The sequence below is a fragment of the Streptomyces sp. NPDC054770 genome, from assembly GCF_053611985.1.
In genome coordinates, this window is record NZ_JBSHBL010000002.1 from 58,164 (window position 1) to 114,115 (window position 55,952).

A 55,952-nucleotide genomic window follows, 5' to 3' on the forward strand; every position below is an offset into this window, starting at 1 on the left:
CCGCTGGCCGCCGCAGCGCGGGGCCGGGGCGCGGGCCCCGTTCGAGTTCGGGTCCTCGCCCACGAGCCGGAGGAGTGCGGCGGCCGGGGCCCGGGCCGCGGCCCGCTTCCAGCCGAGCAGGGCCGGGACGGTGGCGGTGTTGTCCAGGATCGTGCGGTGCGGGAACAGGCCCACCTGCTGGATGACATAGCCGATCCGGCGCCGCAGCCGGACCGGGTCGACGGCCGCGACATCCTCGCCGCCGACGAGGATCCGGCCCGAGGTCGGTTCGATCAGCCGGTTGACCATCATCATCGTCGTGGTCTTGCCGCAGCCGGAGGGGCCGACGAGGGTGACGAGTTCACCCTCGGCCACCTCGAAGGAGAGGCCGTCCACCGCGGTCGTCCCGTCCGCGTACCGCTTGGTGACCTGCTCGAACCGGATCATTCCCACACGTTAACCGCGACCCTCACCGATCGCCTGCGTTGACCTGGGCGCCCGGCTGGTCGCCGCTGACGAGCACCACCTCAAGGCTCCGCGGACCGTGCACCCCCTCGACCCGGTCCAGCTCGATGTCGCTGGTCGCGGAGGGGCCGGAGATCCAGGTCAACGGGCGGGCCGGGTCGAGTCGTTCCAGGGCCTGGGGCACGGAGGACACCACCTGCTCCGGGACCCGTACGACACAGATGTGGTGATCGGGCACGAGGGTGATCCGGCGGCGGCCCTGGTCCGGGCCGCCGTCCAGGACGATCGTGCCGGTCTCGGCGACCGCGACCGCGCAGCCGGTGACCACACTGCCGACCCGGTCGAGTTCGTACGGGGTGGTCTCGGCACGGTCCGCGACCTGCTCGGCCTCGGTCGCTGCCAGCCACTCCGGGGGCAGCCCCGTGGGTACGGCCACCGACTTCGAACCGCGCTCGGCGAGCAACCGCCCGATCGTGGCGGCCAGTTCGTCCTTCGTGCACCGGTGCACGATCGCCCGGTAGTCCGCCAGGTTCTCGGCGAGCAGGTCCACCGTCTCCGCGACGCTCCGCGCGCCGTGCTCCCGCAGATACGCCCGCTCGACGGGCGTGTCCTCGTCCCGTACCTCGGCAAGGGCGCGTCGCACCCGGCCGAGGATCCGCTCCCTGCTGCTCACTTCGCGCCGCCCTTTCCGCCGCCGGTCCGCTGCCACCAGTCCCGGAACGGCTCCGCCGGTACGGCGGGCAGGTCCCGGGTCGCGCTCCACGCCCGGCCGGGGCCCGGCAGTGTACGGGGATGCAGCCGGCGGCTGCGGGAGGCGAGCCGCTGGCCGGTGCGCAGGGCGGCCGGGTGGGAGAACGCCCAGCGGGCCGCGCGCATCGCCGCCCGCTCGGCCGCGTGCCCCTTGGCCGGCTTGAGCAGCACCTTGTTGCCGTCGCGGACCGCCTCGCCGCCCTCCACCACCCGCTCCCGCAGGTGCACCAGCACCTCGGGGATGTCGATGGCGACCGGGCAGACCTCGTAGCAGGCCCCGCACAGCGACGAGGCGTACGGCAGCGAGGCGTCGATCTCGCTCTGCATGCCCCGGAGCTGGGGGCTGAGGATGGCGCCGATCGGGCCCGGGTAGACCGAGCCGTAGGCGTGGCCGCCCGCCCGCTCGTACACCGGGCAGACGTTCAGGCAGGCCGAGCAGCGGATGCAGCGCAGGGCCTGGCGGCCGACCTCGTCGGCGAGGGTGTCGCTGCGGCCGTTGTCCAGGAGCACCAGGTGGAAGGTCTGCGGTCCGTCGCCCTCGGTGGTACCGGTCCAGGCCGAGGTGTACGGGTTCATGCGCTCGGCGGTGGAGGAGCGGGGCAGGGTCTGCAGGAAGACCTCCAGGTCGCGCCAGGTCGGCACGATCTTCTCGATGCCGACGACCGAGATCAGCGTCTCCGGGAGGGTGAGGCACATCCGCCCGTTGCCCTCGGACTCGACGACGACCAGGGTGCCGGTCTCGGCGACCATGAAGTTGGCGCCGGAGATGCCGACCTTCGCGCGCAGGAACTTCTCCCGGAGGTGGAGCCGGGCCGCCTCGGCGAGTTCGGCCGGGGTGTCGGTGAGGCCCTCGGGCGCCGGGCGCCCCCACTCACCCATCTCCTTGCGGAAGATGTCCCGGATCTCACCCCGGTTGCGGTGGATGGCGGGGACGAGGATGTGCGAGGGCCGGTCATGGCCCAACTGCACGATCAGCTCGGCGAGATCGGTCTCGTAGGCCCGGATGCCCGCGGCCTCCAGCGCCTCGTTCAGGCCGATCTCCTGCGTGGCCATCGACTTGACCTTCACGACCTCCGACTCACCGGTCTCCTGGACCAGTTCGGTGACGATCCGGTTCGCCTCGTCGGCGTCCGCGGCCCAGTGGACGGTGCCGCCCGCCGCCGTCACCGCCTCCTCCAACTGGACCAGATAGCGGTCGAGATGCCGGAGCGTGTGGTCCTTGATCTGCTTGCCCGCCTCGCGCAGCGCGGCCCAGTCGGACACCTCGGCGACCGCCTTGGCCCGCTTGGCGCGGATGGTGTGCGTGGCGTGGCGCAGGTTCCCGCGCAGGGTGGGGTTGTTGACGGCCTCGCGCGCGGCTTCCGGGAAGGCCGGCATCCCCAGATAGGTCCCGCTCATACGGCCGGCTCCTCCTCCGTGCTCGCCAGGATCTCCGCGATGTGCACCGGCCGCATCCCGCTGCCGAGCCGGGTCATGGTGCCGCCGATGTGCATCAGGCAGGAGTTGTCGGCCGCGCACAGCACCTGAGCGCCGGTCGACTCGGCGTTGCGCACCTTGTCGGTGCCCATCGCCGCCGAGACGTCGGGGTTCTTCAGCGCGAACGTGCCGCCGAACCCGCAGCACTCCTCGGCGCCGGGCAGCTCCACCAGCTCCAGGCCCTTGACGGCCTGGAGGAGGCGGCGGGGGCGGTCGGCGAGGCCCAGACTCCGCAACCCGTGGCAGGTCGGGTGGTATGTGACATAGTGCGGATAATATGCCCCGACGTCCGTCACCCCCAGGACGTCCACCAGGAACTCCGTCAGCTCGTACGTCTTCGGCACCACCGGCGCCAGCGCCGCCGCCAGCCCGCTGCCGCGCCCCTCGGCCCGGGCCCGTTCGCCCATCCGCGGATACAGCTCCCGCACCATCGCCCCGCAGGACCCGGACGGGGTCACGATCGCCTCGTACTCCCCGAAGACATCGGAGAAATGCCGGGCCAGCGGCTCGGCCTCGTGACGGTAGCCGGTGTTGTAGTGGGCCTGCCCGCAGCAGGTCTGGCCCATCGGGAAATCGACCTCGACGCCCAGCCTGGTCAGGAGTTTCACCACGGCGCGGCCGGTCTCCGGATAGAGCGTGTCGTTGACGCAGGTCAGGAAGAGGGCGACACGCATCGCGGCTCCTAGAGGTCGATCATCGGATGAGTGCAGCGTAATGGGCCGGTGCGATCAGCGGGAGACCCGGTCCCGGTGTGGCGGGTCCTGAGTCGCCACCGGGTGACCGGTGGCGCCTTGTCACCGCGTGGTGAGACGCGCCTCGGCCGCCGCCCAGCGGGCGGTGCCGCCGCGCGGCGTGTACCGGGTCAGCGGCTGGGTGCTCACGAGCAGTCGCCGCATGTCGGCGAGATCGCCGACGACACCGTGCGTGCGGGCCTGGACCAGCACGTTCCCGAGGGCCGCCGCCTCCGTCGGCCCCGCCACCACCGGCAGCCCGCAGGCGTCGGCGGTGAGCTGGCAGAGCAGCGCGTTGCGGGTGCCGCCGCCCACCACGTACACCGTGTCCACCGGATGACCGGCGAGCCGCTGCGCCGTCAGGACCGCCCGCCGGTGGGCGAGCGCCAGCGAGTCGAGAATGCACCGGGTGATCTCACCGGGCGTCCCCGGCACCGGCTGCCCCGAGACCCGGCACGCCTCGGCGATCCGCTCCGGCATCCGGCCGGGGGCCAGGAACTCGGCATCCCCCGCGTCCACCACCGAGCGCAGCGCCGGCACGCCGGCCGCCTCTCGCAGCAGCCCGTCCAACTCCGGTTCGCCCCAGGCCCGTACACACTCCTGGAGCAGCCACAGCCCCATGATGTTGCGCAGATAGCGGACCGTGCCGTCGAGGCCCAGTTCGTTGGTGAAGTTGGCGGCCCGGCTCTCCTCGGTCAGTACCGGGGCGGTGAGTTCGAGCCCGGCCAGTGACCAGGTGCCGGTGCAGATGTAGGCGAACCGCTCGCCGGACGCCGGCACGGCGGCCACCGCGGACGCGGTGTCGTGCGAGCCGACGGCGGTCACCGGCACCGGCCCGGTCAGCCCCGCCTCCTCCAGCACCTCGGGCCGCAGCTCCCCGGCCGGATCCCCGGGCCGCCGCAGCGGCGCGAACATCCCGAGGCCGATCCCCAGCCGGTCCGCGACCTCGTACGCCCAGTCGCGCGTCCGGGGATCGATCAGCTGGGTGGTGGAGGCATTGGTCAGCTCGGTGCCCTGCTCCCCGGTCAGCCAGTACGACAGCAGGTCGGGAATGAGCAACAGGCGCTCGGCGTGCGCGAACTGAGCACTCGATCGCGCGGCCACCAGCTGGTAGAGGGTGTTGAAGGGGGCGTACTGCAGGCCCGTGCGGGCGTAGAGCTCCGCCGCCGGCAGCGTCGCCCACACCTTCTCGGCGACACCCTCCGTGCGGGCGTCCCGGTAGTGCACCGGGTTGCCCAGCAGAGCCCCGTCGGCGTCCAGCAGCCCGTAGTCCACGGCCCAGCTGTCGATGCCGACGGAGGCCACCTGCCCTGCGGCCCGCAGACCGTCCAACACCCCGGCGTACAGGGCGAGTACGTCCCACCGCAGCCCCTCCGGCACCCGCACCGGCCGGTTCGCGAACCGGTGCGCCTCGGCCAGCTCCAGCGAGTCCGGCCCGACCCGGCCGACCATGACCCGCCCGCTGGACGCGCCCAGGTCGACCGCCGCATACGACCTCGGCGAGCTCATCGCAGGAACGCGGCCGCCACACCCGCGTCGACGGGCACATGCAGCCCGGTGGTGTGGCTGAGCTCTCCGCCCGTCAGCGCGAACACCGCGTTCGCCACATGCTCGGGCAGCACCTCACGCTTGAGGATGGTCCGCTGCGCGTAGAACTCGCCCAGCTTCGACTCCTCCACCCCGTACACGGCGGCCCGCTGCGCCCCCCACCCACCGGCGAAGATCCCCGACCCGCGCACCACACCATCCGGGTTCACCCCGTTGACCCGGATCCCGTGCTCACCCAACTCGGCCGCCAACAGCCGCACTTGATGAGCCTGGTCGGCCTTCGTCGCCGAGTAGGCGATGTTGTTGGGCCCGGCGAACACGGCGTTCTTGGAGGCGATGTAGACGATGTCACCGCCGATCCCCTGCGCGATCATCACCCGGGCCGCCTCCCGCGACACCAGGAAGGAACCGCGGGCCATGATGTCGTGCTGGAGGTCCCAGTCCCGCGCCGAGGTCTCCAGCAGCGGCTTGGAGATGGAGATCCCGGCGTTGTTGACGACGAGGTCGACCCCGCCGAAGGCCAGCACGGCGGCCCGGAAGGCGGCGGCGATCTGCTCCTCGTCCGTCACGTCGACGGTGACCGCGACGGCCTTGTCGGCCCCGCCGAGCTCCTCGGCGACCCCGGCCGCGCTCTCCGCGTTCAGGTCGGCGACCACGACACAGGCACCCTCGGCCGCCAGCCGGTGCGCGATCGCCTTCCCGATCCCGCTGCCGGCCCCGGTCACCAGCGCGACCCGGGTCGCCAGCGCCTTCGGCCCCGGCATCCGCCGGAGCTTGGCCTCCTCCAGCGCCCAGTACTCGATCCGGAACTTCTCCGACTCCTCGATCGGCGCGTACGTCGACACGGCTTCGGCCCCGCGCATCACGTTGACGGCGTTCACATAGAACTCACCCGCGACGCGCGCGGTCTGCTTGTCCTTCCCGAAGCTGAACATGCCGACGCCGGGCACCAGCACGATCGCCGGGTCGGCGCCGCGCATGGCGGGGGAGTCGGGCAGGGCGTGCCGCCGGTAGTAGGCGGCGTACTCCTCCCGGTACCCGGTGTGCAGTTCGCGCAGCCGCGCGACCGCCTCGTCCAGCGGAGCGGTCGGCGGCAGGTCGAGCACCAGCGGCCGTACCTTCGTCCGCAGGAAGTGGTCCGGGCACGAGGTACCCAGCGCCGCGAGCCGCGGATGTCCGGCCCGCGCCAGGAAGTCGAGGACGACGTCGGAGTCGGTGAAGTGGCCGACCTGCGCCCGGTCCTGGGAGGCGATCGCCCGGACGTACGGCGCGAGGGCGGCGGCCCGCTCCCGGCGCTCGGCCTCGGGCAGTGCGTCGTACCCCGCGAGGACGGGCCCGAACGGCTCCGCCTTCCCGCGCTCCGCCAGGAACTTCTCGGCGGTGCGGATGATGTGCAGCGAGTTCCGCTCGCACTCCGCGGAGCTGTCGCCCCAGGCGGTGATCCCGTGCCCGCCGAGGACACACCCGATCGCCCGCGGGTTGGCGGCCTTGACGGCGGCGATGTCCAGGCCGAGCTGGAACCCGGGCCGGCGCCACGGCACCCACGCCACGGTGTCCCCGAAACACTCGGCGGTGAGCTTCTCCCCGTCCGCGGCACAGGCGAGCGCGATGCCGGAGTCCGGGTGCAGATGGTCCACGTGCGGGGCGTCGACGAGCCCGTGCATCGCGGTGTCGATGGAGGGCGCGGCCCCGCCCTTGCCGTGCAGGCAGTAGTCGAAGGCGGCGACCATCTCGTCCTCGCGGTCGACGCCCGGATAGACACCGGCGAGCGCACGGAGGCGGTCGATCCGCAGCACCGCGAGCCCGCCCTCGGTGAGCGTCCCGAGGTCCCCGCCGGATCCCTTCACCCACATCAGCTCGACGTCACCACCGGTGACGGGGTCGGTGGCGGTGCCTTTGGCGGAGGCGTTGCCGCCGGCGTAGTTCGTATTGCGGGGATCAGCACCCAGCCGATGGGACCGGGCGAGGAGGGCGGCGGCTTCGGAGTGGATGGTCATGGGCTTCCTAGCGGTTTCGATGAACGGTATGACAACACGCCGCGAAAGGGACGCGGAGCAGCATCGACCTGTGGCTCGGCCCGTCGCGTCCATGATGCCGACGCTCTTCGGCCAGGTCCGGCATGACCACCTCTGAACACTGCTTGAATCGTTTCAGGGAAGCTATCCACAGTGCTCCGGCGGCGTCAAGACGTCTGCGTGCCCGCCTTCCGGTCGGTTCGTGAAAGGCGAATCCCCCGCGTCCGAAACCGCGAGGCGGGGGGTGTCGACCTTGCAATGTTGTGAAACGTTTCATCCCCGTTTTCGAAACTCCGGGGCGGCCGGACGCCCGACCGTGTGCACCGCCGAGGTCCGGCCGGACGGCGTCCCGCTCACCGCCTGACGCCGCTCTCCTCCCCGCTCGTGGCCGCGCCCCGGCTCATGGCGAGCACGGCGTCACGGCGGCTCAGCGCGCCGAACGGCGAACCGCCGGCCGGGTCCGGGCTGCCGTGGATCCAGGTGGGGCCGTCGGCGAGGTGGGCGAGCGCCTCCTCCGCGACGTCGTAGGGGTCGGCGAGCTCACCGCCGTAGGACTCGCCGCCCGCTTCGCGCATCCGGCGGTGGGTCGGGGTGTCGGTCCTGCCGAGCACGAGCCCCAGAACGTCCACACCGCTGCCCCGCCACTCCGCCCACAGGCTCTCCGCGAGGACCAGGTCGAAGGCCTTGGAGGCACCGTAGGCGGCGAGCGTGGCGCCGCCCGCCCAGGCCGCACCCGAGGTCACCAGCACCACGCCCCCGCGGCCCCGCGCCGTCATCGGGGCGCCGAAGCGGTAGGCCGCCTCCAGTACGGCGGTGCAGTTGCGGTGGACCAGTTCCAGGTGGCTGTCGAGGTGCTTGTCGAGGAAGGCGGCGCTGCGGGTGTCGGCACCGGCGTTGTAGACGAGGAGCCCGACCTCCAGGTCCGCGGTGGTGCGTTCGAGTTCCGCCAGGGCGCCCGCGGCACTGAGGTCGAGCGCGACCGTGCGGACCTCGACACCGTGCCGGGCCCGGATGTCGTCCGCCGCCTCCTCCAGTACGGGGACCCGGCGGGCCACCAGTACGACGTTGATGCCCCGCGAGGCCATTCCGTGCGCGAAGGCGACACCGACCCCGTCGGAGCCGCCCGCGACGATGCCCCAGGGGCCGTATGCGCAGGCTGCGTCGGTCACATCGGTCAACGTCGTCTCCCTCAAGGTTTCTCCGGCCAAGGTTTCTCCGGCCCGTCGGCCGGTTCCAGTACCTGCTTCTCCACCGCGTCCGACGCCAGCACCGCCCCGATGATCCCGAGGTCCGCCCCCGCGCCCCGCGCGACCTCCCGCACCACGGCGACGTCCTTCGCCATCAGGTCCGCGAGCCGCTCCGCCACCGCCGCCACCGAACCACCCCGGGCGACGACGTCCAGGGCGCGGCTCGCCCCGCTGCCGTGCCGCACCGCGTCGAGGACCGTCCGCTCCTCGACCCCCAGCGAGCCGGCCAGACGCACCGCGTCGATCACGAGGCCCACCTGCGCGACGAACAGCGCGTTGTTCACCAGCTTGACCCGCTGGCCGTTGCCGGCCGGCCCGACCCACAGGACCGGCGAGGCGTACGCCGCCAGCAGCGGGCGTACGTCGTCCAGGACCCTTTCGTCCCCGCCGATCCACAGGGTGAGCCGGCCCGCGGCGATGTCGTGCGGGCCGCCCGAGAGCGCGGCGTCGAGGACCCGGATCCCGCGCTCCGCGCCCGCCTCGACGAGCAGTCGGGCGGTCGCCGGATCGGAGGTGGTGTGCTGGACGAGTGTGGCCCCCGGCCTCATGGCCGCGAGGGCACCCTCCGGTCCGAGACACACCGAGCGCACCTGCTCGTCCGTCAGTACCACGACGAACACCACGTCCGCGTCCCGGACGGTCTCCGCCACCGTCCCGGCCCAGGTCAGCCCGTCGGCCGTGGCGGCGTCCCGGGCCTGCGGACGGCGTGCCAGGACGGTGACGTCGTGCCCCGCGGCCAGCAGCCGGCCGGCCATCGGCCTGCCCATGCGGCCCGCGCCGACGAATCCGATCCTCACCGCGTACGGCCGGACTCGGGCGGCGGTGCCAGCATCTCGCGGGGTCCCGGGGAGCCGTCGAGGTTGGCGTTGATCCGCTCGGCGATGCGCCAGCCCCGCGCGGTGCGCACCCAGCGCCAGGTGTTCGCGGAGACCTGGAAGACCCAGAAGCGGCCGGCGTCGGCGTCCCAGCGCAGATGCAGCGCGTGGCTGCGGCCGGTGGCCTCGTCGCCGTCGACGACGATGTGCGGCACGGTCAGGACGTGACCGCAGCCGTTGCCGATCACGCTCTGGTGGCCGGCGCCGTGGACCATGCCGAGGATGTCGTCCCGGCCCTCCATCCGCAGGTGCGGAACGGCGTGGAAGACACCGTCGTCGGTCCAGAGCCCGGCCGCCGCCTCCCCCGAGCCGCTGTCGACGTCGGGCCCGTACTGGGCGACGAGCTGCATGATGTCGACCTGGTCCTGAAGGTCGCGGACCTGTGCCGCCAGCCGCGTGACGGTGGCGCGTAACGCGTCGATCTCAGTCATGTGGGCCCTCTCTGAAGCCGGGTCAGGGCACGACGACGATGCGGGCCGGGCCGTTCGCGTCGCGGGCGGCGTCGAGTGCGGCGGGCACCTCGTCGAGCCCGACGGTTCCGCCGAGCAGCGGACCGACGTCGAGGCCGCCCGAGCAGACCGCCTCGAACGCCTCGTCCCAGTCGGTCATCGACGGACCGCCGCCGAACTGGACGTTGAGGCCCTTGCGTTTGGCGGTCAGGGTGTGCAGGCGCTCGCCCTCCGGCGGCCCGCCCACGGAGAAGATCCGGGTGCCCCGCTCGCACCCCTTGATGATCGAGTCGAGGACGCCGGGGACACCGACGCACTCGAAGACGACGCAGCCCGGCAGCCCGGTCACCGCCGCCATCAGGTCCCGCGCCGACCCGGCCGTCCCCTCGGCCACGTCACGCCAGGCCCGGAACGGCGAGATCCCGGCGGGATCGACGACCACGTCGGCCCCCATGGCCCGGGCGGTCTCGCGGCGCCCGGCCACGAAGTCGACCGCCACGACCGGCCCCACCCCCAGGTGCCGGAGCCGTGCGATCACCGACAGGCCGATCGCACCGCAGCCGACGACCAGCGGTACCTCCCCGGCCGTGACCCGGGCGCGTGACGCGGTCGACCAGCCAACCGAGATCGCGTCGGCGACGCACACCACCTCGCTGGGCAGGCCGGAGACCACGACCCGGGTGATGGCCTCGGTCAGCAGCAGGTACTCGCCGAACCCGCCGGGGGAGTCCGGGTTCTGCCCGATGATCCTGCGCCCCGCCGCGGTGGACAGCACCGGCAGCGAACTCACCCGGGTGCCGACGGGGATACGGCGTTCGGTGCCGGGGCCGTAGCCGACCACCTCGGCGCAGTACTCGTGGCCCATCACGATGTCGACGTCCTGGTCGTACGTCGACATCCCGCTGTCGTCGTCGGCGCCCGCCTCCGGATGGTCCATGAAGTGCAGGTCCGACGCACAGATCCCGCAGGCGAGCGACCGGACCAGGAGCTGTCCCGGTCCGGGAACCGGGTCGTCGACGATCCGCGTCTCGACCGTCCCGCCTCGCAGCACAGCAGCCCGCATCGGCTTCTCCACTTCGCGAACCGAACCCGGGGCACGTCACCGTCCGGGGCCCGTCTGCCAGGGGACTCTAGCGAGGAGAGGGGAGTTATAGAAGACCGTCTCCTGAAATTACGGGAGGGGGCTGAGAGCGCACCAGGTCACTACGATGGCCCGCATGACCGAGTCTCGCCGTCGCCCGGGCCGTCCCCGGGACAGCAGCATCGACGAACGGGCTCTCGCGGCGACGCGCGAACTGCTCGTCGGGCGGGGCTTCGAGGCGACGACGATCCAGGCCGTCGCGGAGCACTCGGGTGTGCACGCGTCAGCCATCTACCGCCGCTGGCCGTCCCGGATCGAGCTGATCGAGGAAGCCACGTTCCCCGGGCTCAGTCCGCTGGGCGTCCAGCCGACGGGGGATCTCCGCGCTGACGTCCGCCGGTTCATCCGCGCCTATCTGGCCGCCTTCAACGCGCCGGCGGCACGTGCGGCCGCGGCCGGCCTCCTCGCCTACCACCAGGCGTCGCGGCGCCCCCGGCCGCCGGAGCTGGACCTGCGGGTGTCGGCCCGGCCGCAGTTCGAGGACATCCTGCGCGCCGCACCGCCCGGAAGCGTCGACCCCGCCGTGGACCCGGACGACGTCTTCGACATGCTTCTCGGCGCCGTTCTGGCCCGCACGCTCCTGCTCAACGTCACCACGCGACAGCGTCCCGTGGAGCGCACCGTCGAGATGGTGCTCCGGCTGCTCCGCCCCCTCGGCACCGGAGCGGCCACCGCGCCGGACGCGTGACCGGCGGCCCGACAGGGGCATCGACCCGGGCGGGGACGGCCCCCTCCGATCGGCACACCGCGGGCGCCGTCGCCGACAGGCCCTAGGCGAGTCGCGGCAGTTGCCTACGCCCCCCACCCGGCCTGCTGTCCGCCGACGCGTTCGGTGACGATCTTCTCGGCCCAGCCGGACCGGGCGTAGGCGGCGACGGGGTCGGGGTCCAGCCCCGTTTCCTCGCGCACTTCGCGCAGCAGGGGTCGCACGTCCGTGTTGTAGGCGTCCATGAGCACCGCGTTGGCCCCCAGCACATCCCCGGCAGCCTGCGCCTGCGCCAACGCCCCCCGGTCCACCAGCAACGCCTTCGCCGTCGCCTCCTGGACGTTCATCACCGACCGGATGATCGCCGGGATCTTCGCCTCGATGTTGTGGCACTGGTCGAGCATGAAGGCCACCTCGGCGGTGAGCCCGCCCCCGCGTACCACCTCGTACATGATGCGGAACAGCTGGAACGGATCCGCGGCCCCCACCATGAGGTCGTCGTCCGCGTAGAACCGCGAGTTGAAATCGAACCCGCCGAGCTTCCCCTCCCGCAGCAGCGTGGCGACGATGAACTCGATGTTGGTGCCCGGCGCGTGGTGGCCGGTGTCGACCACGACCTGTGCCTTCGGCCCCAGCTTCAGGCAGTGGGCGTAGGCCGTCCCCCAGTCCGGAACGTCGGTCGTGTAGAAGGACGGCTCGAAGAGCTTGTACTCCAGCAGCATCCGCTGCCCCTCGCCCAGCCGGGCGTACACCTCGGCCAGCGCCTCGGCCAGCCGGTCCTGCCGTGCCCGGATGTCGTCCTGGCCGGGATAGTTGGTGCCGTCGGCGAACCACAGCTTCAGGTCCGCGGACCCCGTCGCGTCCATGATGTCCACGCACTCCAGCAGATGGTCGACGGCCTTCCGGCGCACCGTCGCGTCCGGGTGGCAGATGCTGCCCAGCCGGTAGTCGTCGTCCTGGAAGGTGTTGGAGTTGATCGCCCCCAGCCGCAGCCCCCGCTCCTCGGCGTGCTTGGCCAGGTCCGCGTAGTCGTCCACCTTGTCCCAGGGAATGTGCAGCGCCACCGTCGGCGCGGCCCCGGTCACGGCGTGCACCTGCGCGGCGTCGTCCAGCTTCTCCTTCGGCGAGCGCGGCACGCCCTGCTGGGCGAACACCTTGAAACGGGTCCCCGAGTTTCCGTACGCCCACGACGGCGTTTCGACGGCCTGGGTCTTCAGCGCGGCCTTCACCGCGGCGAGGTCGGTCACTTCGGGGCTCCTGGGGGATCGCAACGAGGTTCGGAACGAGGTTCGGAACGACTGCATGGTGAAACGATTCAGAACCGCAAAGTATGAGCCCCTCGCAGGGGTGTCAAGCGTTCCGACCAACCCCGTTCTCCGTGACTCCGCCGTGACCTAAGGCTATCGAAATTTTTTCGACACGGACCCATTGACGTGACATGCCCCTGGTGCCTACGGTCCCGGCAATCCAGTTGAAACCTTTCACGACGCTGTGAGGGCGGTCAGTGCCGCCTCGCCGGTGTCGTCGAGGAGCCCCCATGACCCACCCGTCCGACACGGGACCGGCCCCGGTGCTGGCGCTGAAGGACGTCTCCAAGTCCTTCGGTGCCGTGCGCGCCCTGCGGGACGTCTCCCTGGAGCTGTTCCCCGGCGAGGTGCACGCCCTCGCCGGGGAGAACGGCGCGGGCAAGTCGACGCTGATCAAGACCCTCGCCGGAGTGCACCGACCGGATGCCGGTCAGGTGCTGCTCGACGGCGAGCCCGTCGTCTTCCACGGCCCCGGCGACGCCCGCGACGCCGGAATCGCCGTGATCTACCAGGAACCCACGCTCTTCCCCGACCTGTCGATCGCCGAGAACATCTTCATGGGCCGCCGGCCCCGGCGCACCCTCGGCCGGATCGACCACAAGGCCACCCGCGCGGCCACGGCCGCCCTGATGAAGCGGCTCGGCGTCGCCCTCGACCCGGACCGCCCCGCCCGCGGCCTGTCCATCGCCGACCAGCAGATCGTCGAGATCGCGAAGGCGCTCTCCTTCGACGCCCGGGTCCTGATCATGGACGAACCGACGGCGGCCCTCACCGGCAGCGAGGTCGCCCGCCTCTTCGGCGTCGTCCGAACCCTTCGCGACCAGGGCGCGGCGGTGCTCTTCATCTCGCACCGCCTGGAGGAGATCTTCCAGATCTGCCGGCGGGTCACCACCCTCCGGGACGGCGCCTGGATCGCCAGCGAACTCGTCGACGGCATGACCGAGGACGACCTCGTACGCCGGATGGTCGGCCGCGACCTGGACGAGCTGTACCCCAAGCAGGACGTCCGGGCCGGCGAAGTCGCCCTGGCCGTACGGCGGCTGACCCGCGAGGGGGTCTTCACGGACGTCTCCTTCGAGGTGCGGTCCGGCGAGATCGTCGGCCTCGCCGGACTGGTCGGCGCCGGCCGGACCGAGGTCGCCCGCGCCGTGTTCGGCGTCGACCGCTGGGACGCCGGTGAAGTCGAGGTCAGGGGACGGAGACTGACCAACGGCGCACCCTCCGTCGCGATGTCCGCGGGCCTGGCCCTGGTCCCCGAGGACCGGCGCGCCCAGGGCCTCGTGATGGGCATGTCCATCGAGCGGAACATCGGCCTGACCGGACTGCGTACGACCGTCCGGGCGGGCCTCGTCGACCGGGGCGCCGAACGCAGCCGGTCCCTCGACTGGGCGGTCCGGCTCCAGGTGAAGTACGCCCGGATCGCCGACGCCGTCTCCACCCTCTCCGGAGGGAACCAGCAGAAGGTCGTCCTCGCCAAATGGCTCGCGACCGGGCCGAAGGTGCTGATCGTCGACGAGCCGACCCGCGGCATCGACGTCGGTACGAAAGCCGAAGTCCACCGGCTCCTCGGCGAGTTGGCCGCCGACGGGGTCGCCGTTCTGATGATCTCCTCCGACCTGCCCGAGATCCTCGGCATGGCCGACCGCGTGCTGGTGATGCACGAGGGCCGGATCACCGCCGAGATCCCGCGCTCCGAAGCCAGCGAGGAAACCGTGATGGCCGCAGCCACGGGGAGGGCCGCCGCATGACGGTGACCACCTCCGAACCGACCCCCGTCGCCGAGGCGCCCGAGTCCGCCGGGACCCGGCTCGTCGACCGCGTCTTCAAGATGCGCGAACTCGCCATCCTGGTCGTCTTCCTGGCGATGATCGCCGTCACCCAGGCCGGCAACAGCGAGTTCCTCTCCGCGCAGGGCATCAAGGACCTGCTGCTCAACGCCACCATCCTGGTGCTGGTGGCCACCGGCCAGTCCCTGGTGGTGATCACCCGGAACGTCGACCTGTCCGTCGGCTCCACCCTCGGCATCACCGCCTTCGCCGCCGGCGACTACCTGCACGGGGGCGGCAGCACGGTCGTCGCGATCCTGCTCGCCGTGCTGCTCGGCATCGGCTGCGGACTGCTCAACGGGCTGCTGGTGAGCCTCGGTCAGGTGCCCGCGCTCGTCGTCACCCTCGGCACCCTGTACATCATCCGGGGCGTCGACTCCATCTGGGTCGGCTCCCGGCAGATCACGGCCGGCGATCTGCCCGGCTCCTTCGTCGACTTCGGCTCCGGCGGGCTGTCCGCGATCCCTTGGCTGGCGCTGATCGCCCTCGCCGTCCTGGTCGCCACCGCCTACTACCTCAAGCACTACGGCAGCGGACGGGAGTTGTACGCCCTCGGCTCCAACCCGGAGGCCGCCCGGCTGGCCGGCATCCCGGTCCGCAAGCGGATCCTCACCGCCTACACCTTCTGCGGCGCCCTCGCCGGACTCGCCGGGGCCATGTACCTGGCCCGGTTCGGGAACGTCGACTCCAGTACCGGCAACGGCTACGAACTCACCGTCGTGAGCGCCGTGGTGGTCGGCGGCGTGGTCTTCACCGGCGGCTCCGGGAGCGTGTACGGCGCCGCGCTGGGCGCGCTGCTGCTCACCTCCGTCAACAGCGTGCTGCCCGCCCTCGGGGTCAGCTCGGTGTGGGTCCTCGCCATCAACGGCTTCCTGCTGCTGCTCGCCATCGCCGTCGACCGGATCGTCGCACTGCGGGTGGCCTCCGCCCTGAAGAAGAGGAGCGTCCGCCATGCCTGACTCCCTGACCCGCGCGGTCCGCTGGGACACGGTCGTCGGTGCACTGCTGATCGTCCTCCTGCTGTTCTCGTTCGGCTTCGTCGACGGCTTCGGGAACTCCCTCAACCTGTCGTTCCTGATCGGCAACACGCTGCCCATCGCGCTGATCGCCCTGCCGATGACACTGCTGGTCGTCGCCGGCGAGATCGACCTCTCGGTCGCGTCGACCGCCGGGCTCTCGGGCGCGGTCATGGGCAAGCTCTGGAACGAGGGGATGGCGATCGAGACGATCATCCCGCTGTGCCTGCTGCTCGGTGTGGTGTGCGGGCTGGTCAACGGACTGCTGGTGACCCGGCTGGGGCTGCCGTCGCTGGCCGTCACGATCGGCACGCTCGCGGCCTACCGGGGCATCGCGCAGATCGTCCTCGGCTCCGACGCGGTCACCGACTTCCCCACGCAGTACCAGGACTTCGCGGCGGGGCGGCTCGGCGACACGTTCCTGCCGCGTGCCTTCCTGCCGTTCCTTGTGCTGCTCGTCATCGCCGTGGTGGTGCTGCACGCCACGCCGTTCGGGCGGTCGTTGTTCGCGGTGGGGGCGAGTGAGGAGGCGGCGCGGTTCGCGGGAATCCGCGTCAAGCGGAACAAGCTGGTGCTGTTCGTCGCCACCGGGTTCATGGCTTCCCTGACCGGGATCTTCTGGGCCCTGCACTACGCCAGTGCGCGGTACGACAACGCGACCGGGCTTGAACTCTCCGTCGTGGCGGCGGTGTTGCTCGGTGGCATCGACTTCGACGGGGGCCGCGGCACGTTGGGCGGTGCGATCGCCGGGGTGTTCCTGCTCGGGGCGTTGCAGAACGTCATGAGTCTGCTGAATGTGTCCGCGCAGTCCCAGATTGTTGTGACCGGTGTGTTGCTGGTCGTCTCGGTGCTTGGGCCTCGGGTGGCCCGGCAGATCTCGTTGGCTCGGCACCGGGCGGCCAAGGCCGTCTGAATGCTGCGGGCCGTGTGTGGCTGGTCGCGCCCACGCGGCGGAGCCGCAAATCCAATTCAGTCCCGCGCCCCTGAGGGGCGCGCTTCACGACCCTTTCTCTCAAAGGAACCGTCATGCGTAAGTCATCCCTCCGGCGTGTCTGTGTGACCGTCGCCGCTGTTTCCTCTCTCGCTCTCTCTGCCACCGCCTGCGGCGGCACCACCAAGAACAACTCCGGCAGCGACGAGTCGTCGGCGGCCACCTCCACCGCCAAGGCCGACCCGAACGCGGCCCTCAAGAAGGGGCTGACCGTCGGGTTCCTGCCCAAGCAGGTCAACAACCCCTACTTCACCTCCGCCGACAAGGGCGGCGAGAAGGCGCTCACCGAGCTGGGCAGCAAGTACAAGGAGGTCGGGCCCTCCAGCGCCACCGACACCTCAGGGCAGGTCAGTTACGTCAACACGCTCACCCAGCAGCAGGTCAACGCCATGGCCGTGTCCGCGCAGGACCCCGGTGCCCTGTGCACCGCCCTCAAGCAGGCCATGAGCAACGGCATCAAGGTCGTCACCTATGACTCCGACACCAACGCCGGCTGCCGCAACGCCTTCGTCTCGCAGGCCAGCGCCGAGGACCTCGGCCGTACCGAAGTGCAGCTGCTCGCCGAGCAGATCGGGTACAAGGGCCAGATAGCGATCCTCAGCGCCGCGCAGACCGCGACCAACCAGAACACCTGGATCGGGTACATGAAGGAGGAGCTGAAGGACCCGAAGTACAAGAACGTCAAGCTGGTCAAGATCGCCTACGGCAACGACGACGCCCAGCAGTCCTTCCAGCAGACCCAGGGCCTGCTCCAGCAGTACCCGAACCTCAAGGGGATCATCTCCCCGACCACCGTCGGCATCAAGGCGGCCGCCCAGTACCTGTCCGGCTCCAAGTACAAGGGCAAGGTCAAGCTGACCGGCCTCGGCACGCCCAACGACATGCGCCAGTACGTCAAGAACGGCACCGTCGAGGGCTTCGAGCTGTGGGACCCGGCCAAGCTCGGCGACCTCGCCGCCCGTACCGCCGTCGCGCTCGTCTCCGGGCAGATCACCGGCAAGGAGGGCGAGACCTTCAAGGCCGGCGACACCACGTACACCATAGGCAAGGACGGCGTGATCAACCTCGGCAAGCCGACCGTGTTCGACGCGAAGAACATCGGCCAGTTCAACTTCTAGAGCGGGAGCGGTACTTCATGCAGCGCGTCTGTTTCCTCCTCAAGGTCCGGCAGGACCGCCTCGCCGAGTACCGCGAACGCCACGCCGCCGTGTGGCCGGAGATGCGTGCGGCGCTCTCCGCCACCGGCTGGCACAACTACTCGCTCTTCCTGCGCGACGACGGCCTGCTGGTCGGCTACCTGGAGACCGAGGACTTCGAGGCCGCCCGCGCCGGCATGGAGGCCACCGAGGTCAACGCCCGCTGGCAGGCCGAGATGGGCCCCTTCTTCGAAGCCCTCGACGGCGCCCGTCCCGACGAGGCGATGAAGCCGCTCACCGAAGTCTTCCACCTCGCCTGACCCGTCCCCCCAAGGAGCCGTTCGTGAAAAGACGTACCATGCTCGGCGCCGCCCTACTCGGCACCGTGGCCACTCCCGCCTTCGCCGCCGGCACCGCCCGCGCCGCCGACCCCGGACCGTCCGTGAACAAGCAGCAGAGCACCCAGCTCGACCCGCAGGCCGTCTTCTTCGTCTCCTACGACGGTCTGGTCAACAACAACTCCTTCCAGAAGAACGGCCTGTTCAGCTACCAGGGCTACCAGTACGCCGGCTGGTACACCTCGACCGGTCACGCGGTGATCGGGCGCCGGGTGCTCGGCGGCACGTCGTGGTCGACGGTCACCCTCGCCCACCGGCTCAAGTCCAGCGACTCGCACAACGTCATCTCCATGGGCGTCTCGAAGACCGACGGCCGGCTCCACATCAACATGGACTCGCACAGCGACGGCTTCTTCTACGTGAAGTCGGTCGCCGGCCTGCTGGACAACCCCGGCTCCACGCCCTGGACGTCGGCCGTCTTCGGCGCCGTACAGACGTCTCTGGACGGGGTGTCGCTCACCTCCCAGTTCACCTACCCGCAGTTCGTCGCCACGCCCGAGGGGAAGCTCCAGCTCAGCTACCGGGTGGGGATCTCCGGGAACGGCCGCAACGCCCTCGCGGAGTACGACGGTTCGGGCTGGACCGCGCTGGGGGAGTGGAGCAGCTCCACCGGGACGTACACGAGCGAGCACGGCTCGTCCACCGCCCGCAACATGTACCTGCACGGCATCGACTACGACGTCGACGGACGGCTGCACGCCTTCTTCACCTGGCGTGAGCAGAGCGCCGCCGTGATGTGCAACAGCGGCGGCATCACCAACCACGACACCGGCTACGTCTACTCCACCGACCGCGGCCGCACCTGGCGCAACGACGCCGGCACCCTGGTCGCCACCACCGGCACCGCGGACACCGTCGCCGTCACCGACCCGGGACTGGTGGTCGACTCCCTCAACCCCGACCACTCCCTGATGAACCAGGAGAGTCAGTGGACCGATTCCGCCGGCCTCCCGCACGCGATCATCAGCTACGTCCCCGGCCGCTTCGGGCAGTGCACCACCGACTACGTCGCCGACCGCACCGCGAACGGCCGCGCCTTCCACCTCCGCAAGAACTCCGCCGGCGGCTGGCAGAAGACCGAGATCCCGGTCGCCCTGAACTCCAGCCAGCGCACCAGGCTGCTCCTGGACAAGTACGACAACGCGTATGCGGTGTTCCCCTACGGCCGGATAGCCGGCGCGTCCAAGGCTTCCGGATACTCCGACTGGGCACTGCTCTACGACGGCGGCGACCTCAACGCCTTCGGCGAGGTCGTCATCGACGAGATGCGGATCAGGACGGACAACGTGCTGTCGTTCCTGTACCAGGAGACGTCGAGTGGTACGACACCCTCCGCGCTCCATGTCATCGACTTCGCCCTGCCCGGCTGAGCCCGGCCGGGGTGCGAGTCATGTCGTAATGTGAAGCCCTTCCCGATGTGCCCTTCCGTGCTGTGGAGGCGCCGTCCATGTTTCCTGGAGGTCTCGCCCGATGGCCCAGTCGGTGGGTATCAAGGACGTCGCCCGCGCCGCCGGAGTCTCGGTGGGCACGGTCTCCAACGTCATCAACCGCCCGGACAGCGTCGCCACCGAGACCCGGGCCAGGGTGCAGTCGGCGATCGACCGGCTCGGCTACGTCCGCAGCGAGTCCGCACGCCAGCTGCGCGCGGGCCGCAGCCGGATCATGGGCCTGCTCGTCCTCGACATGGGCAACCCCTTCTTCGTGGACGTGGCCCGCGGCGCCGAGCGGGCGGCCCGGGAGGCCGGGCTCGGGGTGATGGTCTGCAACAGCGCCCAGAACGCCGGCGAGGAGGCCGACTACCTCTCGCTCTTCGCCGAGCAGCGGGTACGCGGCGTCCTGCTCACCCCGGCCGACGCCACCGGCCGCAACATCGAGACCTTCCGCCGGCACGGCATCCCCTTCGTGCTGGTCGACCGGGTCTCGGAGGGCACCACCGAGTGCTCGGTCAGCGTCGACGACGTGGCCGGCGGGGCGCTGGCCGTCCGCCATCTCGTCGACGCCGGGCATCGCTCGATCGCCTACGTCAGCGGCCCGCCCGGCCTCAACCAGGTCCGCGACCGGCGCACCGGCGCCCTGAACGCCCTCGCCGAGGCCGGGTTCGGCCCCGACGCGCTGCGCGAGCTGCCCACCGAGCGGCTCGACGTCGCCGCCGGCCGGGACGCGGGCGCCCGCCTCCTCGGCCTCGCCGACCGGCCCACCGCCGTCTTCTGCGCCAACGACCTGCTCGCCCTCGGCGTCCTCCAGGCCATGTACGCGGCCGGGGTGGTGGTCCCGGACGACCTCGCGATCGTCGGCTACGACGACATCGAGTTCGCCGCCGCGGCCGCCGTCCCCCTGACCTCCGTACGCCAGCCCGCCGTCACCATGGGCGCCATGGCCGCCGACCTCCTCCTGGAGGAGACCGAGGAGCGGGAAGGACGGTCGCCGCACGAGCACCGCCGGGTGGTGCTCCAACCGGAACTGGTGGTACGTCGCTCCAGCCTCGCCGCCCGCTGATCGGGGATTCAGTAACGATTTCATGATCCCGGGGGTGGACCGGCCCCGGACGTGTGCTGAACTGGGGCGCGACCATCCGTCCGTCCCGGGAGAAACGTTGAGCCTCAGCTACCGCCAGCCCGGCGTCGTCCTCACCGACCGCCACTTCACCGTCCCCCTCGACCACGCGGACCCGGACGGCGAGACCATCGAGCTGTACGCCCGGGAGGCGGTCGCGAGCGACAAGGCTGGGCAGGAGCTGCCCTGGCTGCTCTATCTGCAGGGCGGTCCCGGTTTCGGGGCGAATCGTTTCGTCGGGCGGCAGGCCTGGCTCGACCGGGCCCTGGACGAGTACCGCGTGCTGCTCCTCGACCAGCGCGGCACCGGCCGCTCCACCCCGGTCAACCGGCAGACCCTCCCGCTGCGCGGCGGCCCGGCCGCCCAGGCCGACCACCTGGCCCGCTTCCGTGCCGACTCGATCGTCCGGGACTGCGAGGCGATCCGCCCGCAGGTCACCGGCGGCGCCCCGTGGACGACCCTCGGCCAGAGCTTCGGCGGCTTCTGCACGGTGACCTATCTGTCGTTCTTCCCCGAGGGCCTGAAGACCTCCGTGATCACCGGCGGCCTGCCCTCCCTCGACGCACACGCCGACGACGTCTACCGGGCCGCCTACCCGCGCATCGAGCGCAAGGTCGCCGCGCACTACGACCGCTACCCGCAGGACGTCGAGCGGGTCCGGCGGATCGCCGAGCACCTCCTGGAGGGCGAGACCCTGCTGCCGAACGGCTACCGGCTCACCGTCGAGGCCTTCCAGTCCCTCGGCCTGATGCTGGGCACCGGCGACGGCAGCCACCGCCTGCACTTCCTCCTGGAGGACGCCTTCGTCCGCACCCCGGCCGGCCCGGAACTCTCCGACGCCTTCCAGGAGCAGGTCCAGGGCCTCCTCTCGTACGCGAGCAACCCGCTCTACGCCCTGGTCCACGAGCCGGTCTACGGCCAGGACGCCCGCCCCACCGCCTGGGCGGCCGAGCGGGTCCGCGCGGAGTTCCCGCAGTTCGACGCGGCCAAGGCGCTCGCGGGCGACGCCCCGGTGCTGTTCACCGGGGAGACCGTGCACCCCTGGATGTTCGAGACCGACCCGGCCCTGCGGCCGCTGAAGGAGACGGCCGACCTGCTCGCCGCCCGCACCGACTGGCAGCCGCTGTACGACCCGGCCCGCCTCGCCGCCAACGAGGTCCCGGTCGCCGCCGCCGTCTACCACGACGACATGTACGTCGACGCCGGGCACTCGCTGCGGACCGCACGGGCCGTCCGGGGCCTGCGCACCTGGGTCACCGACGAGTTCGAGCACGACGGACTGCGCACCGGAGCCCCCCGCGTCCTGGACCGGCTGCTGAAGCTCGCCCGCGACGAGGCGTGACGTCCCGTAAATCGGGTTGCGGGCGTGGCGGGTCCGCATAGTCTGCGGCCATGGAGGAACGGGGGAGATGACCATGGACGCGGAACAGCTGGCCGACCGCTTCCAGGAGCACCGCGGCCGGTTGCGCGCGGTGGCCTACCGGATGCTCGGCTCGCTCGCCGAGGCCGAGGACGCCGTCCAGGAGGCCTGGCTCAGGCTCGGGCGTGTCGAAGCGGACGAGATCAGGAACCTGGGCGGCTGGCTGACCACGGTGGTCGGCCGGGTCTGCCTCGACATGCTGCGCTCCCGGACGGCGCGCCGCGAGCAGCCCATCGACGAGACGTTCGTCCCCGACCCGGTGATCCGGCCGCTGCCGGGCGTCGACCCCGAACAGGAGGTGCTGGAGGCGGACTCCGTCGGGGTCGCCCTTCTCATCGTCCTGGAGACGCTGGAGCCCGCCGAGCGGCTGGCGTTCGTCCTGCACGACATGTTCGCGGTCCCCTTCGACGACATCGCGCCCATCGTGGAACGCAGTTCGGCCGCCACCCGGCAGCTGGCCAGCCGGGCCCGGCGCCGGGTCCAGGGGGCCACGCCCACCGGCGACCCGGATCTCGGGCGGCAACGCCAGGTGCTGGAGGCGTTCCTGGCCGCCTCCCGGGGCGGTGACTTCGAGGCGCTGGTCGCCGTGCTCCACCCGGATGTGGTGCTGCGCGTCGACTCGGGGGCGCTGGTGCGCGGGGCGGCCGCGTCCAAGGTGCTGCGCGGCGCTCGGGCGGTCGCCGAAGGGGCGTACAGCTTCCGGCAGTTCGCGGGCTGGGCGCGGCTCGCGCTGGTCAACGGCGCCGTCGGCATGGTCACCGCGCCCGAGGGACGCCCGCTGTCGGTCATGGCGGTCACCGTCGCCGACGGCCGGATCACCGAGATGTACATCCTGGCCGACCCCGAGCGGCTCGCCCGCCTGGAACTCGTCGCGGGGGAGGACTGACAGCGGCTCAGACGGCGCCGGCCGGGGGCCGCTGGGGGCTCACGGCCCGTCCGTCGGGCAGGAGTTCACCCGTGTCGTCGAAGACGATCGTGCCGTCGCACAGCAGGCTCCAGCCCTGTTCGGGATGGGCCGAGACGATCACGGCCGGGTGGCGGTCGGGGTGGTCGGCGCCGGGGCACGGGGGCTGATGCCTGCACATGGTCGCTCTCCTGTCCTGCGGGTTCCTGCCTCTGTGGTAGCCGAGTTTGTTTTCCGCCGGATGAAGAGGACCCGCACAGGGCCGGAAACCCGGTGGTGAGTTTCCGGTGGAGATCAGGCGCGTCGACGGCGTGCCCTTCTCGTCGTGTGGTCCGTGTCTCACCCTGGAGCGGGGTGTCACATTCGGCGCCCTCGGGCCCCTCCCATGAGAGAAGCAGCTTGGACGACGCCACCGTGTGCACGCCCGAGCCCAGCAGGAGAGGGGAAGTACGTGAAACTCGTGATTTTCGGGGCGAACGGGCCGACCGGGCGGGAGACCACCGCGCAGGCGATCGCCGAAGGGCACACGGTCACCGCCGTCACCCGCCGCCCCGAGGCGTTCCCGCTGACCGACTCGCGACTGCGGGTGGCCGGCGCGGATGTGCTCGACCCGGCCGCCGTGGCACGCGTCGTGGCCGGGCAGGACGCGGTGATCTCGACGCTCGGGGTGCCGTACAGCCGAAACCCCGTCACCGTGTACTCCGAGGGCATCACCCACATCACCCGGGCGATGACGGAACACGGTGTGCGGCGCCTGGTCTGTGTGTCCTCGACCGTGCTCTTCGGTGTGCCGGCACCCGGCGAGACCTTCTTCTTCCGGAAGGTGCTCGAACCCGTCATCGCGCGCACGATGGGGCGCACCGTGTACGAGGACATGCGGCGCATGGAGGAGATCGTGCGCGGCGGCGACCACCAGTGGACCGTGGTCCGTCCCGCCGGGCTGTTCGACACGGCTGCCGTCAGCGACTACCAGGTCGCCACCGCACGCCTGCCCGGCCGGTTCACCTCGCGAGCCGATCTGGGAAACGTGCTGCTGCGCGAGGCGGTCGGCGACCGTCATGTACGCGCCTTCGTCGACGTCCGCACCACGGAAGGCGTTCCGAGCCTCCTCGACGTCATCCGCAAAGAGGCGTTCGGAGGCAAGAAGCCCATGCCGGCCGAGAAGGACCGCACCCATGTCTGAGGACCGTTTCACCCTGCTGGAACCGGGTGCCGCCAGGCCGGGGCGGATCCCGTTGCCGCCCGCGTTCGCCGTCAAGGCGACGACCGGCGACACCGAGGGGCGCTTCTCGCTGCTGGAGGTGATCCTGGCCCAGGACATCCCACGGCATGTCCACCATCGCGCGGACGAGGGCATCTACGTGCTGGACGGCATCCTGGAGATCGAGTTCGACGACCGGAGGCACCGGGCGCCCAAGGGGACGTTCGCGCTGCTCCCGCGCGGCGTCCCGCACGCCCTTCGCCGGGCCTCCGACCCGCCGCCCCGAGTCCTTCAGATCTCCTCGCCCGGCGGCTGGGAGCGGTACGTGGAGGACCTGATCGCGGCGGGACCCGCCGTCCTCACCGAGGGGCGCCTGGATCCCGCCAGGATCAATCCCATCGCGGCCGAACACCACATCAGCTACCAGGAAGAGGGATGAGTACGTCACCCGGCACCGGAGACCGGCAGGACAGCCCCGCGCACACCGCGACGCGGCTCTTCACCGACCACCGCGAGCTGCTGTTCTCCGTCGTCTACAACATGCTAGGCAGCGTCGCCGACACCGAGGACGTGCTCCAGGAGACCTGGCTGTCCTGGTCCGGGAAGAACAACCGGGCGCCGCTGGCGGAGATCGGCAACCCGCGTGCCTACCTCGTGCGCATCGCGGTGAACCACGCGCTCGCCCGGCAGACGGCCATCGCCTCCCGCCGGGAGACGTACGTCGGGCCCTGGCTGCCCGAACCCCTGGTCGCCGACGCCACCGCCGGCCTCGCCCCGGACACCGCCGACCGCACGGTCCGCAACGACTCGGTCTCGCTGGCGATGCTGGTGGTCCTGGAGACCCTCACCCCGCTGGAACGGGCGGTGTTCGTCCTCCACGAGGTGTTCGGCTATCCCCACACCGAGATCGCCGGCATGCTCGACCGCAGCCCCGCCGCCGTCCGTCAGGTCGCGCACCGGGCCCGCGCCCATGTGCACGCCCGCCGCCCCCGCTACCGCGCCCGGCCCCGGGTCCGCAGGGAGGCGACCGAGCGGTTCGTCGAGGCCGCCCTCGGCGGCGACCTCCAGGCGCTCCTGGAGATCCTCGCCCCGGACGTGACGGTCTGGATCGACGGCGGCGGCGCCCGGCAGGGGGCCGGGCTGCGACCGGTCCACGGCCGGGAGAAGGCCGCCCGCATGCTGGCCGGCTACGCCTCGCGGCGCGCCGGGGACCTGGACGTCCGCTACCGCAGCGTCAACGGCGACGACGCCGCGGTGCTGTTCTCGGAGGACTCCCCGTACGCCGTGATGGTCATGGACCTCACTCCGGACGGTGACCAGGTCTCCGGCGTCTACGTCGTGACCAACCCGGCCAAGCTCACCCACGTACGACCGGACGACGAGGACCCCGGCGAGGCCCCTGATCAGTAGCGAGTACCGACGGCAGCCCGGCCGGTCGCCGGCGGCGGACGCGGCCCGGCCGGGAAATGCGGACAAGGAGGTCCTCACCGGTCAGTAGGCTGAACGGGTGCCAGAACAGATATCCGAACAGGCTCGGCTGAGCGGCGACTGCGCCCGCTGTTTCGGGCTGTGCTGCGTCGCCCTGCCGTTCACCGCCTCGGTGGACTTCGCGGTCGACAAGCCCGCCGGAAAGCCCTGCCGCAACCTCGGCGGCGACCACCGCTGCGGCATCCACGCCGAGCTGCGGCAGAAGGGGTTCAACGGCTGCACGGTCTACGACTGCCTCGGCGCCGGGCAGAAGGTCTCGCAGGTCACCTTCGGCGGCCGGGACTGGCGCGACGGGTCCGAGGAGGACGCCCGCCGGATGTTCGAGGCGTTCCCTGTCGTACGGCAGCTGCACGAACTGCTCTGGTATCTGACGGAGGCCCTGGGCCTGGCCGCCGCCCGCCCCGTGCACGCCGGGCTGCGCGCCGCGCTGCGGAAGACCGAGCAGCTGAGTCTCGGTACGCCCGAAGAGCTGGCCGCCCTGGACGTGGCCGCCCATCGGCAGGAGGTCAATGTGCTGCTGCTGCGGACCAGTGAGCTGGCCCGGGCGGGGGTGCGCGGCAGGAAGAAGGACCGGCGGGGCGCCGACCTGATGGGCGCCCGGCTCCGGGGCGCCGACCTGCGCGGCGCGAGTCTGCGCGGCGCCTACCTCATCGCGGCCGACCTCACCGGGGCCGATCTGCGGGACGCGGACCTGATCGGCGCCGACCTGCGGAACGCCGACCTCCGCGACGCGGACCTGACGGGCGCCTTCTTCCTGACCCAGCCCCAGCTCGACGCGGCCCGCGGCAACGCGGGGACGCGCCTGCCGGCGTCAGTCACCCGCCCCGTGCACTGGACAGCCGCCGCCGCTCTCTGACGCGGGCGCCTCCGGCACGGTCACCGGCGCCGGGGCGGGCGTGCGCCGCTCCAGCCGCAGCCGCAGGCCGTCCGGCATCAGCGTCAGCCGCTCGGTCACCCGCAGCCGGTAGTCCGGGTCGGCCCCGAGGCCGTAGCGGCGCAGCAGCAGGCCGAGGACCAGGGTGGCCTCGTGCAGGGCGAACTGGCGGCCGATACAGGCGCGCGCCCCCGTGCCGAACGGCTTGAAGGTGTGCGGGGCCCGGCCGCGGGCCGCCTTCGCCTCGAACCGGTCCGGGTCGAAGCTCGCGGCGTCCGGGCCCCACACCTCGGGGTCCCGGTGCAGCATCGGGGTCAGGACCAGCGCCCAGGCGCCCCGGCGCATCGGATGCCGCCCGGCCAGCACGGTGTCCTCGCGGGCCTCGCGGGCGAAGGCGGGGGCCGTCGGCCACAGCCGCAGCGACTCGTCGAGGACCCGGCGCACGTAACGGAGCTTGGCGACCTGGTCGTAGCCCGGCGCGGGCGTGTCGCCCCAGACCCGGTCCACCTCGGCGGCCGCCCTGGCGGCGATCTCCGGGTGCAGGGCGAGGTAGTGCAGGGCGAAGGAGAGCGCGCCCGAGGTGGTCTCGTGGCCGGCCACCAGGAAGGTGATCACCTGCCGTCGTACGTTCTCGGCGGACAGCCGTTCCCCGGTCTCCGGATGGGACGTCTCCAGCATCCGGTCGAGCAGGTCGCCCTCCCCGCGGCCGGTCCGGCGCCGCTCGGCGACCAGGTCGTCGACCGTGCGGTTGAGGTGGTCGATGTCGGCCGCGTTGCGCCGGGAGGCCTGCCGCAGCATCAGCGGGGCCAGCGGCCCGGGCACGCTGTTCAGCCGCTGCGCGTAGGTGAGCGTGCCGATCATCGAGGTGACGAAGGGGTGCGGCCGGTCCCGCTCGAACGAGCCGAAGTCGTGCCCGAAGCCGGTACGGGCGATCGTCTCCAGAGTCAGCTTGGTCATGTCGCCGGGCACGTCCACCCAGCGGCCGGCCGCCAGCTCGCGGTCCCAGTGGTCGGTCAGCCGCCCGGCCACCGCCAGCATCATCGCGTGGTAGCCCTCCATGGCCTCGCGGCTGAAGCCCGGGGCCAGGACGTCGTGCGCCAGCTGCCAGTTCGGTTCGTGGTTGTACGCCGTGAACAGGCCGTCCCCGGCGACCGGCCGGAGGTTGGCCACCCCGAGCCCCACGTGCTTGGCGAACCGCGACTCGTCGGCCATGTCGGCGGCCAGTTCGGCGCCCCACACGAACACGAACTCGTTGCCGAACGCCTTGCGCCGGAAGATCGGGCCCAGCTGCCCGGCGATGCGCATCGAGTCCTGGAGCGGCGTACGCCGGTCGACGCCCAGGACGTCGCCGAGCAGCGGCAGCCGGCGCGGCGGGTGCGGGATGCGGTGCAGCTCGGGCCAGCCCTGCTCGGCGCCCCGGAACCCCTTGGGCAGCGGGCCGTCCGTCCCCGTCCCCGGCTGCGTGGCCGTCTCCGCCATGACGCGATCTCCCTCGATGCTGCGGCACGTCGATCCAGTTGCACGTGGCTTAGTTGTACGTGGGTTCAATAAGCGCTTTCAGTCTCGTCCCGTTGTTGAACCCACGTCAAGTAAAGTGCGGGCATGGCCCCGAACCAGGGTGAGCGCAGCCGCCGCAGACTCAGCACCGCGGAGCGCCGCGAGCAGCTCCTCTCGGTCGGGGCCGGGCTCTTCTCGGAGAGCCCGTACGACGACGTGTGGATCGAGCAGGTCGCCGAGATCGCGGGTGTCTCCCGGGGCCTGCTGTACCACTATTTTCCGACGAAACGTGATTTCTTCGCGGCGGTGGTGGCCCGGGAGAGCGAGCGGATGCTGCGGATGACGGCGGCCGAGCCCGGCGTGCCCGCCCGCGAGCAGCTCACCGCGGGCCTCGACGTCTACCTCGACTACGTCCACACCCACGCGCACGGCTTCCGCGCCTTCCATCGCGCGGAGGCCTCCGGCGACCAGGCCGTGCGCCGCGTCTACCGGCAGGCCCAGGCCGCCCAGGAGCGTCAGATCCTCGCCGCCCTCGCGGCCGACCCCGAGTTCGGCCCCGCCCTGGAGGAGCGCCCCGACACCCGCCTCGCGGTGCGCGGCTGGCTGGCCTTCACCACGCACGTCTGCCTGGAGTGGCTGCGCACCGAGGAACTGACGCGCGAACAGGTGCGGGACCTGTGCGCGCGGGCGCTGCTGGGCGTCATCTCCTGACGGCCTCTGTGTCATCCCCTGTTCTTCACATGCGTGACGTACGCCGTGCTTGGCGTACCCCTCGATCTTCGATAGGTTAGGTGAGGCTTACCTAAGGAGGTTCGGGATGGGTGACGAACAGGCGGCCTGGGCGGCCGGACCCGGTGCGGCGGAGCAGGCCCGGTCCCTGCTGGCCGTCGCGTGGTCGTGCATGGTGACCGCGGACGGCGGCCGTGAGGAGTACGTCGGCGCGCACGCCGTCGCCGACGACGGCCGGGTGCTGCTGCACGTGCCCGAGGGCAGCGCACTGCTCACGGCCGCGATCTGCGCCCCGCGCGGCGAGCCGTCCGCGGTGCTGGAGTTCGCCGACGTCGCTCCCGTCCCGGTGCGCAGCCGGATCCGGGCCCGGCTCTGGATGGCCGGCTGGTTCGCCCCCGTCGACGAGCACCTCGTCTTCCACCCCACCCGCGTGGTGCTGCGCCGTCCCTGTGGCGCGGTGGTCGTCGACCTCGACGAGTTCGCCGCCGCCCGCCCCGACCCGCTGGCCGGCGCCGAGGCCAAACTGCTGACCCACCTCGCCGACGCCCACCCGGACGCCGTCGAGCGGCTCACCCGGCTCGTCGAGCCCGAGAGCCTGCACGCCGCGACCCGCGTCCAGCCCCTGGCCGTGGACCGGCACGGACTGACCCTGCGCATCGAACGCACCCGCGCCCACGGCGACGTACGGCTCGCCTTCCACGCGCCCGCCGACGACGTCGCCCAGCTCACCGAGCGCATGCACGTCCTGCTCGCCCGGGCGAGCGCGGCCGCCTCCTGCCCGCGGACGCTACAGCGGCAGCGCGCAGACGGCGACCGGTGACGCGAACGGCTCGCCCGCGAGCCGGAGTTCACCGCTGTCCGGGTCGACGGTGAAGACGCTCACGGTGCCGGACCGCTGGTTGGCCGCGAACAGCAGCCGGCCGTCGGGGGAGAAGGCGATCTGGCGGGGGAAGTCCCCGTGCACCGGCACCGTGTCCAGCAGCCGCAGCCGGGCCCCGTCGGCCTCGACCGCGTACCGCGCGAGCGTGTTGGCGCCCCGGTTGGCCAGATAGGCGTAGGCGCCGTCCGCGGTGACCAGGAACTGGGCCGGGTAGTTGGTGGTGCCGGCGGTGCTGCCGGAGGACTGCGGTTCGCCGATCGTCAGCCGGCCGGTGGCCGGGTCGTAGGCGCAGACCGAGACCGTGTCGCCCACCTCGTCGGCCAGGTACGCGTACCGGCCGCCGGGGTGGAAGGTCAGATGGCGCGGGCCCGCTCCCGGCTTCGTGTGCGCCTGGCCGACCTCGGCGAGGGTGCCCTGCGCGGGATCGAGGCGGTAGCTGTAGACGGTGTCGGTGCCGAGGTCCACGGCGAGGACATGGCCGCCGTCCGGGCTGGTGATGAACTGGTGGGCGTGCGGCCCTTGTTGGCCGGGTCCGGGGGCCGGGCTGGAGTGCGTGACCAGGGCCGTGCGCTCGCCGAGGGCGCCCGTGGCGTCGATCGGGTGCACGGCCACACTGCCCGAGGTGTAGTTGGCGCTCAGCAGCCAGCGGCCGGTGGGATGGACCGAGAGGTGACACGGGCCCGCCCCACCCGTGCTCCGGCTGCCCAGGATCCTCCGGTCCGCCAGGCGTACGGCGGTCACGCTCCCGTCCGCGCGCTCGTTCACCGCGTACAGCGTGCCGCCGTCCGGATGGACGGCCAGGTACGACGGGTCGGCGACCCCCGTGAGCGTGCCGGTGCCGGTGATCCCGCCGGTCGCCGGGTCGTAGGTGGCGAGGCCGATGCCGGTGCCGCCGCCGTCCACGGACGTGTACGTGCCGAGGTAGAGCGGGCGGGGAGCCGAGGCCGTCCGCGCCGGGGTGGCGGCCGCCGGGCGAGCCGTCCGGCGGGGCCGTTGCGCGGGCGGTGCCGCCGGGGCCGGGACCGCGACCACCGCGGCCGCACCCGCCACCACGCCGACGAACCGGCGCCGGCTCCAGCCGCCGCCCGCCTCTTCCGTACCACTGCCCATGCCACGCACCTCAGGTCGTGAGTCACCCCGGACCTGACACACCTTGACGTGGACCGAGGGGGCAGCGCAAGAAAGGCAACACCTGTTGCATCCGGTGCAACGGATGGCTACCAGTCGCCGTCCTCCACGGGCTTGCCCGGCGCGTCCTTCAGGGGGGTCACCTGCCCCGGGGACGGCTGCTGCCAGGGCTCCAGGTCGTCGCCGAGCCAGTCGCCGACCGGCTTGACCTCCTCCAGCGTGTCCGTGGGGGCGAGATCCTGGGCGTCCTGGTCGTAGTAGTCGTACCAGGGCAGGCCCGCGCGGGTGTACGCCGCCCGGTCCACCGGCGACGGCGGGGGCGCCTCGCCGGTGACGCGGTGCCACTGCGGGGGCGTGACCAGGTGCACGAAGACGCGTCCGGCCGGGGTCTCGGCCCAGTCCCGCAGCGGCCGGTCGTCCTCGTACACCTCCTGGCGCATCGAGCCGCCGACGCCCAGCCCCATCGCCGCCGGGGCCGCTCCCGGCGCGGCTGCCGCCATGGGCAGTGCCGCACCGGAGGCACCGGCCGACCGACTGCTGCGCATCCGCCCCCGGCCCAGCCGCTCCCGCCGCAGCCGCTCCTGACGGTGGTACTCGGCGAGCGCCTCCTCGGACAGCGGGAAGGACTGGAGCTGCACCCCGCCCCACACCTCCTCGCCGGTGACCTGCCCCTCCACCGTCGCGCCCAGACCGAGCGGCACCGCCACGAACTGGCGCACCGTGCCCTTCCCGGAGTTGATCCCGTCCAGCCACGGCTGCCGGGGGAGTACCAGATAGTTCTGCGGCTGCTGCGAGAGCCGGCCGCTCCACGGCTTGCCGGACACCGCGCACACCTTGCCCACGCCGACCTGGAGAGCCGCCGGCCGCGCCGTGCCCGCGAAGCTCAGCCACATCGCCTCGCGCAGGTACACCGGCAGCATCACCCCGCCCCGCGCCCGCCACTCGGCCGGAACCGTGTCCGGGTAGTCGCTCACCCGCCGCACCGGGAACTCGCCGAGCCCCGGCGGCAGCGGATGCGTGCCCGTCTCCGGCAGCCGCAGCGTGCGCACGAACCGCACCGCCACCCCGCCCGGCAGCCGCAGTGTGTTCCCGTCGATCCGTACCGTCGTGTCCGTCATCGGCGCGTTCCTTTCCCCGTCTGTGACGGAGAACGCTCCGCACCACCGGCCCGGTTCCGCCGCAGCCGCTCCGGTACGCCCACGCGCTCCCGCAGCCAGGTCAGCCACGGCAGCCTGGCGCGCTGCTCGGCGGAGACCCGGTCCAGCTCCTCCAGCAGGCGGCGGGTGCGGTGCTCGGTGTCCAGCTCGTCGAGGAGCCGGTTGACCTCGGTCAGGACCGCGCCGAGCAACTGCCAGTTCCGGTCGTCGCGGTGGATCTCCTCCCGGAGCAGGTCGGCGAGTTTGTCGCGGGTGCCGGTCGCGGTGTGCAGCTCGGCGGCGAGCCGGGCCTCGGCCGACTCGGCGTTCTCGCTGATGCTGGTGGTCACCAGGACCGCAAAGCTGACGACGGCGTCGGCGATCCGGGACAGCAGCTGCTCCATGGCCGCACCCGTGTCCGAGGCGAACAGCGGTTCGGGTTCGCGGGCCTTGGCCAGGTCGGTGAAGGACCGGGCCAGCACGCGCAGCACGACCGTGCAGATCTCCAGCGTGTCCAGACCGGTGCGCAGCACCACCCGGTGCAGCAGGCCCTCCCGGACGCGTGGATTGAGCCGCAGGCTGTCCTCCGCCTGCCGCAGCGCCGCGTCCACCTCGACGATGGCGTGGTCCAGGCGGCGGGCCTCGTGCAGCCGTGCGGCGGCCTGCTGCCAGGGCATGATCTCCGCCGCCTCCTCGCCCATCCGCAGCATCAGCTGGCGCAGCCGGCGGGCGAGGCCCTCGATCGACTCGCCGGCCTCGTCCACCCACACCGGGGGCGGCAGCAGGAGGTTGCAGCCCATGCCGACGACCGCGCCGATCAGGGTCTCCACGATCCGCGCCCACGCGGTACTGCTGATGGTGGTGACGCCGAGCACCAGCATGGCGCTGATCGCCACCTCGGGGATGTACTCGTCGACGCGCACCAGATGGCCCACCCCCAGTGAGGCCACGATCAGCAGGGCCAGGCTCCACCAGGTCAGCCCCACCAGCTGGCTGAAGGCGATGGCGACCAGCACCCCGGCCACCACCGCGTTGACCCGGCGGAAACCGTTGGTCAGGGTGGCGTAGAGGGTCACCTGGACGACCAGCAGCGCGGTCAGCGGTGCGGTGAGCGGGGCCGGTTCCGGGCTCAGGTGGAGCGCGACCACGTAGGCGATCGTGGCCGCGGTGGCCGACCGCAGCGTCTGGACGACCACGGGGTCCCGATGCCGCCGCAGCAGTCGCAGCAGTCCCTCGGCCCACTTCCGTACGTCTTGCATCCTTTGGCCTGTTCCCGCTCGTGGTGCACGTCGAACGTATTGTCCACAGATCACTCGCGCGCGCTAGTGGGTGGCTGACCTGAGCGGATTTCGGAGCGCCTCCCGAAGTGCCGTGGCGACCGTGCCCGGCACCGGAAACCGAACGCCTGGCCGATGCGTCCCCTGCAACCGGGGGTGACCGAGCGGTCGGGTGGGACAGAAGGGCTGGAACGTTGAACTTCGGTGCGGTGCTGTGCACGGTGGTCGGCCTCGGACTCCTCGGGGTCGCGATGCGGGAGGGGACGGTGGTGCGGCGGCTGCGGCGGCACGGGGTGCGCACCTGGGGAGTCGTGGTGGACAACGTGCGCACCAGCAACGGCGACGGGCCGAAGTGGACCCCCGTCATCGCGTTCACGGACCGCGTGGGCTACCGGGTGGAGTTCTCGACGCGGATGCAGGGGTCCGGCATGGGCCTGGCGACGGGACGGCAGGTGGAAGTCGTCTACCTGGCGCAGAATCCGCAGATCGCCCGGGTGCGCATGTGGCGGCATGTCATGGGGCCGGTGGTCTTCCTGGTGCTCGGCGGGCTGGCCTTCCTGGGGGTCGGGGTGCTCATCGCCCTGACGGGCTGACCCCGCGGCGAAATGGCCGCGACCGGGCCGACGGTGCTCGGCTAGGGTCGGCCGGCATCGGACAACCACAGGCGGACGGGTCATCGGACGGACCGCATGCGGAGAGATCATCGGACAGGTCGCAGGGGGAACCCGATGGAACTCGCGGACGTCGGGACGGCGCGCAGCGCGGCCGCACTGCGTCATGTGGCCGCGCTCTCCTCGGGACCGCCCCTCGACCCCGGTCTGCGGATCACCCTGAACTTCCACCCCGACCGGATCTCGGCCGGTCTGCCGGTCCTGGAGGCGCTCGCCCGGGACGGCGTCTACCACTCCCAGTTCGTCACCGGCACCGGCAACGGCGGGCTCACCGCGCACCCCGGCGGCGACCGCTGGCGCTGGGAGAGCCGGATCTTCGGCGGTGCCTACGACGACGCCGACCCCGCCGAGCGGCCGGTCTACGGAGCACTGGACTTCCGCCGCCAAGTGGTCGGTGCGGCCCCCCGGTTCGGTTCCTCGCACCTCCGGCTGACCGGAGCGGCCCTGCGCCGCGCCACCTTCTGCTACCCCGACAGCGCGGCCGAGCCGGCGGACTTCGGGGTGGCCGCCGGCACGCACCTGCTGGCCCTGGCCGAGGCCGACGAACGGGACGCTCTCAACGACTACATCGAGACCCAGGTGCACGGCGGGATACGGGTCGACCGGGACGTCGAGGCCCTGGTGCTGGACGCCTGCTACCGGGGCACGCCCGTGGCGGTGGCCGCCCGCCGACTGCCCTTTACGGTCGAATGGCATCCCGGCTACCGGCTCACCGTGCCCGAGCTGCGCAGGCACGCCGACTACCGGGGCCCGGAGTACGCCGAACTGGGCGCCTCGATCGCCGAGAAGGGCGTCGTCGACCCCCGGATCATCGGCGCCGCGGCCCGCACCGGCCGGTACGAGATCCAGGACCTCAAGATGGTCTGGCACACCCTGGCCCGGTTCGGTGCCCCCGAGGGCGCGGGCACCGCCTACCCGGCCGGGGCAGGTGGCCAGACACCCGGTCTGAGCACGCCCAAGGCGTAGGCCCGGGCGACCAGTTCGGTCCGGTTGGCCGCGTCCCAGCGGGCCGACAGACGGCGCAGATGGTAGGTGACGCCGTCTCTGGTCAGGCCCAGCTCCCGGGCGTCCCGCTCGGTGGTGGCGCCCCCGGCCAGCAGTGCCAGCACCCGCGCCTCGACCGGGGTGACCCGCACCGGCTCCGCCTCCGGCGCCTCGCGCTCACCGTCCACCCGCAACATCACCAGCAGCGACGGCGTCTCGCCGACCGCCTCGCTCACCGGATCCGCCGTCAGCTCCCCGTACCGCTCGGCCCCGTCGGGCGCCCGCCACCGTACCGACACCTGGTAGCGCGAGCGGTGCCGCAGCCGCAGCGCCTCGGCGATCCGCTCCACCTGGGCCTCCTCCTGCGGCCGGAACAGGTCCAGCACGTCCCGGCCGCGCAGCCGGCCCGGTGTCGTACCGCACTCGGCGGCCATCGCCGGGTTGGCCAGCACCACCAGCCCGTACACGTCGCACACCGCCACCGGCACCGCCACCCGGTCGAACAGCGTCAGGGCGCGATTGCGCCACACCACGCCGTCGAGCCCGCCCGCCACCATGCCCACCACCGACCCTCTCCGCTCCCCCCCATCTCCCCTCATCCAAGGCGACCGCCCAGGTCAGAGGCAACTTCACCGGCACCGCGCAAGAGCCTGCGGGTGCTTTCCACTACACGTTCGTGTAGTGCGGCGGCGCGGGTCCGCACCCCTCGAGGACCACGCTGGACGACAGGACTTCCGTACCGCGAAAGGCAGTTGTCGCGCCATGCCCCCCACCGCGCCGCACCCCGTCACCGCACCCATCCTGCCCGGCGTCCCCGTCGTCGACATCACCGCCAGCGGCCCCGGCCGGACCCCGATCCAGCAGGTCATGGACCTGATGCGGGAGCACGGGCCGGTGCTCGTACGACGGCTGCACGGGCGGGACACCCTGTTCGTCGCCGACGCCGACCTGGTCGCCGACCTCGCCGACGAGCAGCGGTTCGCCAAGCACGTCGGACCCGCCCTGGAGAACGTCCGCGCCTTCGCCGCCGACGGACTGTTCACCGCGTACAACGACGAGCCCAACTGGGCCAAGGCGCACGACATCCTGATGCCAGCCTTCGCCCTCGGCTCGATGCGCACCTACCACCCGGTGATGGTGAAGGTCGCCCGGCGGCTCATCGAGTCCTGGGACCGTGCCGCCCGCGACGGCCGCCCGGTGGACGTGCCGGACGACATGACCCGGATGACCCTCGACACCATCGGCCTGGCCGGCTTCGGCTACGACTTCGGCTCCTTCGAGCGCGCCGAACCCCACCCCTTCGTCGAGTCCATGGTCCGCTGCCTGGAGTGGAGCATGACCCGCCTGGCCCGCAGGCCCGGCACCGACCACTCGGCGGCCGACGCGGCCTTCCGCGACGACGCCGACCACCTCGCCCGGGTCGTCGACGACGTCATCGCCTCCCGCACCGGCACCGACCAGAGCACGGCCGAGGACCTCCTCGGCCTGATGCTCTCCGCCCGGCACCCCGGGGACGGCACCACGCTGGACCGCGCCAACATCCGCAACCAGGTCATCACCTTCCTCATCGCGGGCCACGAGACCACCTCCGGTGCGATGTCCTTCGCCCTGTACTACCTGGCCAAGCACCCCACCGCGCTCCAGTTGGTGCAGCGCGAGGCCGACGCCCTGTGGGGCGACACCCCCGACCCGGAACCGACCTACGACGAGGTCGGCAGGCTGGCCTACACCCGGCAGGTCCTCAACGAGGCGCTGCGGCTGTGGCCGACCGCCGCCGCCTTCGGCCGGCACGCCCTGGACGACACCCTGCTCGGCGGCCGGATCCCGCTCGAGGCCGGGCAGGCCGTCACCGTGCTCGCCCCGATGCTGCACCGCCAGCCGGTCTGGGGCGACAACCCCGAGCTGTTCGACCCCTCCCGGTTCACCCCGGAGGCCGAAGCGGCCCGCCCGGTGCACGCCTTCAAGCCCTTCGGCACCGGCGAACGCGCCTGCATCGGAAGGCAGTTCGCCCTCCACGAGGCGACCATGCTGCTGGCCATGCTGGTGCACCGCTACCGGCCGCACGACCACGCGGACTACGCGCTCACCGTCAAGGAGACCCTCACCCTCAAGCCCGAGGGCTTCACCCTGACCCTCACCCCGCGCACCCCCGCCGACCGTGTCCACCAGCCCCTGCCGGGCGCCCGGCCGACGGCCGCCCACGACCCGCACACGACGGCCACGCTCCCGGCCCGGGTCCGCTCCGGCACCGGCGCCCTCCTCCTGCACGGCAGCAACTACGGCACCTGCCGCGGCTTCGCCGCCGGACTCGCCGACGAGGCGGCCGAGATCGGCTGCACCACCGAGGTGGCGCCCCTGGACGCGTACGCCACCGGTCTCCCCACCGACCGGCCCGTCGTCATCACCGCCGCCTCCTACAACGGCCGCCCCACCGACGACGCCACCGCCTTCGCCGCCTGGCTCGACGGCGACCCCGACCTCACCGGAGTGACCTACGCCGTCCTCGGCGTCGGCGACCGCAACTGGGCCGCCACCTACCAGCACTTCCCGACCCGCATCGACGCCCGCCTCGCCGAACTCGGCGCCACCCGCCTCACCGACCGGGCCGCCGCCGACGCCTCCGGCGACCTCACCGGCACGGTCCGCGAGTTCACCGCCCGGCTGCGCACCGCCCTCCTGGAGCACTACGGCGACCCCGACGCCACCCCGGCCGGACCCGGACCCACCGCCGCGTACGAGGTCCGCACCCTGACCGGCGGCCCCGTCGACGCCCTCGCCGAGCGCCACGGACTCGTCCCCATGACGGTCACCGAGGCGTACGACCTCACCGCCGCCGACCACCCCCGCACCAAGCGCTTCCTGCGCGTGGCCCTGCCGGACGGCGTCACCTACCGCACCGCCGACCACCTCACCGTGCTCCCCGCCAACGCCCCGGCACTGGTCGACCGAGCGATCACCGCCCTCGGCGTCGACCCCGACACCGTCCTCGACATCCGCGCCACCCGTCCCCGCCGCGACGGCCTCGCCGTCGACCGCCCGCTCACCGCCCGACAACTCCTCACCCACCACGTCGAGTTGCAGGAGCGCCCGAACGGTGACCAACTGGCCCTCCTCGCCGCGGCCAACCCCTGCCCGCCCGAGAAGGCGGCCCTCGCCGCCCTGAGCGACGACCCGCGCACCCTCGTCGAGATCGTCGAGGACCACCCCGCGCTGCGCGGCGCCCTCGACTGGCCCCGCCTCCTGGACCTCCTCACCCCGCTCAGGCCCCGGCATTACTCGATCTCCTCGTCCCCGGCAGCCGACCCCCGCCACGCCGACCTGATGATCTCCCTGCTGGAGGCCCCCGCCCGCTCCGGCAAGGGCGTCTACCGGGGCACCGGCTCCGGTCACCTGACCGCCCTGCGCCCGGGCGACACGGTCCACGCCCGAGTCCAGCCCTGCCGGGAGGCCTTCCGCATCGACGACACCGCACCGGTCGTCATGATCGCCGCGGGCACCGGCCTGGCCCCCTTCCGCGGCGCCGTCGCCGACCGCACCGCGGCCCTCGCGGCGGGCGCCGAACTCCCGCCCGCCCTCTGCTACTTCGGCTGCGACGCGGCCGACGCCGACTTCCTGCACGCCGAGGAACTGCATGCCGCGCAGACCGCCGGCGCCGTCTCCCTGCGCCCGGCCTTCAGCACCGCGGGCACCTTCGTCCAGCACCGCATCGCCGCCGAGGCCGACGAGGTGTGGGCGCTGCTGGCGGCGGGCGCGAGGGTGTACGTCTGCGGAGACGGCAGCCGGATGGCGCCGGGGGTCCGGGAGGCGTTCCGCACGATGTTCCAAGACCGCACACCCGAGGGAAATCCCGATGAATGGCTGAACTCCCTGGTGGCGGAAGGCCGTTTTGTGGAGGATGTATACGCGGCGAGCTGATCGACGCCGCCGCCTGCAGCGCCCCGTCAGGGGCGCGGGGAACTGCGCGAGCAATCACGACGAGCCGTTCGCCCGCGTACGATCTCCACCCCCACGGTGCGACCCGGCATCAACTGCATTAACTCCTCCTTAGCTCACAGCGTGAACTAAGGGTTGGGAAAATATCGCTTCCGCCCTCCCGAAGGAGTATGTTGCAGGTCGGGCAGGGTTCGTGAAGGGAGCCACATGGCGGGGCGGAACGGGCGCACGGTACGCGACCTCAGAAGGGCCAACCGCACGGCCGTGCTGCAACGACTCTACTTCGACGGCCCCCTCAGCCGCTTCGAGCTGGGCCCGGCGACGGGCCTGAGCTCCGGCTCGGTGAGCAACGTGGTCGCCGACCTGGTCGCCGACGGCCTGGTCGAGGAGGCCGGCAGCGTCGACTCCGACGGCGGCCGCCCCCGCACCCTGCTGCGCGTCGCCCCGCGGAGCGGACACATGATCGGCGTGGACGTCGGCGAGACCCGCGTCCGGGTCGAGCTGTTCGACCTCAACCTCACCGAACTGGCCCGCGTCGAGCGTCCGCTGGAACAGCAGGGCTACGACGTCGAAGTGATCGTCGGCCACATCCGGGACGGCATCGACGAGGTCCTCGCCACCGAGGGAGCCTCGCCCGAGCTGCTCCTCGGCGTCGGCGTCGGCGTCCCCGGCATCATCGAGCACACCGACGACCGGGGCGCCCTCGTGCACGGCCAGACCATCGGCTGGGACGCCGTCCCGCTGGAGGAACTGCTCCGCACCGGCTGCCGGCTCCCGGACTCCGTGCGGTACTTCATCGACAACGGCGCCAAGACCCTGGGCCAGGCCGAGATGTGGTTCGGCGCCGGGCGCGGCGCGGACGACGCGGTCGTGGTGCTGTTCGGCTCCGGCGTCGGCGCCTGCCTGGTCTCCGCCGAGGTGGAGCACGGCAGGGCCGTCGAATGGGGGCACCTGACAGTACGGGTGCGCGGCCGCCGGTGCCGCTGCGGCGCGCTCGGCTGCCTGGAGGCGTACGCCGGTGCCGAGTCGCTGCTCGCCCGCTGGCGGGAGGAGGGCGGCCGGCCGGCCGAGGGCCTCGACGAGGAGAGCGCGCTCACCGCGATGCTCGCCGCCGCCTACCCGCCCGAGGGCACCGAGCCCGACCCGGTCGCGCTCGCCGTCCTGGAGGAGACCGCCGAGTACCTCGGCGCCGGCCTCTCCGACCTGATCAACCTCTTCCAGCCCGAGCGGATCCTGATCGGCGGCTGGGCCGGGCTCCAGCTCGGCGCCCGCTTCCTGCCCGCCGTACGCCGGTACGCGACCACGTACGCGCTGCGCCACCCCGCCGAGCAGGTCACCATCGACCTGGGCCGGCTCGGCCCGGACGCGGTCACCGTCGGCGCGGCGATCCTGCCCCTCGCCGACTTCTTCAGCCGCGGCGGCCGTCGCGCGGAACCGGTGACCGAGGACCGGCTGCCCGCGTGGCGCACGGCCCTGGAGGAGCGCAGCCCGCGCTGACCAGCGCACGGCCCCGCCGATCTCCGTGCCGACCCGGCGTTTCGCCCGGTTCCGCCGAGGTACTCGCCTGACGCTCGGGACGACGCGAGGCGCGAGGGGAGTACGCCGTGGACGGGAAGCACGACGGCAAGCCGGTACCCCGGGACCTGCCGGACCAGCAGGCCGGGCCCGGCCGGGACCCGTGGGAGGCGGCGGAGAGCCGGCCGCCGCAGGATCACGACGACGATCTCCCCGACCCCGACGAGGCCGGCGCGGGCCCCGGCGGCACAGCACGCTCGGGCGCCCTGCACCCCGAGGACCCGGTGCCCGACGAGCCGTCGGCCTGAGCACGGGGAGACAGCTGGCCGGCTCCACCGACCCCATGGACCGGCCGATCCAGGCGGCGCGGCCGGGGTGAGCAACCCGTCGTTCCCCGGGCCGAGTTCGAGTCCTACTACGGCCGCCCGGTCATCAAGCCGCCGTCCTGGGCCGCCCCCGACATCGCCGGGTACTTCTTCCTCGGCGGCCTGGCGGGTGCCGGGTCGGTCCTCGCGGCCGGCGCGCACCTGACCGGCCGTACGACGACCGCCACCGCGCCGAAGGCCGCCGTATCCCTCTCGGGCGCCGCGCTCATCCACGACCTGGGCAGGCCGGAACGGTTCGCGAACATGCTGCGGGTGTTCAAGCCCACCTCGCCGATGAGCATGGGCTCCTGGCTGCTCGGTGCCTACGGGCCCGCGGCGGGTGCGGCCGCCGCGAGCGCCGTCAGCGGCCGGCTGCCGCGGCTCGGGGGCGCGGCAACCGGCGCGGCGGGGCTGCTCGGGCCGGCGGTCGCCACGTACACCGCGGTGCTGGCCGCCGACACCGCCGTACCGGCCCGGCACGGCGCCCACCGTGAGCTGCCGTACCTGTTCGCCGCCTCGGCCACGGCCGCGGCGGCCGGCATGGCCCTGGTGGCGGGGCCCGCCCGGGAGAACGCGCCCGCGCGCTGTGCCGCCGGGCTGGCGGCGCTGGCCGACGTGGCGATGGAGAAGGCGGCCGGGCGGCGGCTGGGCCCGGTCGCCGAGACCTGGCAGGACGGGCGTGGCGGGACCCTGCTGCGTGCCGCGCGGCACCTCACCGCGGGGGGTGCCCTCGGGGCCGTCGTGCTCGGCGGCCGCCGGGCGCCCGCGCTCGCCTCGGGACCCGCGCTGCCGGCCGGTTCGGCGTGCACGCGCTTCGGAGCCGTGGGACAGCGGTCCCGCCCCGGGTGTCCGAACGCCCGGGGCGGCTCAGGCGAACGCGTTCACGCCCGTCAGCTCCGCCGACAGGTCCCACAGCCGGGCCGCCTGCTCGGGGTCGACCGCCCAGGACTTCACACCGGTCGGCTCGCCCTCCACGGCGGGCTCGGCGATGTCGCAGTCCTCCAGGTACACCCCGCCCATGCCCGCCAGCTGCGCGGAGGTGGCCGCCCAGGTCTGGGTGGCCGCGCCCTGCTCGGGCGTCTTCAGGCCCGCGAACTCCAGCGGGTTGCCCTGCTCGTCCATCCAGCCGCGCTCGATCTTCTCCGCGCGGGGGATGTGCCGCTGGAGCGGGGTCATGATGCCGCCGGGGTGCAGGGCGAAGGCCCGTACGCCGGTGTCCCGGCCGAGCCGGTCGAGGTGCACGGCGAACAGCACGTTCGCGGTCTTGGCCTGGCCGTACGCCTGCCACTTGTCGTAGCCGTGCTGCCACTGGACGTCGTCCCAGCGCATCCCGGAGAAGTGGTGGGCGCGCGAGGAGACCGACACGACCCGGGCGCCACCGGGCTCGAGGGCCGGCCAGAGCCGGTTGACCAGGGCGAAGTGCCCGAGGTGGTTGGTGGCGAACTGGGCCTCCCAGCCGGGCCCGACCCGGGTCTCCGGGCAGGCCATGATCCCCGCGTTGTCGATCATGAAGTCGACGGTCCGGCCGGAGGCCAGGAACCGCTCGGAGAAGCCGCGCACGCTGTCCTGGTCACCGAGGTCCAGCTCGTCCACCTCGACCCCGTCGAGGCCTGCCAGCGCCTCGCGGGCGGCCTCGACGCGCCGTGCGGGGACGACGACGCGGGCGCCGGCCTTGGTGAGGGCCCTGGTGGTCTCCAGGCCCAGCCCGGAGTAGCCGCCGGTGACGATCGCGAGCCGGCCGCCGAGGTCGAGGCCCGCCAGGACGTCGTCGGCCGTGCTGTCCGCGCCGAAACCGGAACCGATCTTGTGCTGAGGAGTCGTAGTGCTCATGTCGTGAACGCTACGAATTGGAGTGCTCTCGAAGTCAAGCGGACGCCCTGGGGCTTCGGAAACGGCCCCGAACAGGGGAAAGCCCCGACCGCGACGGGGGATTCGCGGCCGGGGCGGCCAAGGGGTGGGCACGGATGGCGGTCGCCTCTCGGCGAAAGGCTCCACAGGGCTTCAGCCGAACGATCGTCCCTGTGGGCAAAAGGTGAGGCCCGGGGACACTGTCCCATCCGCACCCACGGCTTGTTCAACGGACAACCACCCCCGGCTGTTCCGGGCCTGCGGGTGATGCGCGTCACCCATGGGTGGCGGGAAGGTCCCGCCACCCTGGCCCAAGACTGGTCGCGGATTTGCCCGGACGTTTCCCAAGCATGTGCAAATGCCCGGGCAAATCTCCGGTTGACGACTCCTGAACCGCCGGGCAGGAGGGGCTCGCGCAGGTCACTTCCGGCCAGGTGGATCTACCCTCGATTGCATGACCGAGATAGCGAGCCCGTACATCTCCCAGCCGCGGATCCTGGTGCTCGGGGTCATGACCGGCAGGCCCGGCACCCCGCCCTTCCGCATCGTGGAGATCGACGGGGAGGTGGTCTGCCAGGCCCGCACCGTCACGGACGTGCTGGAGGTGGCCGCGTCCTTCGGTATCCGGGTCCACGACCTGGACGACCCGGACGTGGTCCGCTGGGTGGGCGGGGACAAGTTCACCTGGACGCCCCGCCCGTCGCGCCGCCGCTAGCCGGCGCGCCCCGCGCTCAGCCGACCGTCCACTTCTGGTTGGCGCCGCCCGAGCAGGTCCAGATCTGCAACCGGGTGCCGTTGGCCGAGTTGTTGCCGGTCACGTCCAGGCACTTGTTCGCCTGTGGGTTCACTATGTCGTTCGCCGAGGAGACGGCCCACTTCTGGGCGGCGCTGCCGTTGCAGTCGTAGAGCTGCACCGCCGTGCCGTCCGCCGTGCCGCCGCTGGTGACGTCCAGGCACTTGCCCAGCGCGCGGATCGTGCCGTCGCTGCCGACCGTCCACTGCTGGGCGGCGGTGCCGTTGCAGTCGTAGAGGTCGACGGGCGTGCCGTTGGCGGTGTTCGCCCCGGCCACGTCCACGCACTTGCCGGCCAGGCCCTTGATCGCGACCCCGGTGGCGCTGTCACTGGTCGTCACGGACACCGAGTCCACCACCAGCTGTGCCGGGAAGGCGGTCGAACCGTCCGGGTCGCCCGGCCAGTAACCGCCGACGGCCAGGTTCAGGATCAGGAAGAACGGCTTGTTGAACGCCCAGGTGTTGCCGCCCACGTCGGCGGGCGTGCGCGTCTGGTAGACGACACCGTCGACCGACCACTTGATCGAGTTGGGTGCCCAGTCGACGGCGAACGTGTGGAAGGCGTCCGCGAACGCCTGCCCGTTCGCCAGCGAGTAGGCGGCACCTATGCCGTTGGAGCCGGAGTAGCCGGGGCCGTGGATGGTGCCGTGGATCGTGGAGGGTTCGTAGCCGACGTTCTCCATCACGTCGATCTCACCGGAGTTCGGCCAGCCGACCGACCCGATGTCGGTGCCGAGCATCCAGAACGCCGGCCACATGCCCTGCCCGCGCGGGATCTTCATCCGGGCCTCGACGTGCCCGTACTGCGCGCTGAACTTCCCGGAGGTGTTCATCCGGGCCGAGGTGTACTGGCAGGTGCCGTACCAGCACTGGTAGTTGGCGGGGTTCTCCTTCTTGGCCGTGATGACCAGGTGCCCCTGGCCGTCGAGGGCCGCGTTGTTGGTGCCCGAGGTGTAGTACTCCCTTTCGTGGTTGTTGACGTTGTCGCCGGTCTCCATCGTCCACTTCGAGGAGTCGACCGGCGAACCGGCGGCTCCGTCGAAGTTGTCGGAGAAGGTCACGGCGGCCGCGCTCGCGTCGGTGGACGCGGACGTGGACGCGGCCCGCGCGGGCCCGACGGCGGCCGTCGCGACCAACGCCGCGGAGAGCGTTGCGAACAGACATCTACGGAGCAATCGTGGGGAAGCCACGGCTCTTCCTTCCGTACGGCGGCCGGGTGCGGGGAGGCAGCCGGCCGGAGTGGGGGGTGAAGGCGTCGCCTCTTGATTTAAGAAGTGAGATAAGTGGCGCGTCAATACCTTGGTACGGACCAGAATAGGAAGAGGGGCGGCCTCCTCGGAGACCGCCCCCCGGGTCACGCCTTGCGCTTGCGGGCGTGCACCGCCCGGCCGAGCCGTCGGCCCAGCAGCAGCCAACCCACCAGCGCGCCCGTGGTGTTGAGGATGACGTCGTCCACGTCGAACGCCCGGCCGGTGACCAGTGCGCCCTGGGCCATCTCCACCAGCAGCATCACGATCGCGGTGAGCAGCAGCACCCGTACGATGCCCCGGGCGCCGGGCGCGAGAACCGGCACCAGGATCCCGAACGGGACGCCGAGCAGGATGTTCCCGCCGATCTGCTTCACGGCGTCACGGAACGCGGGCTGGTCCAGATAGAGCTTGAGAGTGGCACCGGGGTGCAGATTGGTGTGGGCGATCGACACCGACGCGGGGGACGGATCGAGCGTCAGCTTCGCCAGGACGACGGCGAACGCCACCATCGCGGCGAAGGCGAACAGCATGGCCAGCAGCCGCAGCGGGAGGGGCAGCGGACGGCGCTCCACACCGCCGGTCTTGGCGGCGGGTTTGGCGGAGGCTTTGGCGGCCGGCTTGGTGGAGGCTTTGGCGGCCGGCTTGGTGGAGGCTTTGGTGGCCGGTTTGGTGGAGGCTTTGGCCGGAGCCTTGCCGGTGCCCGCCGGCTTGGCGGTGCCGCCCTTCTTCGGGGTGGCCTCGGATGCGGTGCGGCGGACCTTGACCACGCGTGCGGCCCTGGTGAACAGTCCCTCCCGTTTGCCGGTGCCCTCGTCCTTCTTCGGCCCCTCACGGGGGTCGCCCTTGGCGGTGCGCAGGCGCGAGGCGGCGCTGGCCATGAGTCCTCCACTCGTTCAATTGTCGGCGTGGTAACGCTGTTACCCCCCAAACACCTGGAGATGCCGCCGTTCGGCACGGACAAGGGGCCGAGAGCGCGGGAAGACCCCGGCCCTCGGCCCCGCCGCGTCGCTCAGACCGTCCCGTAGGACACGTGCACCTCCGTGAAGCCGAGGGAGTGCAGCAGGCCCTCCAGCATGTCCGTGGTGTTGGTCTCGGCGCGGGTGGTCAGCCCGCTGCTCTTGGCCGCGTCCGAGATGTGCTTCACCGCGAGCTTCTGGACCGCCTGCTCGCTGTTCGGGTTGTCCGAGAACAGGTCGCCGAGCCGGTCCAGCAGACCGCGCTGCTTGGAGACGGCGTACGAGTGGTCGGCGTCCAGGGTGGCCTTGCCGAGCTGCGCGTGCGGCAGCCGGATGGTGGCCTCGGTACGGTCGCCGTTGACCGTCACGTCCTTCTGCGCGATCTTGCCGAGGTCGACATAGGAGTCGACGGTGCCCGCTCCGACGTACAGGGTGCGGGTGCCGCGGATCGCGCTGGGCAGGTACTTGGCGTCCTTCTCCAGGTCCACGACGACCTGGAAGTTGCCGGAGGCCGCGTCGTAACGGCTCATGTCCTGGATGGACTTGAGCAGCGCCGGGCCGGTGTTGTCGCGGGTCTCCGTGCCGAACAGGTCCTTGATCCCCGGCAGCACCGCCAGTTTGATCCCGGCGAACAGCACCACGAGCACCAGTACCAGCGCGGTGACCAGTTTCGCCCAGACGGGCATCCGCCGGGGCCGGGCCGTGACGGGAGCATCCTGCGTGGTGCTCCCCTTGCTCTCCTTGGTGGAACTCGCCATGTGACGGTCCTCCTTTCCAACGACACGAATGCCCGCCAAAAGCCCTGCCAGACCGTGTTGTTGGCTGATTGAGACAGCTGAGGCAGGACTGATACACGCGGTGGTACGGAGCCCGCTCCGCTGAGCGGAACAGGAAGCGACAGGACACCGCCGCCGGATCACGCTGTCCCCCAGAAAGGTCGAGGCCACCCGCTGCAGTGGAGGAAACGCCCATGTGTCCGAGAACTCCGGCCCGTTCGCTGTCCTGGTCCGACGGGAGCCGATCATGAGAAGGCGGCTTCTGGCCCGTGTCGGCGTGCTGACGGCCACCGCCGTCGCATCCGTCGGCCTGTTCACGATCGACGCGCAGGCGGCCACCACGGTCGGTTCCGGCACGCCGGCGAGCTGCACCGAAGCGGCGTTCACCGCCGCACTCGCCGCGGGCGGCACCGTGACGTTCGACTGCGGTGGGGCCGCGACCATCCCGATCACGAGCTACAAGATCCTGACGCAGGACACCACCATCGACGGAGGCGGGAACGTCACCCTGGACGGAGGCGGCATCTCGCGCATCTTCGTCGTCAACGGCAGTCCGACTCTGACGCTGAGCAACATCACGCTGAACGGCGCCACAGCCACCGCACCCGGGAGCGCCAACGCCGGGAGCGGTGCGGCGATCTACGGCTCCGGCGGCACGTACAACCTCACGAACGTCACGATCCAGAACGGCAGGACCAACCCCCTCTTCTGCGGCGGTGCGATCGCCACCGGTTCGACCGCGCACATCAACGTCATCGACAGCACGTTCCGGTCGAACTCGAGCGGCTGGGGCGGTGCGATCTGCACGACCGGGTTCGTGTACAGCAAGAACAGCCACTACCTGCTCAACCACGCGGTCGCCTCGGACGGCACCGGCGGCGCGATCATCGTGGAGAACGGCGCGGATCTGGACCTCGACGGCGGGGACGTGAACGGCAACTCGGCCTTCCAGGGCGGCGGCATCATGGTCTGGGGCAACTCGGTCGCAAGGGTGCACTCCACGAGTGGCACGCCGGTCAGCTTCGCCGCGAACCAGGTCGCCGACTCCGGCGGCGCCCTGTTCAACGCGGCGAACAACCTCACCGGTTACCTGAGCGTCGCCGACGCCGCCTTCGTCGGCAACTCGGCACCGGCCGGCACCCTGTTGTCGGGGTACGGCGGAGCGGTGGCGGCGGAGGGCGTCCAGACGTTCATGACCAGTGTGTCGTTCCAGCAGAACCAGGGACGTTTCGGCGGTGCGGTCTTCGTCGGCAACGGCAAGGGTGCCATCAACGCGTCCATCGACCACGCCACGTTCGACCACAACGCGAGCGGGTCATGGGGCGGCGGGCTCTACACGAACACCGGGGCGACCCTCTCCGTCACCAGCACCGCCTTCACGAACAACCAGGCCACCGGTGCCGGGGGCGCCGTCGCGCGGTTCGCCGCCAAGCTCACGTTGACGGACACGTCCCTGACGAACAACACGGCGGGCCAGGTCGGCGGCGGCCTCTACAACGACTCCGGTCCCACCGGAGCCGAGGGCGGCTACACCGAGATCCACGACTCGACGATCGCGGCGAACACGGCACCGTCCGGCGGCGGCCTCTACAACAACGCCGAGGCGAACCTGCAGAACGTCACGGTGCTGAACAACACCGGCGGGCTGTACCAGGCGAGCGGTACGGCGATCACCCGGGCGTCCGACTCCGTCTGGCAGAACCCGAACTCGTCCAACTGCGCCGGCACCGGGGCTGTCTCCTCCGCCGGGGGGAACTTCGCCACCGACACCACCTGCGGACTCACCACGACGACCACGGACCGGCAGGGAACCGGACTCAACGCACAGCTCGGCACCCTGACGAACGACGGCCCGAACACCACCTGGTACGCACTGCCCCTGGCAGGCAGCCCGCTCATCAACGCGGCCGTGCCCACGTGTTCGACGACGGATCAGCGCCACGCCTCCCGTCCCGACGCGTGCGACATCGGCGCGGTGGAGTTCGGCGGCATTCTCTAGCCGACACGGTTCCCGACGGCCCGGGTCCACGCCTCAGGCAGGAGACCCGGGCGCGGGAACCGCCCGACGCGCCGGGAAGGCCTCGTGCCCGCGCGCGGCCAGTTCCGCGATCCGGCGGGCCGATGCCGAACCCGGGTCCGCGGTGACGAGGACGATCTCCTGGTCGTCCTCCGGTACCAGCAGGACGTCGCAGTTCAGGCGCAGCCGCCCCAGCTCCGGATGGTCCAGGACCTTGGTGCGGTGTCCCGGGGCGTGCACCGGATGGGCGGCCCAGATCCGCCGGAACTCCGCGCTCTGCGCACGCAGTTCTTCCAGCAGGGCGGCGAGGTGCGGGTCGTGCGGATAGCGCTCGGCGGCCCGCCGCAGCCTGGCCACCACGATGTGCCCGGACTCCTCGGCACCGGAGCTCTCGTGCATCCGCCCCTGGCCGAGGAAGCGCCGCCGCGCCAGGTTGGCCGTGCCGTGTCCCAGGTCGCCGCCGAACAGCAGCTGGGCGAGGGGGTTCCAGGCCACCAGGCCGTAGGCCGCGTCCGTGACGATCGCCGCGGTGTCGGGCAGCCGCTCCAGCAGGCTGGCCACGTGCGGTCGCACCCGCCGTACCGCCGCCGTGCCGGGCGGTGGTGCGGCGGTGCCGGCCAGCCGGAAGAGGTGGCTGCGCTCGGCAGGGGTCAGGCGCAGCGCCCCGGCCAGGGCATCCAGGACGCGCGGGGAGGGGCGGGGGCCGCGGGCCTGCTCCAGGCGGATGTAGTAGTCGACGGACATGTGGGCCAGCTCGGCGACCTCCTCGCGGCGCAGCCCGGGCGTGCGGCGGTCGGTGCCCGGCGGCAGCCCCACCGTCTGCGGACGCAGGCCCGCCCGGCGCTCGCGCAGGAAACGGGCCAGTTCCTGCTTCGCCATGCCGCCGTCGCCTCCTCGGTCCTCCCGGTGCAGGTCCTCCCGGTGCAGGTCCGCCCGGTACAGGTCCGTCCGCCCGGTACAGGCCTGTCCGCCTGGTACAGGTGGTCCCTGGCAGGGCGGACGCGGCCGGGGGACCGTGGCTGTCATGAACGATCGCACAGCACTCGTCACCGGTGCCAACAAGGGCATCGGCTTCCATGTCGCCAGGCTCCTCGCCGAGCAGGGATTCCGCGTCCACGTCGGCTCCAGGGACGCCGCGCGTGGCGAGCGGGCCATCGCGGAGATCGGCGGCGCCGCGCGGCTCCTCGTCCTCGACGTCACCGACCCCGCCGGCATCGAGCGGGCCGCCGCCCGCGTCGACCGCCTCGACGTCCTGGTCAACAACGCGGGTGTGCAGCCGGTGACCGGCACCCCCTCCGGAACCGGCGTCGAGGGCTTCCGGCAGACGTACGAGACCAACGTCTTCGGCGTCGCCGCGGTCACCAACGCCTTCCTGCCCGCCCTGCGCCGCTCCGCCCACCCGCGCATCGTGAACGTCTCCAGCGGCACCGCGTCCCTCACCTGGAGCACCGGGCCCAATCCGCAGTTCGCCCACGGCAGCCCCCGGTCCGCCGCCTACCGCTCCGCCAAGGCCGCCCTGAACGCGCTGACCGTCCTGTACGCCCAGGAGCTGGCCGAGGACGGGATCAAGGTGAACGCCCTGGCCCCGGGGCGGCGGGCCACCGAGCTGGTGCCCGGTGCGGCCGTCGGGGGCGGCGATCCGGCCGAGGGCGCGCAGGGCGTCGTACGGCTGGCGCTGCTGCCCGACGACGGACCGACCGGCGGGTTCTTCTCCTGGGACGGCACACCCGTGCCGTGGTGAGAGCCGCGCGGTCCGTAGCATGAGCCCGTAGCCCGTATTGATCATGCGAGGAGCGGATCGTGCGAGACATCGCCGTCTTCAGCGGCAGCGCCCACCCCGAGCTGGCCGAGGAGGTCTGCGCGCACCTCGGGGTGCCGCTCAGCCCGACCCGGGTCAGCAGGTTCGCCAACGACTGCCTGGAGGTGCAGCTCCAGGCCAACTGCCGGGAGCGGGACGTCTTCCTGATCCAGCCCCTGGTCCGGCCGGTGCAGGAGCACCTGGTGGAGCTGCTGCTGATGTGCGACGCGGCCCGCGGCGCCTCCGCCGGCCGGATCACCGTCGTCATGCCGCACTACTCCTACGCCCGCTCCGACAAGAAGGACGCCCCGCGCATCTCGCTCGGCGGCCGGCTGGTCGCCGACCTGCTGGTGGCCGCCGGTGCGAGCCGGGTCCTCGCCATGACCCTGCACGCCCCGCAGGTGCACGGCTTCTTCTCGGTACCGGTGGACCACCTGCACGCGCTGCGCGAGCTGGCGGCGCACTTCCGGCGGTACGACCTGTCGCGTACCACCGTCGTCTCGCCCGACCTCGGCAACGCCAAGGAGGCCGCCGCCTTCGCCCGGCTGATCGGCGCCCAGGTGGCGGCCGGGGCCAAGCAGCGCTACCCGGACGACCGGGTCACCATCAGCTCGGTGATCGGCGAGGTGGCCGACCGGGACGTCATCGTCCTCGACGACGAGATCGCCAAGGGCAGCACGGTCATCGAACTGCTCGAACGGATCCGGGAGTTGGGGCCGCCGCGGTCGATCCGGATCGCCTGTACGCACGGGCTGTTCGCGGCCGGGGCGCTCAAGCGGCTGAGCGAGCAGCCCGACGTGCTGGAGATCGTCTGCACCAACACGGTGCCGGTGCCCGCCGAGGAGCACACCGACAAGCTGCGGATCCTGTCCATCGCCCCGGCGCTGGCGGAGGCCGTACGCCGTATTCACAACGGTGAGTCCGTGAGCGCCCTGTTCGACGAGCCGCGCAACCTCTAGACAGGAAAGGAGGAGTTGCAGCGCTGGACCGCGCTCGGCAACACCGACGCGATCAGGAGGCCCCCAGTGGCGAAGGCCAGGTTCGAGCGGACGAAACCCCATGTGAACATCGGCACCATCGGGCACATCGACCACGGCAAGACGACACTCACCGCGGCCATCACCAAGGTGCTGCACGACAAGTTCCCCCAGCTCAACCCGTTCACCCCGTTCGACCAGATCGACAAGGCGCCCGAGGAGCGGCAGCGCGGCATCACCATCTCCATCGCGCACGTCGAGTACCAGACCGAGCGCCGGCACTACGCGCACGTGGACTGTCCCGGCCACGCCGACTACATCAAGAACATGATCACCGGGGCCGCCCAGATGGACGGGGCGATCCTGGTGGTGGCCGCCACCGACGGGCCGATGCCGCAGACCAAGGAACACGTGCTGCTGGCCCGCCAGGTGGGGGTGCCGTACATCGTCGTCGCGCTCAACAAGACCGACATGGTGGACGACGAGGAGATCCTGGAACTGGTGGAGCTGGAGGTGCGCGAGCTGCTCACCGAGTACGAGTTCCCCGGCGACGACGTCCCGGTGGTCAAGGTCTCCGCGCTCAGGGCCCTGGAGGGCGACCCGCAGTGGACCGCGGCCCTGCTCGAACTCCTCGACGCGGTGGACGAGTTCGTGCCCGAGCCGGTGCGGGACGTGGACCGGCCGTTCCTGATGCCGATCGAGGACGTCTTCACCATCACCGGCCGCGGGACGGTCGTCACCGGCCGGATCGAGCGGGGTGTGCTGCGGGTCAACAGCGAGGTCGAGATCATCGGCATCCACCCGCAGAAGACGCGGACCACGGTGACCGGCGTCGAGATGTTCCGCAAACTCCTCGACGAGGGCCGGGCCGGGGAGAACGTGGGTCTGCTGCTGCGCGGGGTCAAGCGTGACGACGTCGAGCGCGGCCAGGTCGTCATCAAGCCCGGAACGGTCACCCCGCACACGGAGTTCGAGGCCCGCGCCTACATCCTCTCCAAGGACGAGGGCGGCCGGCACACCCCGTTCTTCGAGAACTACCGCCCCCAGTTCTACTTCCGCACCACCGACGTGACCGGGGTCGTCACCCTGCCCCCGGGCACCGAGATGGTGATGCCGGGCGACAACACCACCATGCACGTCCAGCTGATCCAGCCGATCGCCATGGAGGAGGGCCTGAAGTTCGCGATCCGCGAGGGCGGACGGACCGTCGGCGCCGGCCAGGTGACGAGGATCCTCACCTAGGGGCCCCTAGGGGACCGGGGAGAGATCACAGCGGTACTGGTGGCAACGGTGTCATAAGGTGCCGGACGTGGCCTCGGGCTGGCCCAGGGCCGCGTCCAGCGTCGCCCTGGGCGGCAGGAGCCGCGACAGCCCGGTCACCTTCAGCACCCGCAGGGTCAGCGGGTGCGCGCAGACCAGCTGGAGCTGTCCGCCGCGCTCCAGTACCCGGCTGCGCGCCCGGTACAGCAGCCGCAGCCCCGAGCAGTCGAAGAACTCGACGGGCAGCAGGTCGATCACCACCCGGGCGCTCTCCTGGGCGGTCACCCGGTCCAGGTAGGGCGCGATCTCCGTCGCCGCCGCGATGTCGATCTCGCCCCTCAGCTCCAGTACCGTGTGGCCGCGGTCCTGATGGACGCGCAGGTGCCGGGAGAGCGGCGCGGGATCCTGCCGGGGGTCCTGGCGCACGACGACATCACCTCCCACCCCTGCCGGTTCAATTCCGTTCCCCGCCTTGCAAGTTACCCTCGATGGAGGGAATTTGAGCATGTTCGATTGACATATGTCTGCTGCTTCGACTCGCCATTTTCTGTGGCGTGCGCGACAGTCGGCGAACGGGCACGTGGGAGCGGTACCGCAAGACTACGACAGCGCGTGCCACGCCTTGCTCAGCGCCTGGCGGAACTGCTCCTCCTGGTGCGCGGTGAGCTCGCGGACCATCCGCTCCTCCAGTTCCCGCACCGGTCCGGCGACCCCGGCGAGCAGTTCGCGCCCGGCGTCGGTCAGCAGGATCAGCAGCTCGCGCCGGTTGCGCGGATTGCGCTCCCGCCGGATGAACCCACGCGTCTCCAGGGACCGTACGAGGTCGGCCATCGACTGGGCGGTGACGAAGGAGTCCCGCGCCAGCTGGGCCGCCGAGAGGCCGTCATGGCGCTCCAGGACGGTCAGGGCCGTGTACTGGAGCGCCGTGATCCCGGCGGGCTTCACCAGCTCGTCGAGATGCGAGCGCACCGCCAGCTCCACCTGCTTGACCATGTACAGCAGCGAGGGGCGTGTCTTTGTACCGACCATGCGTTCACCCTAGACCATTGACAGGAATCCTGTCTGTAATCAGACTGCGAGCCAGGGATGAGACCAACAGGAATCCTGTTTGTTGAAGGCTAAGCGATCAACGCTGGGAGTGGGCAATGACGACCACCTTCGAGTCCGGACCGGGGCAGCTGTTCATCGGCGGACAGTGGCGGGAGGCCGCCGACGGGGCCCGGACGGAGGTGACCGACCCGGCCACCGGCCAGGTGATCACCACCGTCGCGGAGGCCGGCGCCGCCGACGTCGACGCCGCCGTGCGCGCCGCCCGCGAGACCTTCGACGCGGGGGAGTGGTCGGGACTCAGCGGCCGGGAGCGCGGCCGCGTGCTGCACCGCGTCGCCGCGCTGATCCGCGAGAACGCCGAGGAGATAGCCGCCCTGGAGAGCCTGGACGTCGGCAAGCCCATCACGCTCGCCGGAGCCGTCGACGTCACCAACGCGGCCAGCGACTACGAGCACTTCGCGGCCCTCGCCCACTGCCTGGACGGCGCCGTCCGCGACATCCCGCTCAACGCCCTCGCCTACACCCGGCGCGAACCGATCGGCGTGGTCGCCGCCATCACCCCCTTCAACTTCCCGCTGATCCTGGCCGGTTCGAAGATCGGCCCGGCCCTCGCCGCCGGCAACACGGTCGTCCACAAGCCCGCCGACGAGACCCCGCTCAGCGCCCTCTACATGGCCCGCCTGTTCAGGGAGGCGGGGGTTCCCGACGGTGTCGTCAACGTCGTCACCGGTGCCGGACCGGTCGCGGGCGAGGCCCTGCTGCGCCACCCGGGCGTCGACAAGGTCGCCTTCACCGGGTCCACCGCCATCGGCCGGCATGTGGCGAGCACGGCCGGGGAGGCGCTCAAGCCGGTCACCATGGAACTCGGCGGCAACGCGGCCCACCTCGTCTTCGAGGACGCCGACCTGGAGAACGCCGTCGGCGCGGTCATCAAGGCCTTCGTCTTCAACACCGGCCAGTTCTGCATGGGCGGCCCCCGGCTCCTGGTCGCCCGCCCGGTCTACGCCACCCTGCTCGGCATCCTCGCCGAGGCCGTCCCCGGCGTCCCGGTGGGCGGCCCGCGCGACCCGGCCACCGTGGTCGGCCCGATGGCGGGGGAGAGGCACCTGCGCAAGGTCGAGGAGTACGTCGAACTCGCCCGCAAGGAGGGCGGCCGCATCGTCTGCGGCGGCGAACGCCTCGACCTCAACGGCGGCTTCTACTACAAGCCGACGGTCATCGCCGACCTCCCGAACGACTCCCGGGTGATCCAGGACGAGATCTTCGGCCCGGTCCTCACCGTGCAGCCCTTCGACACCGAGGACGAGGCCGTCGCCCTCGCCAACTCCACGCCGTACGGCCTCGCCTCGGGCATCCAGACCGGCAGCCTGGCCCGCGCCCACCGCGTCGCCGCCCGCCTCCAGGCCGGGATCGTCTGGGTCAACGACTGGGCGATGCTCGACCCCGCCGTCCCCTTCGGCGGCGTCAAGGCCTCCGGCTTCGGCCGCGAGTACGGCCCCGAGTCCCTCGCCGCCTACACCAAGGTCAAGTCCGTCGTCGTCTCGCTCGACTGAGCCCCGCAGACCAGGAGTTCCCACGATGTCCCTCACCACCCGAGCCGCCGTGGTCGAGTCCGGCGGCGCGCCCTTCACCATCGGCGACGTCGAACTCGCCGCGCCGGGACCGTACGAGGCGCTCGTCCGCATGGTGGCCACCGGTCTGTGCCACACCGACCTCAGCGTGGCGAGCGGCGGACTTCCCTTCCCGCTGCCCGGAGTCCTGGGCCACGAGGGCGCCGGCGTCGTCGAGGCCGTCGGCTCCGCCGTCACCGGCGTGGCCCCCGGCGACCACGTCGTACTCTCCTTCACCTCCTGCGGCACCTGCCGCAACTGCCACGGCGGCCACCCCGCCTACTGCACCACCTGGCTGCCGCTCAACCTCATCGGCGGTCGGCGCGCAGACGGCACCGCCACCGTCAGCCGGGACGGCGAGCCGCTCGGCGGCCACTTCTTCGGCCAGTCCTCCTTCGCCGAACGGGCGTTGGTGGACGAACGCAGCCTGGTCAAGGTCGACCCGGACGTGCCGCTGGAGTCGATCGCCCCGCTCGGCTGCGGTGTGCAGACCGGGGTCGGCGCCGTGTGGAACGTCCTGGGCCCGGCCGCCGGCAGTACGGTCGTCGTGCTCGGCGCCGGAGCCGTCGGTCTGTCGGCCGTGATGGCCGCCGGGCTCACCCCCGCCACCACGGTCGTCGCCGTCGACCGGGTGGCCGAACGCCTGGAGCTGGCACGGGAGGTGGGTGCCACCCACACCGTCGACGCGACCCGGGAGGACGTGCCCGAGGCCCTCCGGCGCATCTCGGACGGAGCCGGCGCCGACGGCATCGTGGAGACCACCGGCAACGTCGCCGTCCTCCGCCAGGGCGTCGACGCGCTGGCCGCCCGCGGCACCCTGGTCGTCGTCGGAGCCCCGCCCTTCGGCACCGAAGTCCCGCTGGACGTCAACGGGTTGCTGGCCGGCAAGCGGATCGTCGGCCTGACCCTCGGCGACAGCGAGACCCAGGCCTTCATCCCGGCCCTGGTCCGGCTGGTCCGCGAGGGCCGGCTGCCGCTGCACCGGCTGATCAGCACCTACCCGTTCG

Annotated in this window: 53 protein-coding genes and 1 pseudogene (1 of these 54 only partly in view); 29 read left to right on the forward strand and 25 right to left on the reverse strand. The window is 71.9% G+C overall.

Annotated features, from left to right (window positions below; genetic code table 11):
* The 10 genes from ACWGKQ_RS02820 to ACWGKQ_RS02865 form a co-directional block, all read right to left on the reverse strand.
* Positions 1 to 426: ATP-binding cassette domain-containing protein (locus ACWGKQ_RS02820; protein ID WP_453290062.1), on the reverse strand; the 426-nt coding region annotated here is incomplete at its 3' end.
* 22 nt (positions 427 to 448) lie between these two features.
* Positions 449 to 1,117, reverse strand: coding sequence for a LutC/YkgG family protein (locus ACWGKQ_RS02825; protein WP_453290063.1), 669 nt, complete (start codon positions 1,115 to 1,117; stop codon positions 449 to 451).
* Positions 1,114 to 2,592: a LutB/LldF family L-lactate oxidation iron-sulfur protein gene (locus ACWGKQ_RS02830; protein ID WP_453290064.1), complete on the reverse strand. Its 1,479-nt coding sequence runs from the start codon at positions 2,590 to 2,592 to the stop codon at positions 1,114 to 1,116. The genes ACWGKQ_RS02825 and ACWGKQ_RS02830 overlap by 4 nt, the downstream gene beginning before the upstream one ends.
* Positions 2,589 to 3,344, reverse strand: coding sequence for a (Fe-S)-binding protein (locus ACWGKQ_RS02835; RefSeq protein ID WP_453290065.1), 756 nt, complete (start codon positions 3,342 to 3,344; stop codon positions 2,589 to 2,591). The genes ACWGKQ_RS02830 and ACWGKQ_RS02835 overlap by 4 nt, the downstream gene beginning before the upstream one ends.
* Positions 3,345 to 3,464: 120 nt before the next feature.
* Positions 3,465 to 4,910 (reverse strand): rhamnulokinase, encoded by a 1,446-nt coding sequence (locus tag ACWGKQ_RS02840; RefSeq protein ID WP_453290066.1) that lies wholly within the window; start codon positions 4,908 to 4,910, stop codon positions 3,465 to 3,467.
* Entirely contained in the window at positions 4,907 to 6,946 is a 2,040-nt protein-coding gene (locus tag ACWGKQ_RS02845; RefSeq protein ID WP_453290067.1) for a bifunctional aldolase/short-chain dehydrogenase, read from the reverse strand. The genes ACWGKQ_RS02840 and ACWGKQ_RS02845 overlap by 4 nt, the downstream gene beginning before the upstream one ends.
* A 371-nt stretch (positions 6,947 to 7,317) precedes the next feature.
* Positions 7,318 to 8,133 carry an SDR family NAD(P)-dependent oxidoreductase gene (locus ACWGKQ_RS02850; protein WP_453290269.1) on the reverse strand — a complete coding sequence of 272 codons (816 nt, stop codon included), beginning with the start codon at positions 8,131 to 8,133 and terminating at the stop codon, positions 7,318 to 7,320.
* Between the two features lie 20 nt (positions 8,134 to 8,153).
* Positions 8,154 to 9,008: an NAD(P)-dependent oxidoreductase gene (locus ACWGKQ_RS02855; RefSeq protein ID WP_453290068.1), complete on the reverse strand. Its 855-nt coding sequence runs from the start codon at positions 9,006 to 9,008 to the stop codon at positions 8,154 to 8,156.
* A complete protein-coding gene (locus ACWGKQ_RS02860; protein ID WP_453290069.1) occupies positions 9,005 to 9,517 on the reverse strand; it encodes a nuclear transport factor 2 family protein in 513 nt (170 codons plus the stop codon). Before ACWGKQ_RS02860 ends, ACWGKQ_RS02855 begins: the two co-directional genes overlap by 4 nt.
* Positions 9,518 to 9,539: 22 nt before the next feature.
* Complete coding sequence (locus tag ACWGKQ_RS02865) at positions 9,540 to 10,598, reverse strand: zinc-binding dehydrogenase (RefSeq protein ID WP_453290070.1); 1,059 nt, start codon at positions 10,596 to 10,598, stop codon at positions 9,540 to 9,542.
* Positions 10,599 to 10,752: 154 nt separating this feature from the next.
* Here ACWGKQ_RS02865 and ACWGKQ_RS02870 point away from each other — a divergent pair, with 154 nt between their 5' ends.
* Positions 10,753 to 11,364, forward strand: a complete 612-nt coding sequence (locus ACWGKQ_RS02870) for a TetR/AcrR family transcriptional regulator (protein WP_453290071.1) — start codon at positions 10,753 to 10,755, stop codon at positions 11,362 to 11,364.
* 104 nt (positions 11,365 to 11,468) lie between these two features.
* On the opposite strand, the gene rhaI is transcribed toward ACWGKQ_RS02870, so the two are convergent.
* Entirely contained in the window at positions 11,469 to 12,629 is a 1,161-nt protein-coding gene (gene rhaI, locus ACWGKQ_RS02875; protein WP_453290072.1) for an L-rhamnose isomerase, read from the reverse strand.
* A gap of 290 nt (positions 12,630 to 12,919) precedes the next feature.
* Here rhaI and ACWGKQ_RS02880 point away from each other — a divergent pair, with 290 nt between their 5' ends.
* The 9 genes from ACWGKQ_RS02880 (at position 12,920) to sigJ (ACWGKQ_RS02920) (ending at position 22,915) form a co-directional block, all read left to right on the forward strand.
* Positions 12,920 to 14,437: a sugar ABC transporter ATP-binding protein gene (locus tag ACWGKQ_RS02880; protein WP_453290073.1), complete on the forward strand. Its 1,518-nt coding sequence runs from the start codon at positions 12,920 to 12,922 to the stop codon at positions 14,435 to 14,437.
* Complete coding sequence (locus tag ACWGKQ_RS02885) at positions 14,434 to 15,474, forward strand: ABC transporter permease (protein ID WP_453290074.1); 1,041 nt, start codon at positions 14,434 to 14,436, stop codon at positions 15,472 to 15,474. The genes ACWGKQ_RS02880 and ACWGKQ_RS02885 overlap by 4 nt, the downstream gene beginning before the upstream one ends.
* A complete protein-coding gene (locus ACWGKQ_RS02890; protein WP_453290075.1) occupies positions 15,467 to 16,444 on the forward strand; it encodes an ABC transporter permease in 978 nt (325 codons plus the stop codon). The genes ACWGKQ_RS02885 and ACWGKQ_RS02890 overlap by 8 nt, the downstream gene beginning before the upstream one ends.
* 113 nt (positions 16,445 to 16,557) lie before the next feature.
* Positions 16,558 to 17,640, forward strand: a complete 1,083-nt coding sequence (gene rhaS, locus ACWGKQ_RS02895) for a rhamnose ABC transporter substrate-binding protein (protein ID WP_453290076.1) — start codon at positions 16,558 to 16,560, stop codon at positions 17,638 to 17,640.
* Positions 17,641 to 17,657: 17 nt separating this feature from the next.
* Entirely contained in the window at positions 17,658 to 17,978 is a 321-nt protein-coding gene (locus ACWGKQ_RS02900; protein ID WP_351486648.1) for an L-rhamnose mutarotase, read from the forward strand.
* Between the two features lie 23 nt (positions 17,979 to 18,001).
* Complete coding sequence (locus ACWGKQ_RS02905) at positions 18,002 to 19,426, forward strand: BNR repeat-containing protein (protein WP_453290077.1); 1,425 nt, start codon at positions 18,002 to 18,004, stop codon at positions 19,424 to 19,426.
* Positions 19,427 to 19,526: 100 nt separating this feature from the next.
* Entirely contained in the window at positions 19,527 to 20,552 is a 1,026-nt protein-coding gene (locus ACWGKQ_RS02910; RefSeq protein ID WP_453290078.1) for a LacI family DNA-binding transcriptional regulator, read from the forward strand.
* A 97-nt stretch (positions 20,553 to 20,649) separates the two neighbouring features.
* Positions 20,650 to 21,951, forward strand: a complete 1,302-nt coding sequence (locus ACWGKQ_RS02915; protein ID WP_453290079.1) for an alpha/beta fold hydrolase — start codon at positions 20,650 to 20,652, stop codon at positions 21,949 to 21,951.
* A gap of 67 nt (positions 21,952 to 22,018) precedes the next feature.
* The gene (sigJ, locus tag ACWGKQ_RS02920; RefSeq protein WP_453290080.1) at positions 22,019 to 22,915 is read left to right on the forward strand and encodes an RNA polymerase sigma factor SigJ; all 897 of its coding nucleotides are present in this window, start codon (positions 22,019 to 22,021) and stop codon (positions 22,913 to 22,915) included.
* A gap of 7 nt (positions 22,916 to 22,922) precedes the next feature.
* Here sigJ (ACWGKQ_RS02920) and ACWGKQ_RS02925 read toward each other — a convergent pair whose 3' ends face one another.
* Positions 22,923 to 23,114, reverse strand: coding sequence for a DUF5999 family protein (locus ACWGKQ_RS02925; protein WP_453290081.1), 192 nt, complete (start codon positions 23,112 to 23,114; stop codon positions 22,923 to 22,925).
* Positions 23,115 to 23,384: 270 nt separating this feature from the next.
* Between ACWGKQ_RS02925 and ACWGKQ_RS02930 the strand changes: the two genes are divergently transcribed.
* The 4 genes from ACWGKQ_RS02930 (at position 23,385) to ACWGKQ_RS02945 (ending at position 26,478) form a co-directional block, all read left to right on the forward strand.
* Positions 23,385 to 24,116 (forward strand): NAD(P)-dependent oxidoreductase, encoded by a 732-nt coding sequence (locus ACWGKQ_RS02930; protein WP_453290082.1) that lies wholly within the window; start codon positions 23,385 to 23,387, stop codon positions 24,114 to 24,116.
* Entirely contained in the window at positions 24,109 to 24,573 is a 465-nt protein-coding gene (locus ACWGKQ_RS02935) for a cupin domain-containing protein (RefSeq protein WP_453290083.1), read from the forward strand. The genes ACWGKQ_RS02930 and ACWGKQ_RS02935 overlap by 8 nt, the downstream gene beginning before the upstream one ends.
* A complete protein-coding gene (gene sigJ, locus ACWGKQ_RS02940; protein WP_453290084.1) occupies positions 24,570 to 25,544 on the forward strand; it encodes an RNA polymerase sigma factor SigJ in 975 nt (324 codons plus the stop codon). The genes ACWGKQ_RS02935 and sigJ (ACWGKQ_RS02940) overlap by 4 nt, the downstream gene beginning before the upstream one ends.
* A gap of 97 nt (positions 25,545 to 25,641) precedes the next feature.
* Positions 25,642 to 26,478, forward strand: a complete 837-nt coding sequence (locus ACWGKQ_RS02945; RefSeq protein WP_453290085.1) for a pentapeptide repeat-containing protein — start codon at positions 25,642 to 25,644, stop codon at positions 26,476 to 26,478.
* On the opposite strand, the gene ACWGKQ_RS02950 is transcribed toward ACWGKQ_RS02945, so the two are convergent.
* On the reverse strand, positions 26,434 to 27,975 hold the full coding sequence (locus tag ACWGKQ_RS02950; protein WP_453290086.1) for a cytochrome P450: 1,542 nt from the start codon (positions 27,973 to 27,975) through the stop codon (positions 26,434 to 26,436). The two genes, ACWGKQ_RS02945 and ACWGKQ_RS02950, sit on opposite strands and share 45 nt — an antisense overlap.
* 123 nt (positions 27,976 to 28,098) lie before the next feature.
* Between ACWGKQ_RS02950 and ACWGKQ_RS02955 the strand changes: the two genes are divergently transcribed.
* Both ACWGKQ_RS02955 and ACWGKQ_RS02960 read left to right on the forward strand, forming a co-directional pair.
* Complete coding sequence (locus ACWGKQ_RS02955) at positions 28,099 to 28,704, forward strand: TetR/AcrR family transcriptional regulator (protein WP_453290087.1); 606 nt, start codon at positions 28,099 to 28,101, stop codon at positions 28,702 to 28,704.
* Between the two features lie 106 nt (positions 28,705 to 28,810).
* Complete coding sequence (locus ACWGKQ_RS02960; RefSeq protein ID WP_453290088.1) at positions 28,811 to 29,542, forward strand: DUF2470 domain-containing protein; 732 nt, start codon at positions 28,811 to 28,813, stop codon at positions 29,540 to 29,542.
* On the opposite strand, the gene ACWGKQ_RS02965 is transcribed toward ACWGKQ_RS02960, so the two are convergent.
* The 3 genes from ACWGKQ_RS02965 to ACWGKQ_RS02975 form a co-directional block, all read right to left on the reverse strand.
* On the reverse strand, positions 29,510 to 30,712 hold the full coding sequence (locus ACWGKQ_RS02965) for a lactonase family protein (protein ID WP_453290089.1): 1,203 nt from the start codon (positions 30,710 to 30,712) through the stop codon (positions 29,510 to 29,512). The two genes, ACWGKQ_RS02960 and ACWGKQ_RS02965, sit on opposite strands and share 33 nt — an antisense overlap.
* A gap of 107 nt (positions 30,713 to 30,819) precedes the next feature.
* Positions 30,820 to 31,848: a hypothetical protein gene (locus ACWGKQ_RS02970; RefSeq protein ID WP_453290090.1), complete on the reverse strand. Its 1,029-nt coding sequence runs from the start codon at positions 31,846 to 31,848 to the stop codon at positions 30,820 to 30,822.
* Positions 31,845 to 33,125, reverse strand: a complete 1,281-nt coding sequence (locus tag ACWGKQ_RS02975) for an FUSC family protein (protein WP_453290091.1) — start codon at positions 33,123 to 33,125, stop codon at positions 31,845 to 31,847. The genes ACWGKQ_RS02970 and ACWGKQ_RS02975 overlap by 4 nt, the downstream gene beginning before the upstream one ends.
* Positions 33,126 to 33,337: 212 nt before the next feature.
* Here ACWGKQ_RS02975 and ACWGKQ_RS02980 point away from each other — a divergent pair, with 212 nt between their 5' ends.
* Entirely contained in the window at positions 33,338 to 33,736 is a 399-nt protein-coding gene (locus ACWGKQ_RS02980) for a DUF3592 domain-containing protein (RefSeq protein ID WP_453290092.1), read from the forward strand.
* Between the two features lie 135 nt (positions 33,737 to 33,871).
* Positions 33,872 to 34,780 carry a DUF3626 domain-containing protein gene (locus tag ACWGKQ_RS02985; protein WP_453290093.1) on the forward strand — a complete coding sequence of 303 codons (909 nt, stop codon included), beginning with the start codon at positions 33,872 to 33,874 and terminating at the stop codon, positions 34,778 to 34,780.
* Here ACWGKQ_RS02985 and ACWGKQ_RS02990 read toward each other — a convergent pair.
* On the reverse strand, positions 34,726 to 35,355 hold the full coding sequence (locus ACWGKQ_RS02990) for a PAS domain S-box protein (RefSeq protein ID WP_453290270.1): 630 nt from the start codon (positions 35,353 to 35,355) through the stop codon (positions 34,726 to 34,728). The two genes, ACWGKQ_RS02985 and ACWGKQ_RS02990, sit on opposite strands and share 55 nt — an antisense overlap.
* Before the next feature lie 205 nt (positions 35,356 to 35,560).
* Here ACWGKQ_RS02990 and ACWGKQ_RS02995 point away from each other — a divergent pair, with 205 nt between their 5' ends.
* The 4 genes and pseudogenes from ACWGKQ_RS02995 to ACWGKQ_RS03010 form a co-directional block, all read left to right on the forward strand.
* Positions 35,561 to 38,713: a bifunctional cytochrome P450/NADPH--P450 reductase gene (locus ACWGKQ_RS02995; protein WP_453290094.1), complete on the forward strand. Its 3,153-nt coding sequence runs from the start codon at positions 35,561 to 35,563 to the stop codon at positions 38,711 to 38,713.
* A 225-nt stretch (positions 38,714 to 38,938) separates the two neighbouring features.
* Positions 38,939 to 40,228: an ROK family protein gene (locus ACWGKQ_RS03000; RefSeq protein WP_453290095.1), complete on the forward strand. Its 1,290-nt coding sequence runs from the start codon at positions 38,939 to 38,941 to the stop codon at positions 40,226 to 40,228.
* A gap of 107 nt (positions 40,229 to 40,335) precedes the next feature.
* Positions 40,336 to 40,554: a hypothetical protein gene (locus ACWGKQ_RS03005; protein WP_453290096.1), complete on the forward strand. Its 219-nt coding sequence runs from the start codon at positions 40,336 to 40,338 to the stop codon at positions 40,552 to 40,554.
* Positions 40,555 to 40,734: 180 nt separating this feature from the next.
* Positions 40,735 to 40,881 (forward strand): annotated as a pseudogene (locus ACWGKQ_RS03010) (NrfD/PsrC family molybdoenzyme membrane anchor subunit); the annotation flags it as partial.
* A gap of 53 nt (positions 40,882 to 40,934) precedes the next feature.
* On the opposite strand, the gene ACWGKQ_RS03015 reads toward ACWGKQ_RS03010, so the two are convergent.
* Both ACWGKQ_RS03015 and ACWGKQ_RS03020 read right to left on the reverse strand, forming a co-directional pair.
* On the reverse strand, positions 40,935 to 41,420 hold the full coding sequence (locus ACWGKQ_RS03015; RefSeq protein WP_453290097.1) for a hypothetical protein: 486 nt from the start codon (positions 41,418 to 41,420) through the stop codon (positions 40,935 to 40,937).
* Positions 41,421 to 41,478: 58 nt separating this feature from the next.
* Positions 41,479 to 42,441: an SDR family NAD(P)-dependent oxidoreductase gene (locus ACWGKQ_RS03020; protein ID WP_453290098.1), complete on the reverse strand. Its 963-nt coding sequence runs from the start codon at positions 42,439 to 42,441 to the stop codon at positions 41,479 to 41,481.
* Positions 42,442 to 42,913: 472 nt separating this feature from the next.
* Here ACWGKQ_RS03020 and ACWGKQ_RS03025 point away from each other — a divergent pair, with 472 nt between their 5' ends.
* Positions 42,914 to 43,174, forward strand: coding sequence for a hypothetical protein (locus ACWGKQ_RS03025; protein ID WP_453290099.1), 261 nt, complete (start codon positions 42,914 to 42,916; stop codon positions 43,172 to 43,174).
* A gap of 16 nt (positions 43,175 to 43,190) precedes the next feature.
* Here the strand turns inward: ACWGKQ_RS03025 and ACWGKQ_RS03030 are convergent, their stop codons facing one another.
* The 3 genes from ACWGKQ_RS03030 to ACWGKQ_RS03040 all read right to left on the reverse strand — a co-directional run bounded on the left by ACWGKQ_RS03030 (position 43,191) and on the right by ACWGKQ_RS03040 (position 46,215).
* Positions 43,191 to 44,441, reverse strand: a complete 1,251-nt coding sequence (locus ACWGKQ_RS03030) for a ricin-type beta-trefoil lectin domain protein (RefSeq protein ID WP_453290100.1) — start codon at positions 44,439 to 44,441, stop codon at positions 43,191 to 43,193.
* A gap of 164 nt (positions 44,442 to 44,605) precedes the next feature.
* On the reverse strand, positions 44,606 to 45,073 hold the full coding sequence (locus ACWGKQ_RS03035) for a VanZ family protein (protein WP_453290271.1): 468 nt from the start codon (positions 45,071 to 45,073) through the stop codon (positions 44,606 to 44,608).
* 437 nt (positions 45,074 to 45,510) lie between these two features.
* Entirely contained in the window at positions 45,511 to 46,215 is a 705-nt protein-coding gene (locus tag ACWGKQ_RS03040; RefSeq protein WP_453290101.1) for a DUF4230 domain-containing protein, read from the reverse strand.
* A 265-nt stretch (positions 46,216 to 46,480) separates the two neighbouring features.
* On the opposite strand from ACWGKQ_RS03040, the gene ACWGKQ_RS03045 reads away from it, so the two are divergent.
* On the forward strand, positions 46,481 to 48,232 hold the full coding sequence (locus ACWGKQ_RS03045; protein WP_453290102.1) for a choice-of-anchor Q domain-containing protein: 1,752 nt from the start codon (positions 46,481 to 46,483) through the stop codon (positions 48,230 to 48,232).
* A gap of 33 nt (positions 48,233 to 48,265) precedes the next feature.
* Here ACWGKQ_RS03045 and ACWGKQ_RS03050 read toward each other — a convergent pair whose 3' ends face one another.
* Positions 48,266 to 49,129 carry a helix-turn-helix transcriptional regulator gene (locus ACWGKQ_RS03050; RefSeq protein WP_453290103.1) on the reverse strand — a complete coding sequence of 288 codons (864 nt, stop codon included), beginning with the start codon at positions 49,127 to 49,129 and terminating at the stop codon, positions 48,266 to 48,268.
* 145 nt (positions 49,130 to 49,274) lie between these two features.
* Between ACWGKQ_RS03050 and ACWGKQ_RS03055 the strand changes: the two genes are divergently transcribed.
* The 3 genes from ACWGKQ_RS03055 (at position 49,275) to tuf (ending at position 52,267) form a co-directional block, all read left to right on the forward strand.
* Positions 49,275 to 49,991, forward strand: coding sequence for an SDR family oxidoreductase (locus ACWGKQ_RS03055; protein ID WP_453290104.1), 717 nt, complete (start codon positions 49,275 to 49,277; stop codon positions 49,989 to 49,991).
* A 59-nt stretch (positions 49,992 to 50,050) separates the two neighbouring features.
* Positions 50,051 to 51,007 (forward strand): ribose-phosphate diphosphokinase, encoded by a 957-nt coding sequence (locus ACWGKQ_RS03060; RefSeq protein ID WP_453290105.1) that lies wholly within the window; start codon positions 50,051 to 50,053, stop codon positions 51,005 to 51,007.
* 66 nt (positions 51,008 to 51,073) lie between these two features.
* Positions 51,074 to 52,267, forward strand: coding sequence for an elongation factor Tu (gene tuf / locus ACWGKQ_RS03065; RefSeq protein ID WP_453290106.1), 1,194 nt, complete (start codon positions 51,074 to 51,076; stop codon positions 52,265 to 52,267).
* Between the two features lie 51 nt (positions 52,268 to 52,318).
* Here tuf and ACWGKQ_RS03070 read toward each other — a convergent pair whose 3' ends face one another.
* Both ACWGKQ_RS03070 and ACWGKQ_RS03075 read right to left on the reverse strand, forming a co-directional pair.
* The gene (locus tag ACWGKQ_RS03070; RefSeq protein ID WP_453290107.1) at positions 52,319 to 52,711 is read right to left on the reverse strand and encodes an anti-sigma factor antagonist; all 393 of its coding nucleotides are present in this window, start codon (positions 52,709 to 52,711) and stop codon (positions 52,319 to 52,321) included.
* A 174-nt stretch (positions 52,712 to 52,885) separates the two neighbouring features.
* On the reverse strand, positions 52,886 to 53,314 hold the full coding sequence (locus tag ACWGKQ_RS03075) for a MarR family winged helix-turn-helix transcriptional regulator (RefSeq protein WP_453290108.1): 429 nt from the start codon (positions 53,312 to 53,314) through the stop codon (positions 52,886 to 52,888).
* A 116-nt stretch (positions 53,315 to 53,430) separates the two neighbouring features.
* On the opposite strand from ACWGKQ_RS03075, the gene ACWGKQ_RS03080 reads away from it, so the two are divergent.
* Both ACWGKQ_RS03080 and ACWGKQ_RS03085 read left to right on the forward strand, forming a co-directional pair.
* On the forward strand, positions 53,431 to 54,888 hold the full coding sequence (locus ACWGKQ_RS03080) for an aldehyde dehydrogenase family protein (RefSeq protein WP_453290109.1): 1,458 nt from the start codon (positions 53,431 to 53,433) through the stop codon (positions 54,886 to 54,888).
* Positions 54,889 to 54,913: 25 nt separating this feature from the next.
* Positions 54,914 to 55,952, forward strand: partial view of an NAD(P)-dependent alcohol dehydrogenase gene (locus ACWGKQ_RS03085; protein ID WP_453290110.1) — the 5' portion only. It continues 68 nt past the right edge of the window; the window shows 1,039 of its 1,107 coding nt (coding positions 1-1,039); it begins with the start codon at positions 54,914 to 54,916; its stop codon lies off the right edge, out of view.

Coding starts and splice junctions, on each gene's coding strand:
- ACWGKQ_RS02830 (WP_453290064.1), bottom strand. CDS start 2,592: ATGAGCGGGACCTATCTGGGGATGCCGGCCTTCCCGGAAGCCGCGCGC.
- ACWGKQ_RS02835 (WP_453290065.1), bottom strand. CDS start 3,344: ATGCGTGTCGCCCTCTTCCTGACCTGCGTCAACGACACGCTCTATCCG.
- ACWGKQ_RS02840 (WP_453290066.1), bottom strand. CDS start 4,910: ATGAGCTCGCCGAGGTCGTATGCGGCGGTCGACCTGGGCGCGTCCAGC.
- ACWGKQ_RS02845 (WP_453290067.1), bottom strand. CDS start 6,946: ATGACCATCCACTCCGAAGCCGCCGCCCTCCTCGCCCGGTCCCATCGG.
- ACWGKQ_RS02860 (WP_453290069.1), bottom strand. CDS start 9,517: ATGACTGAGATCGACGCGTTACGCGCCACCGTCACGCGGCTGGCGGCA.
- ACWGKQ_RS02865 (WP_453290070.1), bottom strand. CDS start 10,598: ATGCGGGCTGCTGTGCTGCGAGGCGGGACGGTCGAGACGCGGATCGTC.
- ACWGKQ_RS02870 (WP_453290071.1), top strand. CDS start 10,753: ATGACCGAGTCTCGCCGTCGCCCGGGCCGTCCCCGGGACAGCAGCATC.
- ACWGKQ_RS02880 (WP_453290073.1), top strand. CDS start 12,920: ATGACCCACCCGTCCGACACGGGACCGGCCCCGGTGCTGGCGCTGAAG.
- ACWGKQ_RS02885 (WP_453290074.1), top strand. CDS start 14,434: ATGACGGTGACCACCTCCGAACCGACCCCCGTCGCCGAGGCGCCCGAG.
- ACWGKQ_RS02890 (WP_453290075.1), top strand. CDS start 15,467: ATGCCTGACTCCCTGACCCGCGCGGTCCGCTGGGACACGGTCGTCGGT.
- rhaS (WP_453290076.1), top strand. CDS start 16,558: ATGCGTAAGTCATCCCTCCGGCGTGTCTGTGTGACCGTCGCCGCTGTT.
- ACWGKQ_RS02900 (WP_351486648.1), top strand. CDS start 17,658: ATGCAGCGCGTCTGTTTCCTCCTCAAGGTCCGGCAGGACCGCCTCGCC.
- ACWGKQ_RS02910 (WP_453290078.1), top strand. CDS start 19,527: ATGGCCCAGTCGGTGGGTATCAAGGACGTCGCCCGCGCCGCCGGAGTC.
- sigJ (WP_453290080.1), top strand. CDS start 22,019: ATGACCATGGACGCGGAACAGCTGGCCGACCGCTTCCAGGAGCACCGC.
- ACWGKQ_RS02925 (WP_453290081.1), bottom strand. CDS start 23,114: ATGTGCAGGCATCAGCCCCCGTGCCCCGGCGCCGACCACCCCGACCGC.
- ACWGKQ_RS02935 (WP_453290083.1), top strand. CDS start 24,109: ATGTCTGAGGACCGTTTCACCCTGCTGGAACCGGGTGCCGCCAGGCCG.
- sigJ (WP_453290084.1), top strand. CDS start 24,570: ATGAGTACGTCACCCGGCACCGGAGACCGGCAGGACAGCCCCGCGCAC.
- ACWGKQ_RS02950 (WP_453290086.1), bottom strand. CDS start 27,975: ATGGCGGAGACGGCCACGCAGCCGGGGACGGGGACGGACGGCCCGCTG.
- ACWGKQ_RS02955 (WP_453290087.1), top strand. CDS start 28,099: ATGGCCCCGAACCAGGGTGAGCGCAGCCGCCGCAGACTCAGCACCGCG.
- ACWGKQ_RS02960 (WP_453290088.1), top strand. CDS start 28,811: ATGGGTGACGAACAGGCGGCCTGGGCGGCCGGACCCGGTGCGGCGGAG.
- ACWGKQ_RS02965 (WP_453290089.1), bottom strand. CDS start 30,712: ATGGGCAGTGGTACGGAAGAGGCGGGCGGCGGCTGGAGCCGGCGCCGG.
- ACWGKQ_RS02970 (WP_453290090.1), bottom strand. CDS start 31,848: ATGACGGACACGACGGTACGGATCGACGGGAACACACTGCGGCTGCCG.
- ACWGKQ_RS02975 (WP_453290091.1), bottom strand. CDS start 33,125: ATGCAAGACGTACGGAAGTGGGCCGAGGGACTGCTGCGACTGCTGCGG.
- ACWGKQ_RS02985 (WP_453290093.1), top strand. CDS start 33,872: ATGGAACTCGCGGACGTCGGGACGGCGCGCAGCGCGGCCGCACTGCGT.
- ACWGKQ_RS02990 (WP_453290270.1), bottom strand. CDS start 35,355: ATGGTGGCGGGCGGGCTCGACGGCGTGGTGTGGCGCAATCGCGCCCTG.
- ACWGKQ_RS02995 (WP_453290094.1), top strand. CDS start 35,561: ATGCCCCCCACCGCGCCGCACCCCGTCACCGCACCCATCCTGCCCGGC.
- ACWGKQ_RS03000 (WP_453290095.1), top strand. CDS start 38,939: ATGGCGGGGCGGAACGGGCGCACGGTACGCGACCTCAGAAGGGCCAAC.
- ACWGKQ_RS03020 (WP_453290098.1), bottom strand. CDS start 42,441: ATGAGCACTACGACTCCTCAGCACAAGATCGGTTCCGGTTTCGGCGCG.
- ACWGKQ_RS03025 (WP_453290099.1), top strand. CDS start 42,914: ATGACCGAGATAGCGAGCCCGTACATCTCCCAGCCGCGGATCCTGGTG.
- ACWGKQ_RS03040 (WP_453290101.1), bottom strand. CDS start 46,215: ATGGCGAGTTCCACCAAGGAGAGCAAGGGGAGCACCACGCAGGATGCT.
- ACWGKQ_RS03045 (WP_453290102.1), top strand. CDS start 46,481: ATGAGAAGGCGGCTTCTGGCCCGTGTCGGCGTGCTGACGGCCACCGCC.
- ACWGKQ_RS03050 (WP_453290103.1), bottom strand. CDS start 49,129: ATGGCGAAGCAGGAACTGGCCCGTTTCCTGCGCGAGCGCCGGGCGGGC.
- ACWGKQ_RS03055 (WP_453290104.1), top strand. CDS start 49,275: ATGAACGATCGCACAGCACTCGTCACCGGTGCCAACAAGGGCATCGGC.
- ACWGKQ_RS03075 (WP_453290108.1), bottom strand. CDS start 53,314: ATGGTCGGTACAAAGACACGCCCCTCGCTGCTGTACATGGTCAAGCAG.
- ACWGKQ_RS03080 (WP_453290109.1), top strand. CDS start 53,431: ATGACGACCACCTTCGAGTCCGGACCGGGGCAGCTGTTCATCGGCGGA.